This window comes from Scytonema sp. PRP1 (assembly GCF_036697665.2).
Lineage (GTDB): Bacteria > Cyanobacteriota > Cyanobacteriia > Cyanobacteriales > Nostocaceae > Kalymmatonema > Kalymmatonema gypsitolerans.
Map to the genome: position 1 here is coordinate 115,344 of NZ_JBAHYJ020000096.1, position 57,671 is coordinate 173,014.

46 protein-coding genes and 2 pseudogenes are annotated in these 57,671 nt (G+C 44.1%); 20 read left to right on the forward strand and 28 right to left on the reverse strand.

Going from position 1 to position 57,671, the window contains the following annotated elements; translation table 11 throughout:
* Positions 1 to 655: 655 nt before the first annotated feature.
* Positions 656 to 3,337 carry an NHLP bacteriocin export ABC transporter permease/ATPase subunit gene (locus tag V5G28_RS25475; protein WP_332995753.1) on the reverse strand — a complete coding sequence of 894 codons (2,682 nt, stop codon included), beginning with the start codon at positions 3,335 to 3,337 and terminating at the stop codon, positions 656 to 658.
* Between the two features lie 400 nt (positions 3,338 to 3,737).
* Between V5G28_RS25475 and V5G28_RS25480 the strand changes: the two are divergent.
* Positions 3,738 to 3,968, forward strand: a pseudogene (locus V5G28_RS25480) (Uma2 family endonuclease); the annotation flags it as partial.
* Positions 3,969 to 4,166: 198 nt separating this feature from the next.
* Here V5G28_RS25480 and V5G28_RS25485 read toward each other — a convergent pair.
* On the reverse strand, positions 4,167 to 6,530 hold the full coding sequence (locus V5G28_RS25485) for an NHLP family bacteriocin export ABC transporter peptidase/permease/ATPase subunit (RefSeq protein WP_332995755.1): 2,364 nt from the start codon (positions 6,528 to 6,530) through the stop codon (positions 4,167 to 4,169).
* A 763-nt stretch (positions 6,531 to 7,293) separates the two neighbouring features.
* On the opposite strand from V5G28_RS25485, the gene V5G28_RS25490 reads away from it, so the two are divergent.
* The gene (locus V5G28_RS25490; RefSeq protein ID WP_332995758.1) at positions 7,294 to 7,497 is read left to right on the forward strand and encodes a hypothetical protein; all 204 of its coding nucleotides are present in this window, start codon (positions 7,294 to 7,296) and stop codon (positions 7,495 to 7,497) included.
* A gap of 971 nt (positions 7,498 to 8,468) precedes the next feature.
* The gene (locus tag V5G28_RS25495; RefSeq protein WP_332995760.1) at positions 8,469 to 8,678 is read left to right on the forward strand and encodes a hypothetical protein; all 210 of its coding nucleotides are present in this window, start codon (positions 8,469 to 8,471) and stop codon (positions 8,676 to 8,678) included.
* Between the two features lie 685 nt (positions 8,679 to 9,363).
* On the opposite strand, the gene V5G28_RS25500 is transcribed toward V5G28_RS25495, so the two are convergent.
* Together V5G28_RS25500 and V5G28_RS25505 are read right to left on the reverse strand one after the other, a co-directional pair.
* Positions 9,364 to 10,971: an NHLP bacteriocin system secretion protein gene (locus tag V5G28_RS25500; RefSeq protein WP_332995762.1), complete on the reverse strand. Its 1,608-nt coding sequence runs from the start codon at positions 10,969 to 10,971 to the stop codon at positions 9,364 to 9,366.
* A gap of 528 nt (positions 10,972 to 11,499) precedes the next feature.
* Complete coding sequence (locus V5G28_RS25505) at positions 11,500 to 11,658, reverse strand: hypothetical protein (protein ID WP_332995764.1); 159 nt, start codon at positions 11,656 to 11,658, stop codon at positions 11,500 to 11,502.
* On the opposite strand from V5G28_RS25505, the gene grxC reads away from it, so the two are divergent.
* The 3 genes from grxC (at position 11,657) to V5G28_RS25520 (ending at position 13,620) form a co-directional block, all read left to right on the forward strand.
* On the forward strand, positions 11,657 to 11,971 hold the full coding sequence (gene grxC, locus V5G28_RS25510) for a glutaredoxin 3 (protein WP_332995766.1): 315 nt from the start codon (positions 11,657 to 11,659) through the stop codon (positions 11,969 to 11,971). The genes V5G28_RS25505 and grxC overlap by 2 nt on opposite strands.
* Before the next feature lie 278 nt (positions 11,972 to 12,249).
* Positions 12,250 to 12,735 carry a tRNA adenosine(34) deaminase TadA gene (tadA, locus tag V5G28_RS25515; protein WP_332995769.1) on the forward strand — a complete coding sequence of 162 codons (486 nt, stop codon included), beginning with the start codon at positions 12,250 to 12,252 and terminating at the stop codon, positions 12,733 to 12,735.
* Positions 12,736 to 12,813: 78 nt separating this feature from the next.
* On the forward strand, positions 12,814 to 13,620 hold the full coding sequence (locus V5G28_RS25520) for a lysophospholipid acyltransferase family protein (RefSeq protein ID WP_332995771.1): 807 nt from the start codon (positions 12,814 to 12,816) through the stop codon (positions 13,618 to 13,620).
* Positions 13,621 to 14,062: 442 nt separating this feature from the next.
* Here the strand turns inward: V5G28_RS25520 and V5G28_RS25525 are convergent, their stop codons facing one another.
* Positions 14,063 to 14,239 carry a hypothetical protein gene (locus tag V5G28_RS25525; RefSeq protein WP_336231338.1) on the reverse strand — a complete coding sequence of 59 codons (177 nt, stop codon included), beginning with the start codon at positions 14,237 to 14,239 and terminating at the stop codon, positions 14,063 to 14,065.
* A 249-nt stretch (positions 14,240 to 14,488) separates the two neighbouring features.
* Between V5G28_RS25525 and V5G28_RS25530 the strand changes: the two genes are divergently transcribed.
* From V5G28_RS25530 to grxD, 3 genes are all read left to right on the forward strand, one after another.
* On the forward strand, positions 14,489 to 15,139 hold the full coding sequence (locus tag V5G28_RS25530) for a hypothetical protein (RefSeq protein WP_332995776.1): 651 nt from the start codon (positions 14,489 to 14,491) through the stop codon (positions 15,137 to 15,139).
* A 304-nt stretch (positions 15,140 to 15,443) separates the two neighbouring features.
* Positions 15,444 to 15,701 (forward strand): BolA family protein, encoded by a 258-nt coding sequence (locus V5G28_RS25535; protein WP_332995777.1) that lies wholly within the window; start codon positions 15,444 to 15,446, stop codon positions 15,699 to 15,701.
* Positions 15,702 to 15,775: 74 nt separating this feature from the next.
* Positions 15,776 to 16,099: a Grx4 family monothiol glutaredoxin gene (grxD, locus tag V5G28_RS25540; RefSeq protein WP_332995779.1), complete on the forward strand. Its 324-nt coding sequence runs from the start codon at positions 15,776 to 15,778 to the stop codon at positions 16,097 to 16,099.
* A 464-nt stretch (positions 16,100 to 16,563) separates the two neighbouring features.
* Here the strand turns inward: grxD and V5G28_RS25545 are convergent, their stop codons facing one another.
* Entirely contained in the window at positions 16,564 to 16,806 is a 243-nt protein-coding gene (locus V5G28_RS25545; protein WP_041036493.1) for a DUF6761 family protein, read from the reverse strand.
* Between the two features lie 562 nt (positions 16,807 to 17,368).
* Between V5G28_RS25545 and V5G28_RS25550 the strand changes: the two genes are divergently transcribed.
* Positions 17,369 to 18,136: a response regulator transcription factor gene (locus tag V5G28_RS25550; protein WP_041036494.1), complete on the forward strand. Its 768-nt coding sequence runs from the start codon at positions 17,369 to 17,371 to the stop codon at positions 18,134 to 18,136.
* 38 nt (positions 18,137 to 18,174) lie between these two features.
* Here the strand turns inward: V5G28_RS25550 and V5G28_RS25555 are convergent, their stop codons facing one another.
* From V5G28_RS25555 to V5G28_RS25590, 8 genes are all read right to left on the reverse strand, one after another.
* Positions 18,175 to 18,954 carry an ABC transporter ATP-binding protein gene (locus V5G28_RS25555; protein WP_332995783.1) on the reverse strand — a complete coding sequence of 260 codons (780 nt, stop codon included), beginning with the start codon at positions 18,952 to 18,954 and terminating at the stop codon, positions 18,175 to 18,177.
* 190 nt (positions 18,955 to 19,144) lie between these two features.
* The gene (locus tag V5G28_RS25560) at positions 19,145 to 19,711 is read right to left on the reverse strand and encodes a hypothetical protein (protein WP_332995930.1); all 567 of its coding nucleotides are present in this window, start codon (positions 19,709 to 19,711) and stop codon (positions 19,145 to 19,147) included.
* 97 nt (positions 19,712 to 19,808) lie between these two features.
* Positions 19,809 to 20,774 (reverse strand): RNA-guided endonuclease InsQ/TnpB family protein, encoded by a 966-nt coding sequence (locus V5G28_RS25565; protein ID WP_332995932.1) that lies wholly within the window; start codon positions 20,772 to 20,774, stop codon positions 19,809 to 19,811.
* Between the two features lie 6 nt (positions 20,775 to 20,780).
* Positions 20,781 to 21,056 carry a helix-turn-helix domain-containing protein gene (locus V5G28_RS25570; RefSeq protein ID WP_332995784.1) on the reverse strand — a complete coding sequence of 92 codons (276 nt, stop codon included), beginning with the start codon at positions 21,054 to 21,056 and terminating at the stop codon, positions 20,781 to 20,783.
* A gap of 113 nt (positions 21,057 to 21,169) precedes the next feature.
* The gene (locus V5G28_RS25575) at positions 21,170 to 22,177 is read right to left on the reverse strand and encodes a class I SAM-dependent methyltransferase (RefSeq protein WP_332995786.1); all 1,008 of its coding nucleotides are present in this window, start codon (positions 22,175 to 22,177) and stop codon (positions 21,170 to 21,172) included.
* Entirely contained in the window at positions 22,167 to 22,322 is a 156-nt protein-coding gene (locus V5G28_RS25580; protein WP_332995940.1) for a hypothetical protein, read from the reverse strand. Before V5G28_RS25580 ends, V5G28_RS25575 begins: the two co-directional genes overlap by 11 nt.
* Positions 22,323 to 22,332: 10 nt before the next feature.
* A complete protein-coding gene (locus V5G28_RS25585; protein WP_332995788.1) occupies positions 22,333 to 22,794 on the reverse strand; it encodes a DUF4079 domain-containing protein in 462 nt (153 codons plus the stop codon).
* Positions 22,795 to 22,934: 140 nt separating this feature from the next.
* Positions 22,935 to 23,330, reverse strand: coding sequence for a DUF1830 domain-containing protein (locus tag V5G28_RS25590; RefSeq protein ID WP_096568047.1), 396 nt, complete (start codon positions 23,328 to 23,330; stop codon positions 22,935 to 22,937).
* Between the two features lie 538 nt (positions 23,331 to 23,868).
* Here V5G28_RS25590 and V5G28_RS25595 point away from each other — a divergent pair.
* The 3 genes from V5G28_RS25595 to V5G28_RS25605 all read left to right on the forward strand — a co-directional run bounded on the left by V5G28_RS25595 (position 23,869) and on the right by V5G28_RS25605 (position 27,743).
* On the forward strand, positions 23,869 to 25,461 hold the full coding sequence (locus V5G28_RS25595) for a photosystem II high light acclimation radical SAM protein (RefSeq protein WP_332995790.1): 1,593 nt from the start codon (positions 23,869 to 23,871) through the stop codon (positions 25,459 to 25,461).
* A 174-nt stretch (positions 25,462 to 25,635) separates the two neighbouring features.
* A complete protein-coding gene (locus V5G28_RS25600; RefSeq protein WP_332995792.1) occupies positions 25,636 to 27,033 on the forward strand; it encodes a DICT sensory domain-containing protein in 1,398 nt (465 codons plus the stop codon).
* A gap of 71 nt (positions 27,034 to 27,104) precedes the next feature.
* Positions 27,105 to 27,743 carry a pentapeptide repeat-containing protein gene (locus V5G28_RS25605; RefSeq protein WP_332995794.1) on the forward strand — a complete coding sequence of 213 codons (639 nt, stop codon included), beginning with the start codon at positions 27,105 to 27,107 and terminating at the stop codon, positions 27,741 to 27,743.
* 52 nt (positions 27,744 to 27,795) lie between these two features.
* Here V5G28_RS25605 and V5G28_RS25610 read toward each other — a convergent pair whose 3' ends face one another.
* Both V5G28_RS25610 and clpS read right to left on the reverse strand, forming a co-directional pair.
* Positions 27,796 to 28,647, reverse strand: coding sequence for a CPBP family intramembrane glutamic endopeptidase (locus V5G28_RS25610; RefSeq protein WP_096568055.1), 852 nt, complete (start codon positions 28,645 to 28,647; stop codon positions 27,796 to 27,798).
* A gap of 22 nt (positions 28,648 to 28,669) precedes the next feature.
* Positions 28,670 to 28,951: an ATP-dependent Clp protease adapter ClpS gene (gene clpS, locus V5G28_RS25615; RefSeq protein WP_041036514.1), complete on the reverse strand. Its 282-nt coding sequence runs from the start codon at positions 28,949 to 28,951 to the stop codon at positions 28,670 to 28,672.
* Positions 28,952 to 29,176: 225 nt separating this feature from the next.
* Here clpS and V5G28_RS25620 point away from each other — a divergent pair, with 225 nt between their 5' ends.
* Positions 29,177 to 29,539: a hypothetical protein gene (locus V5G28_RS25620; protein WP_332995797.1), complete on the forward strand. Its 363-nt coding sequence runs from the start codon at positions 29,177 to 29,179 to the stop codon at positions 29,537 to 29,539.
* Positions 29,540 to 30,374: 835 nt separating this feature from the next.
* Here the strand turns inward: V5G28_RS25620 and V5G28_RS25625 are convergent.
* A complete protein-coding gene (locus V5G28_RS25625) occupies positions 30,375 to 30,581 on the reverse strand; it encodes a hypothetical protein (protein ID WP_096568057.1) in 207 nt (68 codons plus the stop codon).
* A gap of 464 nt (positions 30,582 to 31,045) precedes the next feature.
* On the opposite strand from V5G28_RS25625, the gene V5G28_RS25630 reads away from it, so the two are divergent.
* The 4 genes from V5G28_RS25630 (at position 31,046) to V5G28_RS25645 (ending at position 37,754) form a co-directional block, all read left to right on the forward strand.
* A complete protein-coding gene (locus tag V5G28_RS25630) occupies positions 31,046 to 31,411 on the forward strand; it encodes an STAS domain-containing protein (RefSeq protein WP_332995801.1) in 366 nt (121 codons plus the stop codon).
* Positions 31,412 to 31,509: 98 nt separating this feature from the next.
* Entirely contained in the window at positions 31,510 to 34,185 is a 2,676-nt protein-coding gene (locus V5G28_RS25635) for a TIGR03960 family B12-binding radical SAM protein (RefSeq protein ID WP_332995803.1), read from the forward strand.
* A 710-nt stretch (positions 34,186 to 34,895) separates the two neighbouring features.
* Positions 34,896 to 36,986 (forward strand): Rne/Rng family ribonuclease, encoded by a 2,091-nt coding sequence (locus tag V5G28_RS25640; protein WP_332995805.1) that lies wholly within the window; start codon positions 34,896 to 34,898, stop codon positions 36,984 to 36,986.
* Positions 36,987 to 37,019: 33 nt separating this feature from the next.
* Positions 37,020 to 37,754: a ribonuclease HII gene (locus V5G28_RS25645; RefSeq protein WP_332995807.1), complete on the forward strand. Its 735-nt coding sequence runs from the start codon at positions 37,020 to 37,022 to the stop codon at positions 37,752 to 37,754.
* Positions 37,755 to 38,130: 376 nt separating this feature from the next.
* Here the strand turns inward: V5G28_RS25645 and V5G28_RS25650 are convergent, their stop codons facing one another.
* Positions 38,131 to 38,712 carry a DUF1997 domain-containing protein gene (locus V5G28_RS25650; protein ID WP_332995934.1) on the reverse strand — a complete coding sequence of 194 codons (582 nt, stop codon included), beginning with the start codon at positions 38,710 to 38,712 and terminating at the stop codon, positions 38,131 to 38,133.
* 169 nt (positions 38,713 to 38,881) lie between these two features.
* Between V5G28_RS25650 and pheA the strand changes: the two genes are divergently transcribed.
* Entirely contained in the window at positions 38,882 to 39,772 is an 891-nt protein-coding gene (pheA, locus tag V5G28_RS25655; protein ID WP_332995808.1) for a prephenate dehydratase, read from the forward strand.
* Between the two features lie 50 nt (positions 39,773 to 39,822).
* Here the strand turns inward: pheA and V5G28_RS25660 are convergent, their stop codons facing one another.
* The 9 genes and pseudogenes from V5G28_RS25660 to V5G28_RS36865 form a co-directional block, all read right to left on the reverse strand.
* The gene (locus V5G28_RS25660; RefSeq protein WP_096568069.1) at positions 39,823 to 40,473 is read right to left on the reverse strand and encodes an LON peptidase substrate-binding domain-containing protein; all 651 of its coding nucleotides are present in this window, start codon (positions 40,471 to 40,473) and stop codon (positions 39,823 to 39,825) included.
* Positions 40,474 to 40,699: 226 nt separating this feature from the next.
* The gene (rpsJ, locus tag V5G28_RS25665) at positions 40,700 to 41,017 is read right to left on the reverse strand and encodes a 30S ribosomal protein S10 (protein WP_010998474.1); all 318 of its coding nucleotides are present in this window, start codon (positions 41,015 to 41,017) and stop codon (positions 40,700 to 40,702) included.
* 273 nt (positions 41,018 to 41,290) lie between these two features.
* Entirely contained in the window at positions 41,291 to 42,520 is a 1,230-nt protein-coding gene (gene tuf / locus V5G28_RS25670) for an elongation factor Tu (protein ID WP_096568071.1), read from the reverse strand.
* Between the two features lie 22 nt (positions 42,521 to 42,542).
* Complete coding sequence (gene fusA, locus V5G28_RS25675) at positions 42,543 to 44,621, reverse strand: elongation factor G (RefSeq protein ID WP_332995824.1); 2,079 nt, start codon at positions 44,619 to 44,621, stop codon at positions 42,543 to 42,545.
* A gap of 138 nt (positions 44,622 to 44,759) precedes the next feature.
* Positions 44,760 to 45,230, reverse strand: coding sequence for a 30S ribosomal protein S7 (gene rpsG, locus V5G28_RS25680; protein WP_332995826.1), 471 nt, complete (start codon positions 45,228 to 45,230; stop codon positions 44,760 to 44,762).
* Between the two features lie 604 nt (positions 45,231 to 45,834).
* Positions 45,835 to 46,212 (reverse strand): 30S ribosomal protein S12, encoded by a 378-nt coding sequence (gene rpsL / locus V5G28_RS25685; protein WP_096568078.1) that lies wholly within the window; start codon positions 46,210 to 46,212, stop codon positions 45,835 to 45,837.
* Between the two features lie 88 nt (positions 46,213 to 46,300).
* Entirely contained in the window at positions 46,301 to 46,633 is a 333-nt protein-coding gene (locus V5G28_RS25690) for a HesB/IscA family protein (RefSeq protein ID WP_332995829.1), read from the reverse strand.
* Positions 46,634 to 47,377: 744 nt separating this feature from the next.
* Positions 47,378 to 47,809 (reverse strand): phosphomannose isomerase type II C-terminal cupin domain, encoded by a 432-nt coding sequence (locus V5G28_RS25695; protein WP_332995831.1) that lies wholly within the window; start codon positions 47,807 to 47,809, stop codon positions 47,378 to 47,380.
* Positions 47,810 to 48,125: 316 nt separating this feature from the next.
* Positions 48,126 to 50,266 (reverse strand): annotated as a pseudogene (locus V5G28_RS36865) (phosphodiester glycosidase family protein).
* 868 nt (positions 50,267 to 51,134) lie between these two features.
* On the opposite strand from V5G28_RS36865, the gene V5G28_RS25710 reads away from it, so the two are divergent.
* Positions 51,135 to 55,853 carry a glutamate synthase-related protein gene (locus V5G28_RS25710; RefSeq protein WP_332995838.1) on the forward strand — a complete coding sequence of 1,573 codons (4,719 nt, stop codon included), beginning with the start codon at positions 51,135 to 51,137 and terminating at the stop codon, positions 55,851 to 55,853.
* Between the two features lie 145 nt (positions 55,854 to 55,998).
* On the opposite strand, the gene V5G28_RS25715 is transcribed toward V5G28_RS25710, so the two are convergent.
* Positions 55,999 to 56,919, reverse strand: coding sequence for a polysaccharide deacetylase family protein (locus V5G28_RS25715; protein WP_332995840.1), 921 nt, complete (start codon positions 56,917 to 56,919; stop codon positions 55,999 to 56,001).
* Between the last annotated feature and the right edge of the window lie 752 nt (positions 56,920 to 57,671).

Here is a 57,671-nt window from a genome sequence, read left to right on the forward strand (position 1 = left end):
AAGCTACCAAAATTTTCTCGGAATTTTCTAGACAACTTTACGAATTTACTTGAATTTCGTTGTATCTACTATCGCTAAATGATTTTATGAACCTAAAAGTGAAAGCCTTTAAAGTGAGCAGCGCCTCGCTGCTGATTGTGGCTGTACTTACTCTATTTTTTTATTTTATACCAAATTACCGTCAAAGGAGTGTCTAAACTACTGCTGCAACACCAAACCCTAAAAACTATTTATAAGGTAGAACCATTTTGACTAAGGGAGAGAGATTAATATGTCACTTGAGATATCGATAGCATTATTTTCATATCTGTTGGGTGTCATTGTCCAATGGCTTGGATTTAGAGAAAAATTAAGAGAGTTCGACGAATATATAAATTTTCCAATAGTTTGGGCAGCAAAAGTAGTCACAATGGTTGGTTGCTTTCTAAAGGCTTTGACATGGCCTTACAGCCTAATTTTAGATAATGAACTTATGTAGTGAAAAATCAAAAACCGTATTAATATCTAGTCCAACCTTTGAAGATATAGCAGTCCGTGCAGGATTTGTGAACAACAAGATTCACAAGATTCCCGACTTCTTTAAGAAGTCGGGAATCTAAGCATGGGCGATGTTTATAAATCAAATAGGATTGCTATAGCGATTTCAACTAACAAGTTACTCCATTTGTCTGGCTACCAGTTGAGCAAATAACCCCTGTGTGTTAACCAGTTCCACGAAACTACCCACCTGTACCACACGCCCAGCTTCAAGCACATAAATTCGGTCAGCATTGCGAATCGTGCTGAGGCGGTGGGCAATCACTATGCGAGTTGCATTCAACTGATCTAAACTTTCAGTGACGATCGCCTGCGTGCGGTTATCCAAAGAACTGGTTGCCTCATCCATTAAGATTATTTTCGGCTTATTGACAAGCGCCCTCGCAATCAATAATCGCTGTCGCTGTCCTCCAGAAAGATTGCTACCGCCTTCACTGATAACTGTGTGCATCCCCATTGGAAGAAGCGCGATATCTTCAGCAAAACCCGCCATTTGCGCCGCCTCCAAAGCTTGCTCGTGAGACACCAACGCTCCAGCGGTGATATTCTCAAAAATTGAGCCAGTGCTAATTCGACCATTTTGCAGCACCACTCCCAGCTGCCTTCGTACAGCTTCCAGATTCAGTTGTGCCAAGTCAAAGCGGTCATAGTAAACTGTTCCTGACTCTGGAGCCTCAAACCCCAACAACAACCTCAATATTGTTGACTTCCCACTTCCCGAAGGTCCCACTATCGCGACAAATTCGCCTGGTTCTGCATGGAGACTAACATCATTGAGAATTGGCAACCCATCGTCATGATAGCGAAAGGTAACATGGTCTAAGGCGACTCGACCCATCAAGGAACCGGGGTTTGCTTTGGTAGGGTGATACTCCGGTTCTGCATGCAAAATCGGCTTTGCCCGCTCCCACAAAGGCACAATTGCCAAAATGTCAGTCAAAGTATTACTGAGGTCGCTCACCCCACCAATAAAAATGCCCAATGCAGCATTAAAAGCCAAAAACGTACCCACCGTCAGCCCGCCTGTCTCTTGCATCGCAATAGACTCAGTCGCAAACCAAAACAACAGCGCCGAAGTGACTAGGGATAGTACCTCGTTAAATACAGAAACATTGTCTCTAATCAGTTGGAAACTAGCCTTGAGCCTGGAACGCTTGCTGTACTGCTCCGCCCAAGCCGCAAACGCCCGTTCTTCGGCACGCGCCACCCGCAGCTTGGCTACGCCGTTAATGAGTTGTACCGTTAGCCCATTAATCTCGCCATCTAGTTCTTGCTGCTGTCGCAACTTACGTATTACCAGTAAGCTAGCAACAGTAGTGACAACAGTTGTTAGCAGGGCTATACCCACCCCCACTAAAGCGAGTTGCCAACTGTAAACAAACATCAGCACCAAGTTCAGTAGAGCAAACAGTCCGCTCAATAAGGTGCGTTGCGTTCCTCCCGACAGTTTTTGACGAATCTGGTTCACTGACAAGGTGCGGTTTACCAAGTCGCCAGAAGAATACTCGCGAAAAAATGCAGGACTTAATCTCAGCAGTCGGTCCCAAATCGCAGGCTGCAACGCGCCCGAAGCAGCGTTTTCCACCCGCAGCGAAATAATCCCTTGGGACATGGCAAATGCTGTCTTTCCCACAAGAAGTGCAAATAGCAAGAACCCTATTTGCCATAACAAGCTCTTATCGCTATCTGGAATCGCATTATCTACCAAAAGCGCTGTTGCTTGGGGCACCACCATTCCTAGCACCGAGCCAACAATTCCAGCTACTAACACGAGAAAAATGTCTTTTTGATAACCCTTAATGCCAAACTGAAACAACGCAATGACATTTTTGACAACTTTGGGTAACGGTCGATAAAACTGGTATGCTTGCGGTGCTAGCGTTGCTGCTACTGCCTGATTGACAATTGTGCGACTTTGTGATTCTGGGTCAAATAAAACATAACGCCTGCCTGCTGGCAATACAGCCACCGGACGGTTTTCTTCTTGGTTATAAGCCAACAGGGGACCATACTCATGAAGCCACCAGCCATCCTCTAGTACTACGCGACGGCTGCGAATCTGCGAAGAGCGAGCAATAGCCTCTACTGGATCTTTAACTCGACTAACGTCGTCTGACTGCGCTGGCGGACTAATCGTTATCCCCATTGCTCGTCCTACTGCTCCCGCCGCCACCAGCAACGGCGTTCCTTGTTGAAAAAATGCAGTTTCTTGCTGCGGTTGCAACACAGCAGCTAACTTAGAAAGCGCAGAGTCTACTACCTGACGATTGAGTTGTTCTCGTTGTTGAAATTGGCGAAAGGCTGTCTCTGTTTCCTGCTGTTGGAGCTTCTTTAAATAGTCGAAGAATTCAGAATGTAAATCAGTCAAAATGCTTGGCAGTTGGGCAGCATTTTCTGACTTTATTAATGATAAGTAGCGCTCAAAATTTGCCGGTGTGCGTTCCGTCCTGAATATCTCATTTAAATGATTTACCCAACCTTCTAATAGGGCTATTGCACTGGCTTCTCCCGCCGCTACTTGTACCGCTAAATCAGTTATTGAAATTTGAGATAATTCTGTTGCCTCGATTGCTACCGCCACTAGACTCAACGATTTTTGATTATCGACTGCTGCACCAAACAACGCCTCAAGAGCGCCTACGCTGAACAGATAACGGCGATTGGGTAAAGCCCCGCCCTCTGGCATTTCCTTGACTTTTGTCGTAAATAATGCTGTTTTACCAGTTTGAACGATCCACACCTTTTCTGGGTCATCTAGTAGTAAAGGTTCATTTGCTTTAAGACGATACAGAACTTCCATATTTCTATTACAAAAGCAGTGGGCGATGGTGGAGCGTCTAATTATCCATAGTGACCCTGATATAGCAATCCTAAATCATTGGTGAACAACAAGATTCCCGACTTCTTGCGCGAAGTAGGGAATTATACGGCTTTTGATTTTGACAAATCAAATTGGATTGCTATACATATTTACCACTACCGTTAAAAAAGTGTCACCCGGCAAGTCTTTTTGATAACCTTATAACCAGTATCTGTAGGGTGGGCATTGCCTACCCTACGTGTATTTCTAGCACTAGGATTGCCTTGTTCCCAGTCTGAGACTGGGAATACCATTGACAGGCTCTGCCTGCTTTACTTGCGTTACTAGCCGCCCCAACCGCATTTCCAGCTTTGACCACCCTTCGGGTATGGCTGGCCTGCGGTCTCCTGGGGAAAAGCAGGAAAAGCGAGACCGTGAGTTAAAGTTAAAGCTGTACTCAATTCAAGGTGTGCATGAATACTGGATTTTTGACCGCGAAAGGCAAAAGGTGGAAATTTATCGTCGGGAAAAGGCTGTTTTGAAACTAGTTGCAACTTTGTATAAGGATGATAATTTAACCAGTCCTCTTTTGCCAGGGTTTAGTTGTGCTGTTGAGCGTTTGTTTGGGTGAGAATATAGTATTTCTAAAGTGCTATAGCAATCCGGTTTTATTTTTGAAAAAATCTAAGTATCTTTCGGGTGGGGACACCCATCCCACAAGAAAATTTGGGAGATTTTTTTAATTGGAAGTTCCTAAGCGCGAATCTCACTTGCATACAATACAATACACGCAGCCCCTACAAACAATCTAAACCGAACCTACTTGTAATCATCCTTCAGTGCGGAGCAAGTTAACATATTTCCCCCCTGAGTGCCATAACTCCTCATGCGTACCCCGCTGCACCACCTTCCCCTGCTCCAGTACAATAATTTCATCGCAATCTCGAATCGTACTGAGTCGGTGCGCTACCACAATACAAGAGCAACCGCGCCGCCGCAAATTCCTATCAATCATCAATTCTGTTTGAGCATCCAGCGCAGAAGTCGCCTCATCCAACACCAACACCGCCGGATTTCTCACCAAAGCGCGAGCAATTTCTAAACGCTGACGCTGTCCGCCACTGATGTTCATTCCCCCTTCAATCAGCTTCGCATCATATCCCCCAGGCAGAGATTCAATCAAATCGTGAATAACTGCATCAGAGCAAGCCCGTACTAAATCAGCTTGTGATACTGTCGAATCCCATAGGGTAAGATTTTCCCGAACTGTCCCAGCAAATAGAAAAATATCCTGTTCTACCATTGCCAAAGAATTCGCCAAAACAGAACGAGGAATCTGGGTTCTAGGTACGCCATCAAAGTAAATTTCTCCCTTCCAAGGTTCGTAAAGACCGCAAATAAGTTTAGCAATTGTAGACTTACCAGAACCACTCCCCCCCACAATCGCCACTCGTTGTCCCGGCTCCAAAATTAAGCTAAAGTTCTCAATCAAAGCGTTGTCCACACGACTGTAGCCAAAAGTTATATTCCGCAACTCAACATAACCCTGCAAGCGGAAGGGGTGTGGGGTGTAGGGTGTAGGGTGTAGGGGGGATGAGGGGGATGAGGAGGATGAGGAGGATGAGGAGGATACTTCTAATTTTGACTTTTGACCCCTTCGGGGTTCGCCAGTCGCCTGCGGAGGGAAACCCTCCTGCAGCGCTGGCTCACTTTTGACTTTTGAATTGACTTGTCCCCCTGCTCCCCGTAAGGCTTCTGCATCGACAGAGTTTTGCAGTACGTCATCTAAGCGGTTTAAGTCAGCCTCTAAATCTTGCAACAAACTGCCGAAATTAACTAGACTGTTGACAGGCTGTAGGAAACTGGCGGTTAAGCTCTGGTAGGCAACCAGCATCCCAATACTGAGGCTGCCATTCATTACCCGAAAGCCGCCGACAACCAAGATAGAAGCCGTGGTTAGTGCTGTTAAAAGCGTGGGTATTATTGTCAGAATTTGAGTTTGTAAAGCCAATTCCTGCTGGGCGTTGAGTGCTTTGGCATAATAGCCCGCGAATTTTGCAAATGAGTCGGACTCAAGCCCGGAAGCTTTGATTGTTTCTATAGTTTGAATACCGGCGATCGCCACTCCATTGACCTTACCGTATTCTTGTGCCAGCTTCATGTTGGCATCCACACGAGTCCGCGATAACCACTGGAGGGCGAAAAAGTTGATAGCAGCAAAACCAACAGCTACGCTTGTCAGTACAGCGTCATACTGGAGCATAATGAGAAAGTAAAAGACCATCATCACCGCGTCGATGACCGTGGTAGCAAGCCGACCTGAAAGGACATCCGCAACTTTGTCGTTAAGTTGCACCCGGCTGCTAATTTCACCTGCGAAGCGTTGAGCATAAAACCCAACTGGCAAACGTAGTATATGCCAGAGAAACTGTCCCGACATCGTCACCGACAACTTAACCATTAGCTTCCGCAGGTAGGTAAGCCGCAACCACGCCAGAAAGCTCCTCGCCACGGCGGTGAGAACCATTCCTAACACCAGTGGTCGTATCCAGTCAGAGCGCTCAGAGACGAGAATTTCATCAACAAACACTTGGGTAAAACCTGGCACCGCCAACCGAGGGACTGTCAGTAAAAGCCCTGCTACGAGACAGTACAGAATAGTACTGCGCGAGTTTTGCAAGCGCAGAGCTAATGCCGAGACAATGTTACTTTTTTTGCCACCCCTTTGAAAGTCTGGTCCTGGCTCCATAACCAAGGTGACGCCGGTGTAAGCACGGTCAAACTCTTGGAGGGAAACTGTCCGGCGTCCTGTGGCGGGGTCGTTGAGGTAGACGCGGTTTTCTCCAAAACCTTCCACCACCAGAAAATGGTTGAAATTCCAAAAGACAATGTAGGGAGGAGCAAGGGTGTTGAGGTTTTCTAGGGACTTTTTCAAACCTTTGGCGTTTAAGCCATAGTTCCTCGCTGCTTTAACTATATTAAAGGCGTTACTTCCATCTCGCGAAACGCCACACTCACGCCGCAGTTCCGCCAAAGGGACAATGCGCGAGTAATAGCCTAGAACGATTCCTAGGGCTGCAGCACCACATTCAGTCGCTTCGATTTGCAGCAGCGTGGGCGTGCGGACGCGAGGAGTTTGTCGTGGCTGTAGAATACTCCTTATAAAAGCAAGTGGCTTAACCTTGAAAAACATTAAATCTACCTTAAGAAGTCAAAGATTGCGACGAGCACCACTGGTATTGGGAATGCAAAAACCTTTCTGAATTCTTGCTTCTTGCAACAAAATACACAAGCCTGTCGATTTTACGGCTGGAAAGCTGGCAAGAAACAAAATTAACCAGCAGCCCAACATTGAATACTACTGGGTGTCGTAACAGGCATAGCTTGAACTATTTCAGGTAAATTGATTCAGAACACCGATCGCACAAACCTAAGGTACGGCTTATGTCTTGTAAATATTTTGACGAAAAAGAATCTCAAATGTCTAGTTTTCGAGACTCATAAAGCTGGCATAGTTCTTTACAGGCATCTGCTCAATAAGGCTTTTGGTGGTGCTGACGCCTGATTCTTCAGTCTACAAGAAAATTTTTCAGTATTAGACAAACAAATATACCATACTATAGATATATGCCTAATGATATAGAGTTAAAAAAAATACCACAAAAAAAATTAAAAATTTCAAAAAATCAGGAAACACTTAAAGCATTTTTGGTATTTTATTTCTCCCATTGATTTAAGCCTCTCTAAAACAAAGATACGTAAGTATCTCAAAACCCTTTCTACAAGATAGTTACCAGAGAGTGAGGATTGATAAAACTGTCTATAAGAAATTTTTATAAGTGCTATTTTAAAGTTTACTTGAAAAAATAATACATACTACCATGGGTAGATATGTAAATATACGGCAATCTTTTACAAAGTTAAGTGTAATCACTCAACCAAAAGAGAGAGACAAAATGGTTAAGAATGAAGCCGTAACCAAAGCTACTCTGGAAGCCAAGGAATGGGAAGGAGAACTGGATGATGCAGATTTAACAGCTGTGTCTGGCGGCGAAGGCTATGTTACACAATATTTCGAGAATCTGGGAGAGGCAGCTAGTACATACTTTACAGATCTAGGTAACCGTTTCGCCGACGCAGCGAAGAAGGCATTTGGCTAATCCATATTCAATTAGAGCTTAATTGAACGCACAACCTCGATTTGCTTTGGTTAATTTTTGTACCACCTCTAGTACTTCGAGCGTTCCAATACTCCAAACTAGTGGAGTAAGTATGAAATACAGGGTAAGCATTTATATCTTTTGTCAACCATAATTTTTTGTGCAGCTAGCAAGTCTTAATTACCCTGTAAGACTTGCTAGCTGCTCATCGCTTTTTAGGGTTTATTCCATTTGTCTTGCTAGTATAGGATTCCTCCGCAGATTTTTGAAATACACGTAGGGTGGGCAATGCCCACTATATCTAGGTTATATAGCAGGGGACGCTTGGACGCTTGGACGCTTGGACTGGGTGAAAAGCCTTTTTGTGTCTAGGTTTTATCATCTGTTGATGTCCTAACCACCTTGGCTGTTGCTATATCTGGCTTTTGGTGAGCATTGCCCACCCGAAAAATACTTGCTAGCTCCCCCACTCTCGAACAAAGACGAGACGCTATTGTTGAGGATGCTTTTACAGTTAATACAGTAGCGCTAGTACTAAAATTCTCCATACAGATATAAAAGACTTTGATTCTTCTCCTTGTATGCTTGCAAGGAGATTTTTATATAAGTATTAGATAAATAAATATACCATACTATAGATATATGTCTAAATACGTACAGTAAAAAAAAATACTAAAAAATAAATCAAAATTTTCAAAAAATCAGGAAATACTTAAAGCACTTTTGGTATCTTACTTCTCCCATCAATTTTATCCTCTATAAAATACAAATACGCGAGTATCTCAAAACCCTTTATACAAGGTAATTACCAGAGAGTAAGGATTAGTAAAATAAATTATAAATTTTTCTTATAAGTAATATTTGCGTTGTTGTTGCAACAATAAACACATATGTCTAAAGGTATATATACAAAGGTATGGTTAAGTTTTATAACAGTAAGTGTAATCACTGAACAAAAAGAGAGAAACAAAATGATTAAGAATGAAGCCGTAACCAAAGCTACTCTAGAAACAAAGGAATGGGAAGGAGAATTGGATGATGCAGAATTGACAACCGTGTCTGGTGGTTTACTTGGAGATTTACCAATTGTCGGTGGCGTCGTTACAACAGTAGTTGATACAGCATCGCAGTTACCAGTTGTTGGTACCGTTGTTGAAACTGCTACTGGTCTACTAGGGTGATAAACCCATTCGTATAATGGTGTAGTTTCTAAAGCTACAGCTATCAGTTAACCGCTCGATAAAGTTGTCTAAGGCTGATTTATTTTAATTAGACCTTAATTGGCTTTGACAAAATTTTGTAACATCTCTGGTACTTCAAGCGTTCCAATGCCCAAAAATGCTTGGATAAGTATCAAACAACAGGGAAAGCATTTATACCGTTAATCTACTATAATTTTTCGTGCAGCTAGCAAGTCTTAATTACCCTATAAGACTTGCTAGCTGCTCATCGCTTTTTAGGGTTTATTCCATTTGTCTTGCTACTAGTTGAGCAAATAGCCCCGAGAGTGTTAACCAGTTCCACGAAACTACTACAGCGGGCGCGGAAATAAAGCTACCCAACGGGAGAACCAGTCGCTGTGAGTTCGGGAAACCCTCCTGCATAGCGCTGGTTCACCATTCCAAATCAACGAAAAGCTTATGATGTAAGCTTTTTGACTTTTGAATCCGTGACTTTTGACGAACGCGCAGCGGCACTACCCACTTGCACTAGGGACTTCCAAATAAAAAAATATCCCAAATTTTCTTGTGGGATGGGTGTCCCCACCCGTCTCAATATTCAGGGCGGGCAGGATGGCCACCCCACAAGATGGATAATTTATTTCTTGGAAATGCCTTAATATGTGCAATAGCATTAACCACCAAATTAATAAATACCAGTCCAAGAGCGAAATATTGGAATAATGTAAGAGATAGGTGCCACTTCTCCAACTTTGACCCTGACTTGCGTTGTCGTACCAGATGATAAGTTGAGTGCTGGTCCATTTGAAGAAGACCATTTGTATCCACTGACAGTATTTGGGTCTTTTTGCAGTTGTACCTGGACTTGCACACGAGCTGCGCTACTATTAGCAAGGCTTCTTGCTAAGTCTTCGTTGCCGACTTGCGCTGTAATATCACCAGTTGTCACAGGAAAGGGAGAAACGTTCGTGACGACTCCAACAATTCCACCAAAGCGATCGCGCTTGACAACGCTGGGTGTCACCTGTACAGTCATACCAGGTTTTATTTGCTTACCATCCTTATCAGCAAAGTAAACAAGACTTTGGAGTTTAGCATTAGAATATTCAGCTTCAATAGTCCCAATACGCGTGCCAACGCTGATAACTTGACCAGGGAGGACGCCAACTTCTAAGATGCGACCATCAAATTTGCTCGTAATTTGGCTTGATTGAGTTAGTTGCAGTCTTAACTGCGCAATCTTGCTTTTCACTTCCTGAATTTGATTTAATTTATTAATTGACTTTTCTAAATCTTGTTGAAGCAGTTTAGTTTTTTGGGCTTCGATATCTTTAATTTTGGTTTTGATTTCGTCAAGTTTATTAAGATTTTGTAGATAGTCCCGCTCTGCATTAGTTCTTTGAACTTTAATTTCTTGAATATTGTTTTTGATATCGTCAACTTTGTTGAGGTTTTGTAAATATTCGCGATCGCTACTCGTTTTTTGAACTTCAAGGTCTTTAAGCTGTGCCTCAATATCTAACACTTGCGCCTGAGCGTTTAATAATTCCTGCTGAGATTGCAGCAGCGTATCCTGGCTAATAATCTTCTGTTCAAACAAACTACGACGAGTTTCAACTCGTTGTTGCAAAGTTTGCAGCAATGACCTGATTTGTGATGAACGCTCTTGAAGACTTTTGCGTTTTTCTGCTAATGCAGTGAGAGTTTTTTTGTACAAAACTGGCGCAACTTGTTCTCTTGACAAACTTTGCTCAAAGCTTTGTCGTTTTTGCTCTAATGCTTCAAGTGTTTCATTATGCAGTATCGGTGCGACTGACTCTCGACGCAGGGTTTCTTCAAGGTCTTTTTGCTGCTGTTCAAGCGTTCTTAGTTGCAGCGCTATTTGCTGCTTTTGCAGTCTATCAGTGTTTTGGTTCTGCTCTTGCAGCTGAACCAACTTTGCTTTTTCTTGTTGTAGTTGTTGTTTAATATTAGATTGGTCGATTGTAGCGAGTACTTGACCTTGCCTAACGACATCTCCTGCCTTAATATTCAGGGTTAACAATTGACCAGCACTGCGTGCTTGAAATTGCACCACATGACGAGGTCGGATCAACACACCAGAACCTGTAACGGTGAGTGGAATTCGCCCAACTACGCTCCAAACACCAGCCACAGCTATCAAAAAGCCCATAGAAACTAAGGGCACCCAGGCTTGAGGGCTCGTTACCTGCATCAGTCGGTCAAGTTGCTCCGGTGAGGACAGGCTTAAGAGTGCTTCAGTACGAAAGAGTTTCCTTTCTTTATTTTGCATCTTGTCTATTCTTATGAGGACTTACGCAACCATGAGGTTCGATAACCCCGCCACAGGCGTGGGGATGTACGCCCTGCAAGTGCTTTCACAGCTACATCAAGGACATGGCTACTGCAGGCTAGCAGAAGTAACTCACCATTGACATACTCCCCGCCCTACAAGGGACGGGGCTTTAAACCCAATTTTTCGGTAAAAATGTGGTGTAAAACTGGCAGGACTTACGCAAGTGTCACAAGTTTGAGACAGCAAGACAAGCGACCTGCATACATGGCTATAGGCGGACATTTAGTTGTTGATTGAGATAATTTGATAGCAATCCATTCTTAAGTTGATAAATAGTTTGACCAATTTTGTACGCCAACTCTTTAAGTTTCAGCCAGACTGACATAGCACAAGCAATATAAATTTTCTGGTTTTTTTAAGTACTATGAATATTCTATACCAGTTAATTACTTTAACTTTGGTGATATTCCTCTATTTTCCAAAGAATTTCACACAAAATTTGTACAACATCCTTAGAATTTTGAGTCAAATAATGAACTGCACCACAGGCAGAAGTGAGACACGAGTACATTGTGCCTGAGGGGCATCTAAAGAAGGATCGCTCGTGTCGCCCATCCTACAACAAGCTTGAATTAGGCTAGAGACAGAGGAAAACGATTCATAAAATAACATTACTAACATCATGTTGAACTTTCTCAACTCCCTATTAGGACGTCATCTAGAGCAAGTAAAAGCCAATGTTGAAATCTACACCTGGCAAACCTGCCCATATTGCATCCGTGCCAAGATTTTGCTGTGGTGGAAAGGCGTGAAATTCACTGAATACAAAATTGATGGTGACGAAGCAGCTAGAGCGAAGATGGCAGAACGTGCCAATGGACGCCGCACAGTACCGCAAATTTTTATTAACAATCAGCACATTGGTGGATGTGATGACCTGTATGAACTAGATACGCAAGGTCAGTTAGATCCGCTTCTCACCCAATCTGCTATTTAGAAGATTCACAAAGAAAGTCAAAAGTCAAGAGTCAACACTCAAAAATTCTTCTAAAAGGGACTGGGGATTGGGGTAGTGGTATATCAAACGAAAAATTATGTCCGGGGAAATATTGCCCCTCCCCAAGTCGGGGGCATTTTCCCCTTCAACAGTCCCCAGTAACGAGACAGGGAGCGGCATTCCTCCCCCACCAACGAGTACGTATGGTGGGAGACTCCGTGGTCTCACCAGTTGACTTTCTCCCCACCTCCCCTTGTCCTGTTTTTAGGACTAAGAAAATGCTAGTTGAGTACTCACAATATCTTATACATCGGCAATGGATGAGTCGCGCCTTAGACTTAGCACAAATTGCGGGTGATGCGGATGAAGTCCCCGTAGGCGCTGTTATTGTTGATTCGTCCGGAAGTTTGATTGCAGAAGGTGAAAACAGGAAACAACGTGACAATGACCCTACAGCTCACGCGGAAATTATTGCTATCAGAGCAGCGGCTCAAAGGTTAAAAACTTGGCGTCTTAACCAATGCACCCTTTACGTTACTCTGGAACCTTGCCCAATGTGTGCAGGTGCTATTGTACAAGCGCGTATAGGACTTTTAGTTTACGGGGTAGACGATGCCAAAACTGGTGCAATTCGTACCGTCGCCAATATCCCCGATAGTGCTGCTTCCAATCACCGCCTGGGTGTTATCGGTGGGATTTTAGAGTCCGCCTGTCGTCAGCAATTACAAGCTTGGTTTACTCATCGGCGACATATTTCTAACTAACGGACAGAGATAAAACTGTCCAGTTGGTGCTACAAAAGTCAAGGAAGAAAATCTACGGTGTATTTAACAGAGTTTTGAATGTATTCAACCCAACAGCCACCAGCCACCGTCATGATTGAGTTTAACTCTTCCTTTGATACTTCCTGTGACAATCCTGCTACTACGCCAGAAAATGCTAAGGTGGCTCATATTACTACCTCTGAGATTTCTCCTTGGTTAGGTCATTTAGCGTATTTCTTGGGGGGTCACTTTGTTCTACCGTTTTTCTTTGGGCGGATTAAAGTCAGTGGACAAGAAAACCTCCCCAAAACTGGTCCTGTTATCCTTGCTCCCACCCATCGGGCGCGTTGGGATTCGTTGCTCTTACCGTACGCAACTGGTCGCTGCGTGACTGGACGAGACTTGCGATTCATGGTTACGATCACTGAGTGCCAAGGGTTGCAAGGCTGGTTTGTCCGACGCTTAGGGGGGTTTTCTGTAGATCCTCAACAGCCCTCAATCACGACTCTCCGTCATAGTGTAGAATTACTTAAAAATGGAGAAATGTTGGTTATTTACCCAGAGGGTGGCATTTTTCGTGATGGTAAAGTTCACCCTTTAAAGCCAGGAATTGCTCGTCTGGCTTTGAGTACTGAGTCTAGTCATCCAGGATTAGGTATAAAGGTTATACCTATCAGCATCAATTACAGCCAACCGTTACCTACATGGGGTACGGATGTGAGTATTCAGATTGGTTCCCCAATACAAGTTGTAGATTACGCTAGAGGCACCATGAAACAAAATGCCAAACGTCTCACTGGTGATTTGGCAATAGCTCTCAAAAAATTAAGCCATCACGAATCAGAAGTTACTACTCACGCATTTGCAGAAATTGCTAATAGTTAGTAATTATACAATTTCACTTAAGGTTTGCACTTTAGGAGAGCACCTGGTGCAGGCGAACAACGGCAAGCGCAAGGGAGAATTATTTGTAGCTGTGATGAGCATGAATCAGTATAAGTTGTTTGCGTTCTTACTACAGCGACCTAAGGTACAGCTTTGTAACAACACCTGCTGATTGTTAAGGGCAATGAATGAAATTTGTAAATCCCCAAAAAACTTACGATGAAGGTACAAGTGACCTGAATTTCTTGGATGAGGCTAGAGTCAGCTATTGGGAGTACGCTTTTTATCCTCTGTCTGTCATTATCAGGAATTGCTTGTTTTGAATCATTTCGTCCCCCAGTTGTTCCTAAGGATCTGCTACGGCTTTGCGTAACTGTTGCGCTGCGATCGCCCCTAGGAGATGCATTCACCTTTTTGTAACCAAATCACTGCAAATGACCGCTTAGTTGCCACCGTTATGGTTGAGATACCATTGCTGGATATACGGCGGACTACGGGATTTATAATCCATTTCTTGCACGACAATCTTAGGGTTGGCAACTAAAACCTCTTTGAGTCGTATCAAACAGTTGGCAATTTTAAACAATTTTCTATCGCTTTCTAAAAACGAACTCTTCACCACAGCGTTGTCAAACTATCCCCAGACTGATTTGTGATACACCTGTAGTTGAAAAATTAGAGCAATTTGTACCTTCATTGATAGCGGCGGATTAGCTAATGTGCAGACGCTAGGGGAACCTGGTTTCATTGATTTTGAGTCTAAATCAGGGAAACTTAATATGTGGCTTTGTTTTGTCAAAGTTCAAAACAGAGTTAAGATACCCGAAGTTTCATAACTGCTTTTTTAGTTATCTCTGTAAATGACCTCATGAACTTGTCTGGAACCGTTCCTATAATTCGCTTCACTTCCTTAGCAGTGATAGCAGCCCTCAGCTTCTTATCACCCGTCAATGCTCAGGTACAGCTACCAAGTGGCTCTAATCAACCACAACCTATTGATCCCAACGATCCAAATAACCTCCGTCCCACAGCACAAAATAACAGCCTTTTGAGCCTTGAGGGAGGAAAGCGTCTGATGACAGACGCAAGTAATGCAGTTTCTTCCCAAAACTACGATGTAGCAGCAAAGAAACTCCAAGAAGCACGGCTTGTTTTTAATCAGCTTTCTAATTTTTATCAAGACTTGAATTCTAGCTTTTCTGGAATTGACACCAGAGTTGCTGATGCTCAACGGAAAAAGGCGCTAGAAACTGCGCAAATGCGGGATGAAGCCACCTACCAGCTAGCATTGGTACATAGAGCCCAAAATAAGCCGGAATTAGCTGTACCGTTGCTCATTCAAATAGTTAAAAGCCAAAACCCAACACGGGATTTAGGTAAAAAAGCTTATCAGCAGTTGTTGGAGTTGGGCTTTGTTGATGCTCCGTTTCCTAGAGGTGGTAGTGCTTCTTCCCCTCCCTCATCCTCTCCCTCCTCCTCTCCCGCTCCCTCTCCCTCTCCCTCCTCCGGGAAGAAATAATCAAATTACCTCTCTCTTCACCTCCCCACTGCCCCCCATTCAGCCCAATGCTAGAATGGGATTATAATTAATGGTGGGGACTCTTGATGTTTGAATCCCTATTAGGGTTTGAAATAGATGTAGTCAAGTGTCACACATTTAATTTGCCTACTGTCAACAGGAAAAATGCTTGCCAACACTCTTGTTGTGGAATTTTAAATTGTGTAGACGCAAAGCAGCTTGCCGCAGGATATTTTAAATTTTGAATTGCCCAGATACGAGGCGTTACAATCCCTATTAGGATTTGAAATGATCAGGAATTGCGATGATTAGTCCGCAACAAGTACAGGAAATGATAAAGGCAGAACTGGCAGATGCCCTAGTTCAAGTGCAAGACTTGACTGGAGGTGGTGACCATTATCAAGTGACAGTAGTTTCATCGCAGTTTGCAGGTAAGGGACTTGTGCAACAGCACCAGTTAGTCTATGGTGCACTGAAGTCAGCCATGTCTAGTGAAGCGATCCATGCCTTGGCACTAAAAACGTATACTCCCGAAGCTTGGCAAAATAATTCTCACTCCTAAGTCTTGACTCAAGACTTAGGACGTAAGGCAATACCAGTCATGAGACCAAAAGTAAGATAGGAAACAAAAAGACAATGACGCCAGAACTTAAAGAGCGAATTGATAACTTGGTACAACAAAACAAAATCTTGGTTTTTCTTAAGGGAACCAAGTTAATGCCGATGTGTGGTTTCTCTAACAATGTCGTGCAAATACTGAATACCTTAGGAGTTCCTTTCGAGACAGTTAATGTTTTGGATGACTACGAACTCCGCCAAGGAATTAAAGACTATTCCAATTGGCCAACAATTCCCCAAGTGTATATCAACGGTCAATTTGTTGGTGGTTCAGACATTCTAATACAAATGTACCAAAACGGCGAATTGCAGCAAATGGTGGAAGTAGCACTTGCTTCCTGAAGTTAACCATATTGCAATTACCAGTCACCTCATAGTAAAACAGTCCTGAGTGCTGAGCAAGTTCTCGGACGGGCAGTTACTACGCTGCCCTCTGGAAGAAATTGTTTGTTACACCCTTGGAAAGTGTGTCCGTGACGTCTACAACAGCAGCAATCCTGCGTAGGCGACTCGGGCAGCTTTTCTTTGAACCCAAGTTGCTACTTATGAAAAAACGCCCCTATTTAACGGCGCAGCGGTAGCGTAGGCTTAAGGCTATTGAGCTAGCAAGTGGCGTGTGGTTTGTAAGAGGGCTAAGTGAGCTAATAAATCAGCTCACTTAGAACTTATAACTCGTGAGTTAAGGCTTTTGTGCTGTAATTGTAAAGAAATATCTCCAATTTTTCACAGTTCTGCAATGCAGATAATAGATATGCTATAATCATCTGCATTGCGCTACGGATACTACTTCTCATTGAGAAAAGATATTAATAGTAATCCGGTTGCGGCTGCGTCATTGTAAAGTTTGATACATCGTGCAAGTAGCGATTAGCTTCCTCCTCTAAGCGATGAATCAGATACGGTTCAATGGCGTTACTGTGTTGCAGTGCGGCTATATAGCCATCCAAATACATCCGCATATCATCCGTACGATAACCGCGATTCCATAACTCGACGAAGGCGTCAGTTAGTCTTTGGTAATAGCGAATGGTTTGTGTGTCTTGGAGCATAACTGCTGTTAGAAAAGTGCTTGGAATAGAAAATTGTAATTTATTGAAGCTGAGATGTGAAGTCTCACTTTTAGTTTGGCATGAACTAAAAGAAGATATCTCCCCCAAAGGGAACTCTCACGAGCAGCTACAGAGTATCTCGATCCTATTCCAGAAAACTGGGAATATGATTATCAAGTAAGCTATTGTTATAATTATCAAGAGCCAATAGCCTAACTGGGTTCGAGGGTGTGGGCACCGCTCTATTCAAGAATATCGAATCTGCTTTCACCATAAAGCTGAAAAACTCTTTTGGTAACAATTAGCTTGTTTGGTGACACTTTTTTGGGAAATCGCACTCCAATTGATAGCAGGATTTTTCATCAAAAGCACTTTTGCTAAGTCTAACAAAAATTTAAGAATATTACTAACTTGGCTTTGGCTAAGGCATCAATTAAGCACCTTGCCAGTATTAGTATTAGTAAATATGAAGCCAATAGCAATTGAGGTAACAAGGATTACAAAACCTAAGACATAGGCTTTGTTACTTTGAAATTCATATACGCTAAGGGGTCTTGCCACCGTGGGTTCGGTTTGTATTGAAATCGTTGAGGGAAATCCCCATCTGAGGTCATTGCTAGGCTGGCACTTGCAACAACTGGACTATCGGGTGCATCAAGCCGCAAGTATTTATCAAGCTAGAGAAGTGTTTTTAAGCCATCAACCAACACTGGTGATTCTCGATGCCGATTTACCTGATGGTGATGGCATTGAATTTTGCCGTTGGTTACATCGTCAACAACAGCCTTTAATTTTAATGCTTTCTGCTCGTAGCAATGAAGCTGATATAGTCACTGGTTTGAAAGCGGGAGCAGATGACTACCTCAGCAAACCTTTTGGAATGCAAGAGTTTCTTGCACGAGTTGAGGCACTCATTCGTCGCAATCGCACACCCGTTGCACCAGCTTATTTAGATTATGGGTCTTTGCAAATTGATTTAGTACAGCGTCGGGTTCGCTTCCAAGGAGAGTTTATTGACTTAACACCGCAGGAATTCAGTTTGCTATACGTTTTGGCACAAGCTGGAGGAGTGCCATTGAGTCGGTCAGAACTGCTACGCCGTGCTTGGCCTGATGCCATAGACAACCCACGCACCATTGATACTCATGTTTTATCGTTGCGGAAAAAAGTTGAACTAGATCCCCGCCAACCTAGTTTAATTCAAACGATCCGCAATGTAGGATACCGTTTTAACATGGAAATTTTAAATGCCAATATTGGACACTCAGCAACAAAGTTACCTAAAGAGAGGTTTAGCAATCAACGTTCAACCCTCAGCACTCCCCGATGAGAGGAGGACAAAAAAACAAGCAGACGAATAACTCATGATTAAAATCCAAATTCATCTTCGGCTTTTGCTTGCGTCAAGCTTTCTCTTAAATTAGCCCAGCTTATATCAGACGCTTGTTGATTGACAAGTAAGCGACCTTGGTGTAAGTACAATAGCCGTGTACAAAACTTCTGGGCTAGTTCTAGCTGGTGATTTACCATAACAACCGTTGTTTGATGACTTTGAGCAAGCTGGCTTAAAGTTTCCATAAGATGCTCAGCCGTACCTAAATCTAGGGCAGAGGTTGGCTCATCTAACAATAAGATTTTTGGTTGAATCACTAAAGCACGAGCGATCGCCACAAGCTGTCGCTGTCCAAGAGAAAGTTGTACCTCAGTTCGCGCTGACCATTCCTCTGGAATTTGCAACTTTTCTATCCAGTAAGTCACGCGTTCCTCAATTGTCTGTTTGGGTAAACCACGCAAAACCAGGGGGTATGCCAATGCTTCTTTGACTGTCATTCCCAAAAGCTTGGACTCTTGGGGTACCAATGTCACTAAGGAGCGTAGCTGCAATACAGGAATTTGGCGATACTCCTGATTTTCCAGATAAATTTTACCGCTCGTCGGTTCACTCAGACGGTTCAGGAGACGTAATAAATGAGTTTTTCCTGCACCGGATGGTCCAACAATAGCAACGCGTTCTCCCTCAAATACCTCAAAGGAAATATCCTGTAATATTGGGTGTCCCAGCTGCTTACCTTTACTCTGGGTTTTCAAGCTGGCAAAAAGACTGACTTGTTCTAGGCGCAGTTGTACTTTGAGGGTAAGTTTCCTCATCTGCGTGTCTTGTTGACTCTCCAAAATAAACCTTTGTCTAATAAATGTCCTTTAAGTTTCACGCTAATTTAGCAACGCACGACTAACGAATGTAGCGGATAATTTGTATTTGGGTTTCCCACACATACACCGTTACATCCGTTACATTCGTTGTACCGTAGGTCATCGGTTGGCTACTTAACGTGATGCTTTAATTGATGTTACCTTGCCCTAACGCTGTGGCGATCGCCCAACCATCAACTAACAGCAGCAACAGCGTCAACACAAGTAAAATTAAATACATCCAAGGTTGCGCTAAAGGATAGACATCTGTGGTGTCTATTCCTGTCTTTTCTTGCACAAGTTTCACCAAACGGGCAAATCCGGCTACACGCATTGGTAGTAGATAAGCTTTTCCTTCCTTGCTTAGGAAGTAGTAAACGAGTCCTCCTTGACCAGTAGTCCGAGGTTTTAACTGTTTTAGCTCAGACCAAGGTAACGACCAGCCTTTGCGGAAAAAACGGGGTACCCATTGAGGATAAGTTACCTGAATTTCCTGGTCATCTACAATGACGCGTTCGCTCAACGCTGCATACAGAGCAATAAAACCTATGATAATGCCCACCCACAGTAATGCTGGTGGTACGGGTGCTGCTGTTACCTGGGAAAGAAAAGGCAACGGTGTTGTGAGTGCTATGTATAGACTTAAAAGCGTGATTCTAATTAAAGGAGAGAGGCGAAATACAGAAGATGATGTATCGGCTGAGTTTGCTGTCACGGCTCCATCATGATCGTTGTGCTTTAAGTTAATACTAACTGGTAATTTTGACATCCTCCCCAGCCTAAAAGGCGTGGGGATTCCTAAGACTTACGACTTAGGTTTCTGCTTCTTGCCCTTGCGGGTTTTGCTTACGCACGCCCTTCGGGTTTTTGGCAACTGCCCGGCAAGTCGGTTGACTGTCAGGTCTTATGTTCGCTCCACAGACTGAAACGGCAAGCCCTGCCGCCAAAATATTACGAGCTGCATTTAGATCTCGGTCATGGTTTGTTCCACACTTGGGGCAATCCCATTCCCGGAAATTTAAAGGCAGCTTTTCAACAACATGAGCGCAGTTTCCACAGCGTTTTGAGCTAGGGAACCACCGGTCTATTTTTATTAACTCCCGACCATACCATCGACACTTATACTCAAGTTGTCTGACTAATTCACCCCAACTAGCATCTGAAATATGCAGCGCTAGCTTGGGGTTTTTGATCATGTTCTTGATAGCAAGGTCCTCAACTATTATCGTTTGGTTTTCACGCACCAGTTGAGTGGTTAGTTTGTTCAGAAAATCTTTACGAGCGTCGGTTATTTTTGAATGAACCTTGGCAACTTTGCGTCTGGCCTTGTGTCTGTTGTTAGATCCTTTTTGCTTGCGAGACACAGACTTTTGAACTTGTCTGAGCTTTCGGCGTAACCGCTTAAAGTGTCTGGGATTGTTAATCTTCTCGCCGTTGCTTGTCGCAATCAGGCTCGTGATGCCAACGTCTAACCCAACAGACTTATGTGTCTTTTCGAGCGATTTAATTGTATGGTCATCGACCAACAGCGATACGAACCACCTACCGCTGGCGTCCAACTTGACGGTAATCGTGTTCGGATTGCATCCGGGCGGGATTTCCCGGCTCCACACTATAGGTAGAGCCTGATCACACTTGGCTAGAAAAACTTGATTGTTCTTCCACCTAAATCCGGCTTTGGTAAATTCTGCACTGCCGCCGTTATGTTTTCGCTTGAAATTGGGGTACTTTGCCCGTTTCGCCCAGAAGTTAGCAAACGCTTTTTGCAGATTTCTCAGTCCTTGCTAAAGTGGGACAGAACTAACCTCAGTTAAAAAGCTGAGACTTTCTTCTTTCTTCCAAGCCGTAAGCATGGCAGAAGTGTCTGCATAGTCCACTCTTTCTTGCCTTTCGTACCAACCCTCTGTCCGAGCCGCCAAAGCTTTGTTGTAGACCAATCTGACGCAGCCTAGTGTCTGCCGCAGAAGAGTCTGTTGCTCGGCCGTCGGATAGAATCGGTACCTGAAGGCTCTCTCCATGCAAAAAAAAAAGAATGCAAAAAAATTTTTGCATTCTAACATATAGATTGTAAAGCCGTCCTAGAAGGACGGGGTTTTAGACTCATTTTTTTGATAAAGCCCAATTGTGAGCGTATATTATTATCGTTATCATTTACTGCCAGATCCAAACCTAGCTAACAACTCCTTGTAACTTTACAGGCATAAAGCACATCTAACCCGTAGGTCGTCCGAAAATACTGATTGATTCGAGTCCCTGTCATCTGCGTGATCTCAAACCGCTCAACACAGTACTCCTCACGCGGCAAAAGCGCTTCAATAAATGGTAACCCTGGGGCATATATAAAGCTTCCCTGCGGTTTCAATGCGGATAACACATCCATGTAGCATTGGGCGTACTGTTGCAAATGCCCTGAAGGACGCAAGTAGTGATGGAGGAAATGATTGGAGAACGCCATATGGGAGATAATCGTTCCCCAAAAGCCTGGAACAAACGGGAAATTGAACCAATCCGCGTTTATGATGAACTGATCTGGATCACTTCCTCGATCAACCCCAAAAGCAAGATTCCCTTGAGATCGTAAAAAATGAACTAACTCACCGTTTTGTCCACATCCGAGATCGAGAATTGGGTCAAGCAGGTGTTCAGTAGGAGTGTGTAGGATGCGAAGTTGTAAGTCGGGGGAATACTCGCTACAGACGGGTGTACTGAAGACGAAATCACGACTGAGATTCCTTGATGCAAGGTCGAGAACAAATTGCTCAAGCTGGATTTGATGCACAGCAAGCACTTCCTTGAGGAGTTTCGGAAGATGAGTGCTGTGTTTACAATCTAAAAGCCCAGAGCGAAAATCACCCAGAAATCTCACGTATTCCGCTGTTAATATCGTTTTCTCCTGGTCTCCAACAATCAGAAATTGATTTTTTGTTTGAAAAAACGCGATCGCCTGTTTGATGAAAAACTGCGACGTTTCATCTGAACGTTCATCCATCCAACGAACAACCGAGTCCTGGTTTTGACACAGAAATGTCACCAATGAGTCTGGAACCGAACAAAACTCATTACTAGGTGCCTTAAGTTCCTCTAAAGGCACAGAGGCGAACCTTCTAAAACGGTTGAGGGCATACCTTCTCAGTTGATTCCCGATCCAATCAATGGTTGACATCATTTCCTCAGTTGTCACAAACCGTGGTGCTGATTCGTCTTATTCGTGGATTTATTTGTCGAACTTCATCAGTGACTTCGCGACTGAATTCGACCTTTCCTAAAGGAGAGAGTAATTCTTCCAGATATTGCTTGGCAAACTGGTCGTGAGGCTGTCTGGTCATTTGTTACTCATTATGGTAAGTACTTTTGTACCACACTCCAGCCTGTGAGCGATACCCAGATAAAGCCAAAAAACAGGGCAATATTAGCGCCAACATGGACACGTCTAGCCCAACGTCGTCTCCCATTAATAAGCAATGCGCTTCCACCAGACAGCAAAACCAGCACGACTGCTATCAACCCAGCAATAAGGTGGGATGAGTGTCCCAAAGAACCAAAATGACCGAAAGTACCAATAATGCCAATCAGGAGTAGCAGCAGCACTAAACTTACCATGCAACTGCCGATGAGAAAGTGAAGGGAACGTACATTTATATTTCCCTCGGTAAAGGGGGAAATAAAAGAGGGGTGCGCCGATGTTCTGTTACGAAACATCCAAAAGCCTGTAATCGCCAATAGCAAATAAGCTAACAACGATAACCCCATCGACCATGCTGCTATTTTCCACAGCCAAAGAAAGGAAGGTAGGTTCATAGTAAACATTGTAGATGGGGAAGTGGAGTGATGAAAAAAATTAATGTCTAGACGTGACATGGTACGTCTGGACAACTCATAACGAAACAAAAGAGGGCTGCTGAGTTCAGCAACCCTCTTATTAAAGAAAATTGTTTTTTTTAATCAATGTATACTAAACCAGCGACTTGCAAAGGTTTTTTGGAATCTCCGGTTTTTGTATTAATCGTTTGCACAATTGGTTTTTTATTGATAGGGTCTATTGCTGGTTGTGAGTCTGTATGAAACTCATAATTGCTAGGTTCGCTGATTGCGAGGCGATCGCACGGAATGTTATCCGATAAAATTGCACTTGCCATCATCCCCGTATGAATCTCAAGTTGAGCTTCTTTTGGAGCTTCAAACACTAACCTTTGTCCAGGAAAAACAACCCGTTCAAAGTACCAGTTGGGAATATTTGAGATGCGAGCCACCTGTATTTTGCTTGTGGCATTCACGTAGCAGCAGAAAAGTTTACCTGATTGCTCAGGTGGTAGAGGATCTAATATTTGAGCCATAACTGCTGAGGAGCTTTACGCCACTATCTTATCTTACACTTGTCAAGCTAGCACCGGCTGATCCCCAGTTGCTGTAACCCCGACTACCAAGTGAGCTTTTCTATTATTATTTCTATCTTAAGATTTGCGGCCGTATGAAATATTTGTGAAATTTTATGCCTTTTCTGCAATTGTACATTATGCTCCCACACACACAATGTTCTCTGGTTCACAAAAAATCATAAACGGCGAAATTTACTTGTCAATCCTCATAGCGACACCCCATAACCAAGATATGTAGATCATCGCTTGGCAAACAGAGTTGTTGTTATTGTAAAGCTATCTATATAAAAATCTTTATAATTTAATAATATTTCTGTTGAGAGAGTATGTATCTGACGCCTAAGTGAATTTAACGAGTTCCACTGAATATCAACAAAAAGGACAGATTAAATCCTTATCTGCCTAAATGTCAAGTAATATTAAGATATAGGACAAAAATTAATCTCAACACTTCTTTTAAAAGCTATTAATCTCACTTTCCCTTAAAAACAGCAAGATGGAAGTTAAAAGACCTGTGATGGACAACCGAATTCTCTATGTTCGCCTTCCTTGTAACCCGATCTTTCCAATTGGGGTGGTTTATCTTGCAGATCACGTCCACAAGCAGTTTCCTACCATAGAACAGCGCATTTTTGATTTGGGAACAGTACCACCTCTAGATTATGCTGCTGCGCTGGATCGCTGTATCGATGAATTCAAGCCCACACTACTCGTGTATTCGTGGCGTGATATCCAAATTTATGCTCCAGTGGGTGGACGTGGTGGTAACCCATTACAGTATTCCTTTGAGTTTTTCTACTCCCGCAATCCATTACTCAAGATAAAAGGGGCTATTGGTTTGTTGCGGATTGCGTCGGGATACTACGGTGAGTTGTGGCGGAATTTGGGCTTAGTGAAACGGGGTATTAAACGTGCTAAACGTTATAACCCCGATGCTCGAGTGATTGTCGGTGGTGGTGCTGTTAGCGTCTTTTACGAGCAAGTGGGTAAAAGCTTACCCAAGGGAACGATTGTTTCCGTGGGAGAAGGCGAAACCCTGCTTACAAAACTTTTAAGTGGGCAAGAATTTCGCGATGAAAGGTGTTATGTCGTAGGAGAAGAGAAACCACGCGATCGCCTGATTCACGAACAACCCACTCCCCTAGAAAAATCCGCTTGCGACTACAACTATATCGAAAGTATGTGGCCGGAATTTAACTATTACCTGCAAGAAGAAGACTTTTATATAGGTGTACAAACTAAACGTGGTTGTCCCCACAACTGCTGTTATTGCGTCTACACCGTTGTTGAAGGCAAACAAGTACGCATCAATCCAGCTGAGGAAGTCGTTGCCGAAATGCGGCAATTGTACGATCGCGGTATTCGCAACTTCTGGTTTACCGACGCCCAATTTATCCCAGCGCGAAAATTTATGAGCGATGCTGTGGAACTCTTACAGAAAATCGTTGATTCTGGGATGACGGATATCCACTGGGCAGCATACATCAGAGCCGACAACCTCACACCAGAGTTGTGTGAGTTGATGGCGAAAACCGGGATGAACTACTTTGAAATTGGTATTACCAGTGGTTCTCAAGAACTCGTGCGGAAAATGCGGATGGGCTACAACCTGCGAACAGTCTTGCAAAACTGCCGTGACTTGAAAGCTGCTGGATTCAACGACTTAGTTTCCGTCAATTACTCATTTAACGTCATTGACGAACGTCCCGAAACTATCCGCCAAACCATCGCCTACCACCGTGAACTCGAACGCATCTTCGGTGCGGATAAAGTCGAACCTGCGATTTTCTTCATCGGTTTGCAACCCCATACCCACCTCGAAGAATACGCCTTCAAAGAAAATATTCTTAAACCAGGGTATGATCCAATGAACATTACACCTTGGACAGTCCAGAAAATGCTCTGGAACCCGGAACCCCTTGGTTCATTCTTTGGGCAAGTCTGCTTACAAGCTTGGCGACAAAACCCTAATGACTTCGGACGCGAAGTCATGAAAATATTAGAAGAAAAACTGGGTTGTGCCGACTTAGAAGAAGCACTTTCTGCACCCGTTGAGACGAAAGAAAAACAACTCGTTAGCGTATCATAGAAGACACGCAAGAAGACAAGGGAACCAGGGGACATGGTGACTACGGGTAAACAAGGGGAAAAAATGACTTCCTCATATCCCTCATCACTTCCTCTGCTTCCTTGGTGTCCTTGGCGTCCTTGGCGGTAGCCTGCGGCACGCCGCTACACGTCTACGTTTAAAAATCCTATCCCCATGTTAGAAGGCTCAATTTTACAAAAACTAGAAGCAGCTCATCGCCATAGTAAAAGACCAATTCAATACGGCGTTTACTATAAAAACACACTGGTTTCCCTGTGCCATGCTTTGGAAGACCACATATTAAAAGACGAAGGTACACCCTTAGTCATCACAGCCTTCCAACAAGGAAAGTGGTATCTGCAAGAAGCCGAAAGATACGCAGATATCGCCAAAAAAGCCAGCCAAATTGCTATAATGGCAGCCCCGGATGCAAGCTTTGCCCAACATTCTACAAGCCAATTGCCCAATGTGAACCTAGTCGCCATAGATCCAGCCGATCCGGTAGCGCAGGAGTGGCATTTGATTATATTATCACAAAATTACACAGCAATGGTAATTTGTCAAGAATTATCACAAGCTGATTATGCTTCCACCGGATTACCTGCATCCGACGTAGAGCGAAAATTCTACGGTTTATGGACATTTGAACCGGAGTTAGTCCAAGAAACAGCAGAATTAGCAATTTCTCACATCGAAAGCTACAACCCAGAACTGGCAAAAGAACTTAAGGCACACAAAAACAGAATGCAGCCACGGCTTGCCACACCGGAAGACTTGAGTGCAGTGGTTTCCCTCGTAGTAGATTACCTTCAAACGGGGCAAGTAAATATATCTGTCCCCACAACGACTCGCCACCAAGCACTGGATCGGAATTTGGTTTCCAACGAAATCCAAGCATTTTTACGGATGGCGCAAATGATAGATGCTGCCGATATTACCAATCCAATGGCAGCAGCGGAAGTGGTAGCACTAGCAGAAACAATGGGGCAACTTTTGGATCTTCCCGCGTGGCAAACGAAACGTCTACGGCTTTCCGGGTTGCTGCAACGTATAGATCCATTGCAAAGAGCCCAAAGCGTTCTTTCTCCTGGTAGTTCCACCCGCTACCAAGAAGATGCACCCTGTTGTCCCTTGACTTGTCCTCTAGTACCAGGAACCCAGGTACTGCGAACAATGCCACGACTGCGGGCGATCGCACAAATTCTTACACATCAAAGCGAGTGGTGGGATGGTACAGGCGAGCCAGCGGGGTTAGCTGGAGATGAAATTCCCTTAGAGTCAAGAATTCTCGCATTAGTAGCAGATTTCCAGTGGCGGGTTAATCAGAAAAAAACCTCTCAGTTAAGCCCCGAGGAAATATTTACTCAAGCTTTAGAAGAGTGCAAACAATTACAATCGTATCGCTTTGACCCCAAACTTGTAGATACATTAGCTTTATTAGTTATGGGTTTGCAACAGGGACTCGACTTACCTTTGATGACACCCAAAGTTAGTACTGGTATGTGGCTACTTAATAGTAGGCTAGATAGCGAAACTAAGAGTGGAGAGATTAAGAGCAGTTACAGGCAATAATAATCAAAGCGCAAAGACTTCCTTAGCGTCTTTGCGCGAAATGTAATTATCTTAAATAGCGTAGAATTTATATGAATGTTGACGAAATTCGGTCAGGAAAACTCAAAGACTTGCCAGGAGTAAATTTAGAAGACGAAGATTTATCAAATGCTGACTTAAATCGCATCAATTTTGCTGGCGCTCACCTTGTCGGCACAACTTTTACAGGTTCCAAACTCGAAGGTGGACATTTAGAAGGTGCCAATTTGATGGGAGCCAACCTTGTAGAAACCGACTTGCGGGCGAACTTGATGGGAGCAAATTTGATGCAAGCAGATTTGACGGGTGCTGACTTGCGGGGTAGCAATTTACGTGGCGCGAACTTAATGGGAGCAAGACTCACTGAAGTGTCCTTTGTTGGTGCTTTCTTGAGCGGTGCTAATTTGATGAATGTCAACTTGCAGGGTGTTGACTTTCGAGGTGCTGACTTGCGAGGCGCGAACTTGACTGGGGCTAATCTCAAAGGTGCAGACTTGAGTCGTGCAGATTTGCAAGGGGCATTGTTAAGTGAGGCAAATCTGGAAGAAGCCGACTTACGGGGGGCGAATCTTGCGGGTGCGAATTTGACGGCGGCAAACTTATTGTGTGCTGAATTACACGGTACTAATGTAAGTGGAGTGAATTTGGAGCGAGCATGCGTGGTGGGAACAGTCTTGGAAATGGCTTTGTAAAAGGCTAATTAACAGCAAGCACCTTCAGCAGATGAGATTTATATAGGTGAATTTAACCAGGGTTGTTCTTTGAAATCTGTCCATTGTTGAGGAATCCTCGCACGCTGAGGGCGATCGCACTTAAAAGTAATATACCCATCACCCCTGCTAGTGGATTGCGATCAATTCCAGTTATCCACTCTGGCACTTTTTTTGTATACGTAATCAAATTGCCCACGTTAATAATGTAATAACCCCAAACCAAACCCGCGTGGTATCCAATGGGTAAACCGAGGCGTCCCCTACGCCAACGCTTTCCCCATACCTGCGTTAACCCTAGTATGACTAAGGCTGGGAATTGCGGTAGTGTATGAATAATTGCCTCCAGCGGCTTAATAAAGTGTAATGCCGCATAAGCGATCGCATCAACCCACAAGGCAACACTTTTGCTATAATCCCGTTGCAACTCATCCAGCAACCAACCTCGGAATAATAATTCCTCAGCAAACCCAATGCCCAAGCCAACAATTAAACTCTCTAAAATCAGTTTAAGAAAAAAAACTTTGGGTTGTTGCCACACTAACCAACCTAAGCTACCTTGCAACCCAAACAAAATCAGAACGCCAATTATCCCAATAGCCAAACCGCGTACCACTTCTACACCATTGAGTCGCGTCAGTTCTAAGCCATAATATCGTAGCAACTGAGGTTGATTGTAGACGTACTTGCCCCATAACCTCAGTAGAACGATAAACTCAACATACAGCAGCACCATTGTCAATATACTGACTAAATTGGTGTCACGTACGAGTAAGTAAATTGGTGCAGCAAACGGCAGCCAGAGTACCAACAAAGTCAATATAAATGCACCCAGCCTAATAGGGGCAGGGTACTGGGACAAACGGAGGAGATTTGTTTTGAACAACCTATCTATTGCCTATAACCTTTTATTCTTCAGGTTCAATTGTGCTACTCAAACCATGATTTTTCAAGGTTTCGCAATAGAACTCGGCGTGTTCTTGAGCGCAAGTAATGACTAAGGCTAGCCCGTTGGTATGGGCTTCCATCATGATACTAACAGCCTGAGGCTGGGTGAGGTTCGGTACTGTGGTTAGTAGAACCTGCACCACATACTCCATAGGGTTGTAGTCGTCATTATGGAGCAAAACGCGATACCGAGGCGCTAGCTTGCGGGATGTTGAACGCTTCTCTATGGTTTCGACAGACACTGTTCTTTGCTCTTTTGTGAATGAATTACTACAACAGAATTTTTGTCCAAATATTCCTTAACACTTATTAACTCATTTTATAGCATAGACACGCAAATAACGGGGTAGTCAAATTTTTTGCTACTTTAGACTGATGGCTGCACAGGTTTGACTGCGCCTCTACACCCCATCCCCTTAAAATTGAATCACCAATAAAAATATACTTGTCGCTTAAGCCGTGTGACTATGGAGATGACCTTGGAGTTTCAAGCAGGACAAATTGTGTCTTTAGAGCATGGCGACATAAAGCTGTATGCAGAAGTCATTCAAGTCGTGGTTTCTCGTCAGTTGTGTTGGGTGCGTCCTTTACTGCTAGTCAACTTTACCCAAGAACCGCCGCTGATCACTGACCTGCGAGATACATCTGACCTGCTTTGGTCTGTCAATTTATTTCAACCTGCCTTAGACACAGAAGTTATTAGTTTTTTGAGTCAGGTTTTGCTAAAAGAACCAAAACCTGGACAGACTAGTGTTGCCAAGCAACAATTCAATCACTTTATTCACCAAATTTGGCAAGCACAAAAAGGGGGATTAGGGATTGGGGATTAGCCCTTCGACTTCGCTCAGGGCTAGGGATTGGGGAATGGGTAAATTCTTGCCGATCCAATCCTCAGTCCCCTAATGAACACTAGCGAATGGCTGCATCTTTCAGAAGGAATATTATTGAGATTAGGCAAAAATTTATTTTCTATCTTTAGGGGCATGCCAAAAAGTTTACTACCAGTAAAAATGATATATGTACGGTAGACGGGATAACCTAGTTCTGCTATCAGGGTGTAATCTCCCATTTGAACGAAAGCTACTCCCTTGTCGGTAAAAGAGTACCGATTTAACAAACTGCCTACGGCGTCGCCTCTTTGCAGGACTTACGGTGCAAGCCATAGGCTAGAACACGTACCCGATAGCCTTAAGGCGTGACGTCAGCCATAGCCAGCGCATAGCAAGAAAATAACCAATCTTAGACCCGGAAAAAAGTAAAAATGTATTGTAAATGGCTTCCTTGGAACTAATGGAAGAGATAATTTCTGTTTCAGGTTCTAAGCGTTGCCTTATTAAAAATCTCTACTCCCTCAACAATAGGTTCATCCTGCTTGCTGTTAATTTCAGCGAACAAGTAGAGAGGAATTTTTTCTAAGCGTCGCGCAAACTACATGGGGATAACTAGTGATTAATGCAAATGGGGAACCATTCTCTTCTCGGTTTACCCCCTGCAATCAAATATATAATTAATCTTACAAATTAATCTTACAAAAAAATATGAGCAGTGACGCGGCTAAAGTCTCGTCGCTATTGTTAGTATAATTTCTGTTGCTTATATTGAAGTTTCATGACTTTAGTCTTTATTGAAATCAACTCAATTTAAGGCAACTCTAATGCCAAACCCTCAGGATAACAAGCCTAGACTTGAAACCAACTGAATGCGACCAGCGTCCATCTCTGCCATTAATAGTTCCAAGGCTTCGTAGTCCACGTCAGAAATATAACCCATTTCGGTCAGTTCTGAGTTAATTTCATTTTCAATTTCAGGAGTCAACTTTTTAATATCGAGAGCTTTTTCTACCAATAGACGAATAGAGTATTTTGTTCTCATAGCGATTACACCAACTATATAAGTAGTCATTATCAAGGGTAACGTTTGGTATAAAAAGTGATCTGAACACCCCTGTGGCGGTGACCTGGATCACAGCTATTTGAGGACATGGTTCACTATTGAGCCAACTGTCTAGCAATAATCAAGTGATAACGTAAAGTTATTAGCTTGATAGGGATTTGAATACAAATCAAATAGAATTCTAGGATAAATAAAGTTTATAACTAGAACCAGCTATTCATCCTCACCTGTGCGGCTGCTTGTGGAGATTATATTTGTTTAAGAAGTAAAAAAAGTATATTTAAACACAAAATTTCTTGCGTTTATGACAATCTTTAAAGAGTAACGCAATAGCAATAAAGATTCAGCAAAGAGACGTAATACGAATGGTCGATGTGAGAAAAAAAAGTTTATGTTCAAATACATCTAACTTTAAAGTTCGATAACTTTAATAGGATGTAACGATGCAAGCAGTACTAGACTATCCAAAAATAACTGTTATTAGTCCTCACGGCTGCCTAAATGCCAAAAACGCTTTAGAATTTGAAACCAAATTAACAAAAGCGCTAGCACAAAATGGTATTTCTATCTTGCTCGTGAATTTAGAGCATGTAGAATCATTAGATAGTGCAGGCTTGATGGCATTAGTGTCTGCGCTCAAACTGGCTCAAAAGCTAGGACGGCGCTTCAGCCTTTGCTCGGTTTCACCGTCACTCAAAATTATATTTGAACTGACCCAAGTAGATAGGGTTTTTGAGATATTTGAAGGGAAAGCCGCGTTTGAAGCTGTTTACCTCTCAAATCAAGAAGCAACAGTGACTTATGCCTAAAAAAGTCTTAAGGGAAACGAGTAGTTCTCTTGAAACACCTAATAAATGCTAATGTTGGAGGTGAGTAGCTGTAATTAAGGTAGCGAAAAGATACCACAGTGGCTGTTGCAGTTGAAAAGTTAATCACATCGGATATTGTAAAACCAGCTCGTTACTTAGGTAACGAGCTCTTAGCGATTCACAAGCCTTGGGATACGGCAGAGATCCGCTGGGTATTGACATACCCAGAAGTTTATGAAGTAGGTGCATCCAACTTAGGGCATATTATTCTCTATAATATTTTGAATTCCCAACCGCGCCAGTTATGCGATCGCGCTTACCTACCAGGACCGGATCTAGCAGCAAAACTACGGACAACAAAAACACCGTTGTTTGCCGTAGAGTCAAGGCGATCGCTAACGGACTTTGACATTTTAGGCTTTAGCCTCAGTTATGAACTGGGAGCAACCAACATTCTAGAAATGTTGGATTTGGCTGGCATCCCTCTGACTTGGCGAGAACGCCAAGAGGCGGAGGAAAGGGCAGATAAGGGAGATGAGGAAGCAACATCTTCTTCATCCCCCCCATCCTTTAGTTACCCGTTGATTTTTGCTGGGGGACAGACGGCGACATCCAATCCTGAACCCTACGCCGACTTCTTCGATTTCTTTGCTTTAGGAGATGGCGAGGAACTGCTGCCAGAAATTGGCTTAGTGTTGGAAGAGGGGAAAAAAGCTAGGCTAAGCCGTAAAGAATTATTGCTGGATTTAGCGCAGATACCAGGCGTTTATGTTCCGCAGTTTTACGACATGGCTTCTGATGGTTCGGTTCATCCCAACCACCCAAATGTCCCAAAACGAATTGTGCGGCGGGTTGCAACCCCAATACCAGCGTATTCGATTGGGCTAGTACCCTACATCGAGCCGGTGCATGATCGGTTGGTAATTGAAATTCGGCGCGGTTGTACTCGCGGCTGTCGCTTCTGCCAACCAGGAATGCTCACCCGACCAGCGCGGGATGTGGAACCAGCGGATGTGGTGGAAGCGATAGATTCCGGAATGCGGCAAACCGGTTACAACGAATTTTCTTTACTATCCCTGAGCTGTTCTGATTATTTATCCTTGCCAGCAGTAGGGACGGAAATAAAAAATCGCTTAAAAAATGAAAATATTTCCCTGACTCTACCAAGCCAACGAGTTGATAGATTTGATGAAAATATTGCCAATATCCTAGGCGGTACGCGGCAAGGGGGACTGACTTTTGCTCCAGAAGCTGGAACCCAACGGATGCGGGACATAGTCAACAAGGGTTTGACCAACGAAGAACTGCTGCGGGGTGTAAAAACAGCTTGGGAACAAGGGTGGGATAAAATTAAGCTGTATTTCATGATCGGCTTGCCTGGTGAAACCGATGCCGATGTGTTAGGCATTGCGGAAACAGTCAGCTGGTTACAACGGGAGTGTCGAGGAAAAGGCAGAAGACCGCTGTCATTTAACTTGACCATTTCTAACTTCACACCCAAGCCCCATACGCCTTTTCAGTGGCACTCGGTTTCCACTGCTGAGTTTGAGCGCAAGCAAGCATTACTGCGGCAAGCATTCCGGCGGGTCAAAGGAGCAAAGGTGAATTTCACCGATGTCCGTATTTCAGCAATGGAAGATTTTATTGGCAGAGGCGATCGCTCTCTTGCCCCAGTCGTCCGTCGTGCTTGGGAATTAGGGGCAGGCATGGACTCTTGGTATGATAGTGTCGAAAAAGCTTTTAGTGCTTGGGGACAAGCCATTAGGGAAGCTGGCTTAGACTGGAAATACCGCCTAGTTGAGAAAGGCGAGTGGAATTTGTTTGGGAAACAAGATGAGGAAGTAACATCCCCCTCATCCTCTCTCGACGCCCCCCTACCTTGGGACCACATCGACACTGGTATTGATAAAAAATGGCTCAAGGAAGACTTGCAACGTGCCTTAGAAGCGGCAACTGTACCAGATTGCTCTTTTGAAGGTTGTTCTCACTGTGGTGTCTGCGGCACTGACTTTGGTCATAATGTTGTTATTTCGCCGCCTTCTATCCCGGAATTTGCTGGTGAGTTTGTCCCGAATACTACCAAAACACAACGGCTGCGTGTCTGGTTTGGTAAGCTGGGCGGTTTGGCTTTAGTAGGTCATCTAGATTTGATGCGCCTATTTGATAGAAGTGTACGGCGAGCAGGATTGCCAGTTTCTTTTACTGGTGGCTTTCATCCTACCCCCCGCATTTCCATTGCATATGCCTTGCCTTTGGGAGTTACAAGCAGTGGTGAAATTGTGGATTTTGAACTCACACAGCCAGTTGATGTGGAAACTTTCCGCCAAAAACTGAGTGAGGCTTTGCCGTTAGACATTCCTATATATCAGGTGGAACAGCTCGATTTAAAAGCGAGTTCGGCTAACCAACTTCTAGAGGCTGCGGAGTATCTAATCACCGTGGCTTGTCAGCAGGAGGCGACACCGATACAATGGGAAAGCTGGATTGACGCCATCAAAGCCCAAGATGAGATTTTGTGGGAACACACAACCAAGTCAGGCAAAACTCAGTTGGTAAATCTGCGCGATCGCTTGTTTGAGTTAGAATTATTTGAGTTACCAAAACGCCCTGAGCATCAGGAAGAGTCTACAGTTATCCTGCGTTATGTGGGCAGCTGTCGTCATGACGGGGTGCTATTGCGTCCCGAACAAATCCTCTCTATGCTAGAACAAGTAGCAGGTACAGATTTTCATCTGCTGCAAATTCATCGAAATCGGCTGATTTTGGGAGTTTAATCGCTTGGGGCAATTTGCTTGTGGTTGCCCTCTCTTAGCACATCTTGGAAATTGATTTTTGACAAGGTTGCGTTAGAATGAGATGAAGAGAAATTTTCTGGCGCTGCATTGAGTAAACTGATTCACTACCCTGGTACTCAGGGCGCAAAAGCAAAGATAAAAGAAGTGAAACTAAGCGCGGGTTTTTTATCCCAGACAAACACCAGGCAGATCAAATAACACTCTCTTTAAGCTCAAAGCTCGTGAATCAGCAATTACCAACAGCAAGGTTCGTCGGCTTCTCTGATTCTATGATTTTTAAAACTAATTTGAACGCCCAATCCACAATGTAGTGCCAAGTATCGAGAGCGCGAGTGCTGAGACAGTGTTGAGTAACGAAAGCGCGAGTGCTGAGTGTAAATTACGCAGAACTCAAGACTTTATGACTCACAACTCAGGACTCAGGACTCAGGACTCAGGACTCTCCAGGAAAAGGGTATTGGATCAAAAATTAACCACGAACGGATGATTTAATTGCTTAAATAATATGCAGCCGTTCTGGAAGAATCAACAGTGTAAACGCAGTCGAGCGCGTAAATAGCTCCCTAAGTTTGAGCGAAGAAGCGCAATTTTTAAAAGCAGCGCATGAGCGGACTTGTTGTCGGGGCGAGAGGTATAACAAACCCCCAAATAGTCTGTTTGTGCTGCCAGTTCTTGAGGAAAATAATTGAATGCCAAAACAAATTATCATCGCGGAACAGCATCAAATTGCTGCAGTATTTTCGGAAGACCAAATACAAGAACTCGTTGTTGCCACAGGTCATCATCAAATTGGTGATATCTACCTAGGTGTTGTGGAGAATGTACTACCTGGGATAGATGCAGCTTTTGTCAATATAGGTGATCCAGAGCGCAATGGTTTTATTCATGTCACTGACTTAGGACCATTAAGGCTGAGGCGAACAGCAGCAGCTATTACAGAATTATTAACGCCGCAGCAAAAAGTATTAGTGCAAGTGATGAAAGAGCCAACGGGTACCAAAGGGCCCAGGCTCACGGGAAACATCACCTTACCCGGACGCTACGTAGTGCTGATGCCATACGGTCGGGGTGTAAATTTATCACGTCGGATTAAAAGTGAAAGCGAGCGCAACCGTTTACGTGCGCTGGCAATTTTAATTAAACCAGCAGGAATGGGTTTGCTGGTTCGTACCGAAGCCGAGGGCAAGCCGGAAGAAGCGATTATCGAAGATTTAGAATCGCTGCAAAGGCAATGGGAAGCAATTCAACAAGAAGCGCAATCAACACGTCCCCCAGCGCTCTTGAATCGGGACGATGATTTTATCCAGCGCGTGCTGCGGGATATGTACGGCGCAGATGTCAATCGGATTGTAGTAGATTCCAGTACTGGTTTGAAGCGGGTGAAGCAGTACTTGCAGAACTGGAGTGGCGGGCAAACACCACAAGGGTTGTTAATCGACCATCACCGCGATCGCGCTCCGATATTAGAGTACTTCCGTATTAATGCTGCAATTAAAGAAGCGCTCAAACCCAGAGTAGACTTACCTTCTGGAGGCTACATTATTATTCAGCCGACAGAAGCATTAACAGTCATAGATGTCAACTCTGGCTCATTCACGCGATCGGCAACTGCTAGGGAAACTGTTTTGTGGACAAACTGCGAAGCCGCCACAGAAATTGCCCGTCAGTTGCGGCTACGGAATATTGCGGGGGTGATTGTCGTTGATTTTATTGATATGGAATCGCGGCGTGACCAACTACACGTTCTAGAACATTTTAATAAAGCACTCAAAGCAGACAAAGCTCGTCCTCAGATTGCCCAACTTACTGAGTTGGGTTTGGTTGAACTCACCCGCAAGCGTCAAGGTCAAAACATCTACGAATTGTTTGGTAAACTTTGCCCCACTTGTGGTGGTTTAGGGCATACTGTCCATTTACCTGGAGAAACAGAAAGCCGACCACTAGCACCAACAGAATTACCAGAGCGCCTTGTATCCTCCGTGCCTCATAGGGAACCACGTCTGCCAGTTGCTCGATCGGTTGAACCACGGGAAACCTATGAAGGATATGGAGAAGCATACGAGACTGACAATGACTTGAGTGCCTCGGGTCTGGTTAATCATCCCAGCTATCAAGAAATTGGCGACAGCAGAAAGCGTCGTACCCGCCGCAGCACTCGCGTAGAGAGGGTAAACGGGGGAAATGGCAAAGATGAGCCACGGATTGTGGCAAACCCCCTGGCGTTTCTGAACGAGCCAGACTTGGAAATGGATGACGACGTGGAACAAGGAGCGCCATCAGAAGTACCTCCACCCAGTTTTAGCAAACCTTCTTGGGGTGATAGAGCCGAGCGTGGCAAAGTGACTAAGGTAGAGCTAGTCAAGCCAGTGGTAGAACCACCAGAAATTGTGACTGTAGAAATGTCCCCCGAGGAACAGGATGTCTACGCCCAGATGGGAGTTTCTCCGTTAGAGAAGTTGGGTCGGGAGGTCAGAAATCCCAAGTCTGTGATTATCAACGTCACCTTACCTGGGCACAACCCTGCTCCAGCGACTGAATCAACCTCAGAACCACCTGTTTCTGAAAGAGCACCTGTCTCTGAAAGAGCACCTGTCTCTGAAAGAGCACCTGTCTCTGAAAGAGCAAGCGCTGTTGTCACAGTAGTTGAGCCACCAAGCGAACCCGAGCCAGAAGCTGTAACTGAGCGACAGGATTTTGACTTGATGACGGATGAAAGTGAAGCTAGCAGCAACTTAAGCGATAAACGCCGCCGTCGCCGCCGTTCTTCCTCTGTGGAGTAAGTAAATCCACTGGATTTGAAAGTTAAGAAACTTATGATAGAACCGGAGCAAGCTGTCGCTTCTATTGAGTCGCCAGTACCCATGAAAGAGATGAGGTGGCTGGAGTTTTCCACGCACTCAAGCACTGAAGGGCTGATTGCAGGCGTGGATGAAGTGGGGCGAGGCTCTCTGTTTGGTCCTGTAGTGGCTGCAGCAGTGATACTACCAGATACGGCTTTGCCAGAACTCATAGCAGCCCGAATTAAAGATAGTAAAAAGCTGTCTAGTTCTCGAAGAGTGCAGCTAGCGCACCTCATTTGGGCGCTGGCTATTGACTGGAAAATCGGTTTTGCTTCAACAGCCGAGATTGACCAAATGAATATTCTCCAAGCAACGATGCTAGCAATGAAGCGGGCTATTCTCAAGCTAAAGGTGCAGCCTGCTCTATGTTTGATTGATGGCAATCAGTTAGTAAAAGACTTGCCACTGTCGCAACAAACGATAGTCAAGGGGGACGAGTGCTCTGTTGCTATTGCCTCTGCTAGCATTGTTGCTAAAGTTTGGCGTGATGATCTGATACTTCGCCTTGCCTCAAAGTACTCTATGTATGACTTGGAACGCAACAAGGGTTATGGAAGTAAACGACATCTGATGGCACTACAACAGTACGGACCTTCACCATTACATCGCACGTCCTTTCGTCCTTGTCAGATGACCGTACTCAGTTCTGATTCACAGTGTTCTCAAACAAACAAGAAAAAACAAATAATTTCAGTTCCTGATAGGTAAGAGTTATGCACATTTGATTTGCAGGCAGTATCTTCGCAAGATAATTGAAAGGAAATTCCTCTTCTCAAGCTGCTGATTCACCTAGCTTATCCGTAGGGCATATTTTCAATTCGTTATAGAGTGAGGTGTAAGTTATGTCATAAGGATGGTTATTTTTTTACAACTCATGTAACCACAGATTTATACAGATAAACACAAATTTCTTTACTACACAATTGCGACAAGTTGGTAAAGATTCTACCTGTGAGCGCTCGAACCCAGTTAATAACCATAAAGTCACAAATTTGTCAAAGCTGTATTTACATTTGCGTATATCTACTTAAGTCTGTGGTTTTGGCAACCAAATGTGTTAAAAAATACTAAAACCTTCCAATAACTACTCCGGATTGAAGATGGGGATACTTTGATCACCAAGCCCTTTTTCTGGCGTTTGCAACATTACCCAACGGCGATAATCTGCTAGGAGTTGATGTAGTAATCTTTGCTTAATAGTCAACAAAACACTCTTGAGCAAACCACTGCCTGTTGCTTCTAATATTGGCTTGGGCATATAAGAAAATGGCGGTGGTAAATCTACTAACACTTCTAAATCGGCTCTTCCTTTTAATAGGGTGTTAATACCTTGCTGCTCAGGAGACAAATGCCCTTTTAAATTTAACGCAAAGCGTTGGTTGATATACTCTATACCAAGGATTTCACAACTTAGCGATCGCACATGAACCGTTCCATTTGATTCAGCCCAGACTCTCATGTCTACAGTTGGTTGAATGCTGAGCGACATAAAGTTTAGAGGACGCATTTTCAAGCGAAAAATTTCCGTACTCAGTTGCTGAATACGAGTAGGGTCAACTAAAGCGTTAACCAAGCGTTGAGGCTGACGCAAGTAGTGTTGAATTGGAATAGGTTGCTCTGGGATAGCAATTTCAACCGATTGAGAGGCAGTAAACCGAGTAGGCATGAGCATATTAAAATATCTGTTAAATAATTGTAATATTTTCTTAAGAAATTATGTTATCAGTCATTGGTTATGACTTAATAAATGATTTGTGTGGAAAGAAGTTTATCATGTCTGATTACAACTCATAAAATTGAATACAAATCAAACTATCCACACAAAACTAAACTCTATGACTTTATCAATTGCACATTTAGGACCTCCTGGCACTTACGCAGAACAAGCGGCTCTTCTTTATCTCAATTGGCTTACTAAAACTACAGGAGTTGAAGCTATCTTATGCCCTTATCCCAGCATTGCTCAGACATTGCGAGCTGTCGATAAAGGTCAGGCAAAGTTGGCTGTTGTGCCTGTGGAAAATTCTATTGAAGGCAGTGTGACCATGACGCTGGATACACTGTGGCAACTAGATAGTTTGCAAATTCAGTTAGCTTTGGTCATGCCAATTGCTCATACATTAATTTCCTGCGCTCAAACCTTGGAGGAAGTCAAAACAGTTTATTCTCACCCCCAAGCCCTAGCACAATGTCAGGGATGGTTGGAGCGGTTACTTCCCAATGTACAGCTTATTCCAACCAATTCCACAACCGAGGCGCTCCTGCAACTAGAGCAGGACTTGACGGTGGCGGCTATCTCATCTCAACGTGCGGCGCAACTATACAACCTGCCTATACTAGCTAGCGGTATTAACGATTATCCCGAAAACTGTACTCGCTTCTGGGTGGTCAGCCAAAGTCATATGCCAGACGCCCGCCCCAGTTGTTTGGAACGTGCCAGTCACACTTCCCTTGCTTTCAGTACTCCTGCTAATATACCGGGAGCACTGGTAAAACCTTTACAAGTGTTAGCTCATATAGGCATTAATCTCAGTAAAATTGAGTCTCGCCCGACGAAGCGTTCTCTTGGAGAGTACCTATTTTTTATAGATATGGAAGCAGATGCATCTGAACCACAAGTTCAATCTGCTTTAGCAGAAATATCTCCCTGCACAGAGATATTAAAAATCTTCGGCACTTACAACGTTTTGCCTATTAGTGCCCTCAATAAAGGCGTTAGTGGTTAATAGTTAGTTGTTGGGACATAAATGATTAATAACTAATAACCACTTACAATTCACAACTTCTCATTCAAGGTGTCTTTGAGAACAGTACGAGCAGCGAGGTGATTGCGAGTAGAAGTCAAAATTTCTGCTTCGCGTTCCAAACGAGCAGCAGTATCTTGCGTTTCTAGCAAAGCCTGCTGCTCTGTAGCAACACCGTAAAGGTTACTCGCTACCCAGTAAGATAGCTCTATTGGTAGATCTGGCAAATCTTCTGGCAGTTCGATGTTTTGTTCAGTTAACTTGGCGCTAAGACGCACAACATCTCGCAGCAGTTGTTCTACATCAGTAGCCAATGGTCGTAAATCTTTGGCGGGAGGATGGTCTTCAATCCACTCAACCACACCGACTCGATATGGCTTTTCACGAACATACTCTAAGACACGAAATCTTTGTTGACCCAACGTCAGCATTTTCATTCGGTCATCTGGTAGCCGCTGATAATGAATGATTTCCGCACAACAGCCCACATTGGCAATCGTACCTCTGATCGGATCTACCATCAAGACCCCGAACCTGCGATCGCTCTCCAAAATTGTGTTCATCAGGATTCGATAGCGAAATTCAAAGATATGCAAAGGCAAGGGTCTTGTCGGAAATAGAACGACTTCCGGTAACGGGAACAGAGGTAGTTCGCAAACTGCAATTTTAGAAGAGGATGTCATTGTTACCTTGGTATAAATTTAATCCTAAAAAGCTTTTATTCTCTGCTTTTCCCGTGCTTTTTCTTCATTCTATCATTTCAATTTTAAAGCTAATAAAAAGCCCTGAAATATATTTCTTCAAGGCTTTGTCATTCTTTATACAGTTAAATTTTTGTCTGAGTTGTTAGTTATTGGTTGTTAAAAAGTACGATTAACCTCTAACTTATAACTTCTGACTAATGAATAATTACAGCTTAACTTCGATATCGACACCGGATGGAAGATCCAGTTTCATCAAAGCATCAATAGTTTTAGAAGAAGGCTGGTAGATGTCGATAATCCGACGATGGGTACGAGTTTCAAAATGTTCCCGTGAGTCCTTATCTACGTGGGGCGAGCGCAACACACAGTAGATTTTACGTTTCGTGGGTAAAGGAATAGGTCCTATAGCTGTCGCATTGGTGCGGTTAGCTGTGTCTACAATCTTCTCGCAAGATGTATCAAGCAAGCGGCGGTCAAAAGCCTGTAAGCGAATTCTAATCTTTTGCTGCTGTAGAGTTGCCATCTTTAATTGTTTTGGTTCGGATGAATGGTTAGTTAGGGATTGGGGAACTCGGGGTTCCCAAGTCAGTGCTGCCTTGTACACTGAGCGCTACGCCTTCACGTTCGCCGCAGGCATAGGGTTTCAGACATAGTGGGGATGAGGGGCATAAGGACTAGCGACACTTAATATCCTTCCCAATGCCCACTCCTAATGCATAACGCGTTTATAGACGCGAAAAGAGCAGAGCGTATATTATACCATCTCTGCTCCTCTTTTAATTAAAGTGCAAAGGTGCTACTTGATGATTTTGGAAACAACACCAGCACCAATGGTACGACCACCTTCGCGAATTGCGAAGCGCATTCCTTGCTCAATCGCGATCGCGTTGATCAGTTCCACCGTCACCTTGATCCGGTCTCCGGGCATCACCATTTCCGCCTCACTACCATCATCAGCGGTGAAGGCTTTGATTGTGCCGGTCACATCGGTTGTCCGCACGTAGAACTGAGGACGGTAGCCTGAGAAAAATGGAGTCTTGCGACCGCCTTCTTTTTCTGTCAGGACGTACACTTCACCTTCAAATTGGGTGTGAGGGGTAATAGAACCAGGCTTAGCGATCACCATGCCTCGTTCTATATCAGCTTTCTGTATACCGCGCAACAGAATTCCGGCGTTATCACCCGCCATACCTTCATCAAGACTCTTCTTGAACATCTCGATACCGGTGACAGTGGTGGCGCGAGTCGCTCTAATACCGACTAACTCTACGTTGTCGCCGATCTTAACTTTACCGCGCTCAATACGTCCGGTAGCTACGGTACCACGACCTGTGATGGAGAACACGTCTTCTACAGCCATCAGGAAGGGCTTATCTACATCCCGTTCTGGGGTAGGAATAAAGCTATCTACCGCGTCCATCAGTTCGTAGATTTTGTCTACCCACTTATTGTCACCCCTTTGTGTTTTGGGGTTAGCAGTCATTGCTTCCAATGCCTGTAGACCTGATCCTTTGATAATGGGAATGTCATCACCAGGAAAATCATAGCTGGTAAGCAATTCTCGAAGTTCTAGCTCCACTAGTTCCAGCAGTTCTTCATCATCCATCAAGTCTTCCTTGTTTAAGAAGACAACCAAGCTGGGAACGCCTACCTGTTTTGCCAACAGGATGTGTTCGCGGGTTTGGGGCATAGGGCCATCGGTAGCAGCAACCACCAGAATACCACCATCCATCTGGGCAGCGCCGGTGATCATATTCTTCACGTAGTCAGCGTGTCCGGGGCAGTCTACGTGAGCATAGTGCCGGTTTTGGGTTTCATACTCAACGTGAGCAGTATTGATGGTAATACCCCGCGCCTTTTCTTCTGGCGCGTTATCGATTTGGTCATAGCCTTTAGCTACAGCCTGACCAAGAGCCGCCAAAGTCATGGTGATGGCTGCTGTTAATGTGGTTTTACCATGGTCAACGTGGCCAACAGTACCGATGTTAACGTGGGGTTTATTCCGTTCAAACTTTGCGCGTGCCATGAATGCTAATTTCCTTTACTAACTAAGCGTTCCCTTTGCTTTTAGCTATGATTGCCTCAGCCACGTTGCGAGGCACTTCTTCATAGGTGCTAAACTCCATCGAGAAGATACCCCGACCTTGGGTCTTCGACCGGATGTCAGTGGCGTAGCCAAACATTTCTGCCAATGGGACTTTTGCAGTCACTTTGGCAAGACCTTGCTCAGAGCCCATGCCCTCAATTTGCCCACGACGGGAATTGAGGTCGCCCATTACATCCCCAAGGAAGTTTTCAGGAACTTCTACCTCAACTTTCATCATAGGCTCTAACAGGACGGGTGCAGCTTTCAGGACTGCTTCCTTCATCGCCATTGAGCCAGCGATTTTGAAAGCCATTTCCGAAGAGTCTACATCGTGGTAAGACCCATCGACCAGCGTCGCTTTCACGTCAATCAGCGGATATCCAGCGAGAACACCCGATTCGCAGCTTTCTTTCATTCCCTGTTCTGCTGGTCCGATGTACTCTTTAGGTACAGTACCACCAACAATCTTAGAGACGAATTCAAAGCCGGTGCCTGGTTGTCCTGGCTCCAAGTCGATCACAACGTGACCGTACTGACCTTTACCACCGCTTTGGCGGATGAATTTACCTTCAACTCTGTTAACCGGCTTGCGAATTGTTTCGCGGTAAGCGACTTGCGGCGCCCCCACGTTCGCTTCCACTTTGAATTCGCGTAACATCCGGTCTACGAGAATTTCCAGGTGGAGTTCTCCCATGCCTGCAATCACGGTTTGATTGGTTTCCGGATCGACGTGAACGCGGAAGGTTGGGTCTTCTTCCGAGAGAGATTGTAGAGCCTTGGACAGTTTGTCCATGTCGTTCTTGGTTTTGGGTTCAACCGCCACCGAGATCACAGGTTCCGGAATGAACAGCGATTCCAGAATCACTGGTGAGCCTTCAGCAGATAGTGTGTCACCTGTCAAGGTGTCTTTCAATCCCAACGCGGCTCCCAAATCGCCTGCCCGCATTTCATCTACGTCAATCCGGTCATCTGCTTTCAATATCACCAAACGAGAAATTCGTTCTTTCTTGTTCTTAGTGGCATTGAGGACGTAGCTGCCCTTCTTGAGAACACCGGAGTAAACACGAACAAAGGTTAGACGACCGTAGGGATCAGCCATAATCTTGAAGGCTAGAGCCGAGAGGGGTTCGTTGTCGTCGGCGCGGCGCTCGACAATTTCACCATTTGGCAGTGTACCTTGAATTGGCGGTACATCGATTGGTGCTGGCAGGTAATCTACTACCCCATCCAACAGCAGCTGTACACCTTTGTTTTTAAATGCTGATCCGCAAAGCACTGGCACAATACTACCTGTAATCGTACCTTTACGTAGAGCTTTGCGGATTTCGTCTTCGCTAAGTTCCACGCCCTCGAAGTACTTGGTCATCAGTTCATCATCAGTTTCCGCTACCGCCTCAATCAGTTTGGTGCGGTACTCTTCTACCTGAGAGAGCATATCTTCAGGGATGCCCGTTTCTTGGATATCGGTTCCTTGGTCGTTGGTGTAGATGTATGCACACATTTTCACCAAGTCAACAATACCCTTGAACTCGGTTTCACTGCCAATGGGCAACTGAATGGCTATGGCATTAGCCCGCAGGCGATCGCGCACTTGATCGAAAACTCTATAGAAGTTCGCCCCCGTGCGATCCATCTTGTTGACAAAAACGATGCGAGGCACTTTATAGCGATCTGCTTGACGCCACACCGTTTCTGTTTGTGGCTGCACACCGCCTACAGAACATAAAACTGTAATTACACCATCAAGTACCCGCATGGAACGTTCCACTTCAATCGTGAAGTCTACGTGTCCTGGAGTATCAATAATGTTAATTTGATGATTTTTCCAGCTGGTGGTAATTGCAGCAGCTGTGATGGTAATTCCCCGCTCCCGTTCCTGTTCCATCCAGTCGGTGACAGCGGTTCCTTCATGAACTTCACCAATCTTATGAATTATCCCAGAGTAAAATAATATTCTCTCTGTTGTCGTTGTTTTGCCCGCATCTATATGCGCCGCAATACCAATATTGCGTACTTTCTCTAGCGGGTTCGTACGTGCCACAGCTGCCTCCTATAGTTTTCGGCTCATGTATCTTGTATATTACACTTTGTTAAGATATTATATCTTTTACGGAAAACCGTCTTTGTCTAGTAAAGACACGATATATCGCTCTTCAATCACGATATATCGGTTTACTACTTAGTAACGATAGTGAGCAAAGGCTTTGTTGGCTTCTGCCATCCGGTGCGTCTCTTCACGCTTGCGAATTGCGTTCCCGGTTTCGTTAGCAGCATCCATTAATTCATTTGCCAGCCTGCTTGCCATTGTACGACCTGGTCTTGATCTTGAAAACTGCACCAACCAACGCATTGCTAGGGTTGTCCCCCGTTCGGCACGCACTTCCATAGGCACTTGGTACGTCGCCCCACCGACTCGGCGAGCTTTGACTTCTACCAAAGGCGTGGCGTTACGCACAGCTCTTTCAAAGGTTTCCAACGGATCGCCACCAGTCCGTTCCTCAATTGTTTTCATCGCATCATAAACAATGCGTGCGGCTAGAGATTTTTTACCATGACGCATTATCCGCCTAACTATCATGCTGACAAGGCGACTGTTATATACCGAGTCAGGCGGAACCGGACGCTTTTGAATAACTCCACGACGAGACATACTTAACCTTTAGTTTTGAATTGGCAACGAGATTCTATGTTTTATGCTATCGAACACCAGAAGTTCTGAAAGGCAATTGCCCGTCATCAGACTTTCTTGGGTTGTGTTACTACAACTGCAGCTACCCTAACTGGCAAAAATTGCTGCCCTCAACTATTATGAGGCGACAAAATTATATACTGCGACTGACTCTATTTATCAAACTTCCTTCAGCAACTAGATAATTCGCTGGGCGTGTTGGTTTCATAGAGTTTTGCGTACTTTGAGCTTTACATCGGCAGATACAGTTGGTCAATCTTGTTAGACTCTCTGTACCAGTTTCACGCCTCGTCTACCTGACCGACCGATGGGTGTTACCACAAAAATCCTATCGCGCTTTTATCCTGACTCTAAGCTAAGTTTTTAACAAATACACCTTGCTGGTAGAGCTGGACTTCCCGCCTCGGAAATTGATGTTACTTGATTTGTGTCAATAAGGGCTTTTGAATAGCTGTGATCAGTGTTTTTGTACAGAATCATAGCTAAAAGCGCTTTCACGCCTATAAAGCAAGAACTAGACGCGATTAATCTTGCTTAATGGGATTAATCGCACCCGCTCTATTGTTTAGGACTTTTTAGGACGTTTTGTTCCATATTTGGAACGACCTTGCTTGCGGTCTTTGACTCCGGCTGTATCTAAAGTTCCACGGATAATGTGGTATCTCACGCCTGGTAAGTCCTTGACCCGACCGCCGCGAATCATCACAACAGAGTGTTCTTGTAAGTTATGACCTATCCCTGGAATGTAAGCTGTGACTTCAAATCCAGAGGTCAATCTTACCCTTGCTACTTTGCGTAGAGCTGAGTTTGGCTTTTTCGGTGTGGTCGTGTATACCCTAGTACAAACACCCCGACGTTGAGGGCATTGCTTTAGAGCTGGGGACTTGGTTTTCTGACGCGTTTGTTCGCGTTCGTTACGTATGAGCTGCTGTATAGTTGGCATGAGTTACAGCGCGAGAAGCTGCCTATAGTCTAAGTTTTAACAAATCCTGATTATATCTTTTTTTATGCTTTTGTGTCAAACTTTTTGCTCACTCGTCATTATTTGCTGAAAAGGAGTTACCACATCCACAAGTCGCTTTTGCTTGGGGGTTGTGGAAGCGAAAACCACCGCCCATCAAATCTTCTGAATAATCCAAAGTCAACCCCTTAATGTATTCTAAGCTTTCGGCATCGATGACGACTTGAATACCTTGAGAGTCAAAAACGCGCTCACCTACCTGTACCGCTTCATCAAAAGACATATCATAATACCACCCGGAACAACCACCTGTTTTGACAGCCAAACGAAATAAGACATTTGGCTGCTGCTTTGATTTTAATCGCCCTATTTCAGTTGCGGCAGCTTTGCTCAATTGAATCATCAAAACTCCTGGGTCTGAAACGCCGTCCTTCTAGGACGGCAATACACATTTTTGTTTTTGTGAACCATTACCGCCTTGGAGGTACCGAATCCCGTGTACTTTTGCGTTGTACTTTCGTTCAGGCAATTACGAACTGAAATCTTTCCCTCTGTACGCATAACGGTTTTGCACTCGATGTGCCTTCCCGAAAGGGAGTAAAGTTAGCTTCTCCCAAGGGGAGACGCTCTTGCAACGACAAACTTAACGGTCGGTAACTATATCAAAGACACTGGCTCAACCCTCTAAACCTGTTTAATCCTTGATTTCTAGGGCTTGGAACTAGCAAAAGCATCCCAAGGTAGGAACTTTAACACTTACCGTTAACGTAGTGCCCGAAGGTACGCTCGTCTGGTCAACTAATCCTATTGGTTTGAGGCAAGAAGCCCTTAGCCTTTAGGCAGGGGTGTGGACAAAACTAGCAATACAATTGAAAAACCCATTTTATATTACAAGCAGGTTTGTAACAGTTAACCAAAAATCTTAATAAACCTCATAAATAGTTAAAAAAATAAATCTGTCAAAAACCGGACACATGAGCTAAAAAACCCGGTTTCATCAAGAAACCGGGTTTCACATAAACAGAGCACACTTTGCCTAAGTTTCATTTCTTGCCTAAGCTAGTAGGAAATGAAACTCATCGGTATATTCATTTTTTCGCTCAAAGCCGTTAAAGCAGTGTAGACGACTTTGGGAATTTTGCTCGCCCTATGATTTCTTTTTATCTTCAACACGGGCGTAGTCGTCCTGATAGCGGACAATATCATCTTCTCCTAAATATTCCCCATTTTGAACTTCAATCAACACCAAGGGAATCACGCCAGGATTCTCTAATCGATGAGCTGTACAATGCGGTACATAGGTTGACTGATTATTGCTCAGCAAGACTTCTTGCTCGCCACAAACAACCTTGGCTGTTCCAGAGACCACAATCCAATGTTCACTACGGTGGTGATGCATTTGCAAGCTGAGGCGGTGTCCGGGCTTAACTTCAATGCGCTTGATTTTATATCCACGTCCTTCTTCTAAAACAGTAAATGAACCCCAAGGGCGAAGTTCAGTAGCCGCCACGCCTCTTGGAGTAACACCGGGCGGAAGGGGCAATGTGTTAGTCTGTGTTGCTTCTTGAAATTGAGCCATATTTACCTCATCTTGTGATACAACAAACCGTCAGTAATCTTTAACCATTGATGAAAAAACAAGGCACGAAGTTGCAATTGCGAAGATGAGCAATTCATACCACTTCTGCCAAACATAGCAAAATCAGGTAGTAGAGTGTCATTAATAATCCCTGAAATTACTGTGTCTACACCAAGTCTTTATCAAGTCATATGGCAACTTATTCTCAGCTTTAAAGTCAAGGATGATTTGTTACTTATGTATCTATGAATTGTCAGTTGTCAGTGGTTAGAGGTGAGTCGTCAAAAAGTCTCACTAACTACTTCCTGCAAAAGCCCTAGCGGTGGGGTTGTAAGAAAATACCAATTCCGTTGTGAACACGAGCAGCAGTATTAGGAGAACGGTCAAGGAGTTGCCCTCCTAAGTAAAGACTCGTAGAACTTCCACCATCCAAATTAAGAGCATTTACGCACCCTAAAAGCTGCATGAGTTGCGCGTGTTCTCCCAAGGTAGGTCCTGCACCGCCAGCGCGATTATGTACAGCCGCAATAATCAGATTTCCTGTTCCCGTTGTGCAGATCCCACTGCGAACAGCCTTTTGGGCGATAAAGGCATCGCTAAATTTTTCGCCTTTGGCATCAAGGACAATTTGACGATTTTGCACAAGCAGTGGTCCTGCTCCCAGAATGTGTGGGTAACGGCTAAAATCAGCAGGAGTAGTGGAACTGGTGATTTTTACAGAAGAGCCAACGGGTAAGCTAGAAGCACTGCTCGTAGCCTTACCACGTAATGTTAGCAGGTAGCCATCTTGTGGTATTGGAACGGCAATTTCCCCAACTTTACCTGTTATAACCTGATTGATAACCTGGTTTTTCTGGACAACGAGAATGATTTCATTGTCAGTTAGGGGAGTGTAGGTTGCTCCCCATGCAGGGCTGTAACGGGCAATACCACTCTGAACGTAGCCACTGTTAAGAGTCAAAATCGGTAACTGTAAATTATTGTTACCAATCAGAGTTTCTACCAAGTTGAGACGACCGATGTGAAATTGCCCAGAATCATTCCAGGCGATCGCTCCCCGGTTAAGAATCGGACCTGACAACCATTGACCATCCCGACGAATTGCACCTAGAGGTAATCGATTATTGCGGTTAAAATAACCACCATTAATTGCTGCAACTGCTGAATATTGTTGTGCCGTTTCAATCAAGGGAGCAGTGCCTACTAAGGTGTTCGTGCTTGTCCAAATCGGTTTCAGTTTTATCCCTGAGGCGCGAGGATTCATTTCTAACCACACCACTGGAAAGCGTTGTTGACCTAAATTCACAAACCGCTGTCGCCATATCAACCCTGGTGCCCATGTAATATTTCTCTCCACCATCGCATCAGGTCGAATTTCAACAATCAAACGGTTGGGGTTAGGGACAGTGCTCACTCGAGGAGCTAAACCAAAAGGAACACTCAGACGAATTATTGTTTTATTATTAACTACCTCAACTCTGCTGTATCAGTGATTCAGGTATTAATGAGGCAGAGGGGAGGGATGAGGGAGATGGTAGGGAAGGGGGGAGATGAGGGGGATGAGGGAGATGAGGGAGAGGGGGGAGTATAGCGTTGTACCAACGCTGGATCTGCTATTGCATCAAGCGTAATTGTCCACTCTCTATTTGGTAAAGAGGAAGAAACTGGGGGTGACAAGGGAAGCTGTGTAAAGGAATTCTCCTTGTCTACTTGTCCCCTTATGCCCTTGTCCTCTATTTGGGGTTGAGGTTTTCTTGCTGGTACCCCTTGTGTGATTTGCCAGGGAGTTGGGCGATCCAAATCTAGGATAATGCGATCGCCGACAGGTTGCTTATCCTGATAAATATTTGTGACTTTCGCGCTTGGTGTGGTAATCACTAACGTTTTACCATTAGCTTGCATCTGCCATTGGGCTATTTTTGCTATATTTGTAATATCTAGATACCGATATCCTGTTGTAAGTAAACTCGTTAAAACCAGTGGTTTAGTATTTGATGAAAACCACTGTATTGGTTGTGTCGTTGGATTGCTAGTATCTAATAAATCTACACCGAATAATTGCTTAACTGCCCCGTCACTTAGATGAATACTCAATGAGCCTGTTTTTTGGCGTTGCTGTAACCAAGCTCCAGACAAAGTGCGACCATTAAGAGAAATTTGGTTACCATAGGAAATTATACTTAACAACGCAGGAGCTGGAGGTGAGTGTTGACCAAGAGGACGTGGAGACCCAGAGACGTGTGGATGTGGAGAATTCTCTGTGTTCCTGTGTCTTTGTGTTCCTATCGTGCCAGTCTTTAATGAAGAAGACTGTGCTTTTGCATCTCTACAGGTAGCTGTTAAGCACAGTAGTGTCAAAAGTATGGGTGACACAAAAACCCTGACAAAGCTGCTATTACCTGTATTGGGAATAGCACTGCGGTGTTGCTGTCGGCAAAAAGTTAGTATTTCTCCCATAATTCGCAATGTACTTCTAAAAATAATTTCTTAAGGCACTGAGTCACTCATTATCAGGTCTAGGGTATAAATATGGGAAAATTTCTAAACCGCTCAATAGATCCTATATGTCAAACCCGACACCTAGTTTCAACACACAAGTGTAGTGCGTAAGTTGTCAAAATCAAGAAATAGTGACATGGGTTCTGATCGAGAACGGGATGTGATATTGTATATATGGGCTTTTTATCTTTATAAAACAACCAAAAAATTTTCCTGTACAACTCTCAAAATTACGAGCGCTAAGTAACATGAGCGCTACTGAGATATGACAGCAGTTTTCGTTGCCAGAATTGAAGTTATGAAATCTTCTGTGCTACCAAGCGAGTTGTTGTGCACCTAAAGTCATATTGGTAGCAACAGTGACAATGAGCAATCAATAAAAATTTAGAAAAAATTAAGGATATATAGGATAGGAATTGTCAAATGGGTATATAGTGTAATACGCTGATTTTGTTGCCAAATCGGGATAATTTTAGATTTAAAACTAGTCAAGCCATATGTTTGAATTTTTTTCAGGTAAGCCGCAAAACGGTAGACCTGAAAAGTAACTATCGTTCAAGAGCAGAGAATTGAGGAAATGGATACCGACTCGATTTATAGATAAACAACGATCGGAGTAAAAGTAATTTCCTTAACTCAGTGTAAATACGAAAAATAACGAAACAATTTTAACACGGGTGGAGCAAAAATTAAACCCGAAGTTAAATTTTTTTTTCCCTAATTTTCAGTTATTCTGTATCTCTCGATATTTCTGCATCTCCTCATTTAGCAAAATTTTCCTAACAAGAAGTCGCAAAAATTGTAACCAAGACGTCAGGGATAGTCTATGAATAAAAAACGGATCAATCAAGAACAGCAAATGACATCATCAGATACTTCCTTAGGGTCTATCTATCCAGGACAAAGATGGCTCGTAGAAGAACGAGATGCATGTGGTGTGGGCTTTATTGCCCATCGCCAAAACTATGCTAGCCATGAAATAGTAGAAAAAGCTTTGGCTGCTTTAACGTGCTTAGAACACCGGGGCGGTTGTAGTGCAGATCAAGACTCTGGTGATGGCGCGGGAATATTGACCGCGATACCTTGGACGTTGTTCCAAGACGATTTTGCTAGACGCGGGGTGCAACTTCCTAAGAGCGAAAACATTGCTGTGGGGATGATATTTTTACCACAAGACCCTGAAGCAGCGCAAAAGGCTCGTGCAACAGTTGAACAAGTAGCAGAGTCGGAAAAATTGACTGTACTGGGTTGGCGAGTAGTGCCAGTGCAGCCTAAATTACTCGGGGTACAAGCAAGAGAAAATCAACCCCAAATTGAACAAATTTTTGTAGCGTCCGAAGAGAAAAGCGGCGACGAACTAGAACGGCATCTGTATATTACCCGCCGCCGAATTGGTCAAGCGCTCCGCAATTTCCTCAACTGCAACTGGTCTGAAGACTTTTACATCTGCTCGCTGTCAAGCCGCACAATTGTTTACAAAGGCATGGTGCGTTCAGCTATCTTAGGAGATTTCTATGAGGATTTAAGAAATCCAGCATACAAGAGCGCCTTTGCTGTATACCATCGGCGCTTTAGTACCAATACCATGCCCAAATGGCCTCTGGCTCAACCAATGCGACTTTTGGGTCACAACGGTGAAATCAACACTTTATTAGGTAACATCAACTGGATGATGGCAAGAGAAGCCAGTTTGCATCATCCAATTTGGAAATCTCGGATTGATGAATTAAAACCGTTTGTTTACATTGACAACAGCGACTCCGCGACTTTAGACAATGTGTTGGAGTTGCTGGTGCGTTCTGGACGCAGCCCCCTGGAAGCCTTGATGATTATGGTTCCAGAGGCTTATCAGAATCAACCAGAGTTGCGTAATTCCCCGGAGATCATTGATTTTTACGAATACTACAGCGGTTTGCAAGAAGCCTGGGATGGACCAGCATTGTTGGTGTTCGGCGATGGGCGCAAAGTTGGGGCAACACTAGACCGTAATGGCTTAAGACCTGCTCGTTACTGCATTACCAAAGATGACTACATTATTGTGGCTTCCGAAGCAGGAGTGGTGAACATAGACGAAGCCAACATTCTGGAAAAAGGCAGACTTGGACCAGGGCAAATGATTGCTGTGGATTTAGAAAGCCAAGAGGTGCTGAAGAATTGGGAGATCAAGCAGCGCATTGCCCAAAGCAAACCATACGGGGAATGGGTGCGCCAGTATCGCCAAGAACTCAAGCAACTCGTGAATGGTCACTCAGTCGTAGTTAATGGTAATGGTGTCAAAGAGAATGGACATGGCAGCACTAACCAAAACGGACATTCCACCAACCCAATTGACAGAGAAGCCTTGCTGCGACAGCAAATTGGCTTTGGATATACCACAGAAGATGTGGAAATGGTGATTCAGCCAATGGCAATGGAAGGCAAAGAGCCGACTTTCTGCATGGGGGATGATATTCCTTTAGCAGTGCTGTCAGAAAAACCGCACTTGCTTTATGACTATTTCAAACAGCGCTTTGCGCAGGTGACGAATCCACCGATTGACCCCTTGAGAGAAAGTCTGGTGATGTCCTTGAAAGTAGAATTGGGTGAGCGGGGTAACTTACTCGATCCCAAGCCAGAATATGCCAAGAGACTGAAGCTAGATTCACCAGTGATCAATGAGGCAGAATTGGAAGCTATCAAGCTGTCGGGATTTGCCACAGCACAGTTATCAACTCTATTTGAAATAGCCTCAGGTCCAGAAGGATTGAAAGCAGCAGTTCAGTCTTTGCAAGCACAAGCCGCTGAATCGGTGCGGACAGGAGCTAAAATACTGATTCTGAGCGATCGCGTAGATCATGGCATTGATACTGAGTACAGCTATATCCCTCCTCTGTTGGCGGTGGGTGCAGTACACCATCATCTGATCCGCGAAGGACTGCGGATGAAAACATCTTTGGTAGTCGAAACCGCTCAGTGCTGGAGTACTCATCACTTTGCCTGTCTAATTGGCTACGGTGCAGGTGCTGTTTGCCCGTACATGGCTTTGGATACCATACGTGATTGGTGGTTCGACCCGAAAACTCAACAGTTTATGGAACGGGGTAAAATCACTGCCATTAGCTTGGAGCAAGCTTATGTCAACTATCGTAAGGCAGTAGAAAGTGGTTTGCTCAAAATTCTCTCCAAAATGGGGATTTCCTTGCTCTCCAGTTACCAAGCAGCGCAAATATTTGAGGCAATTGGTATTGGTCAGGATTTATTAGAACTGGGATTCTATGGCACAACTTCCCGCATAGGTGGTCTTAGCGTCAAGGAACTCGCTCAAGAGGTGCTGGCGATCCACAGTAAGGCTTTCCCAGATCTGACAATCAAGAAGCTGCAAAACCTTGGGTTTGTCAACTACCGTCCGAACGGTGAGTACCACATGAACAGCCCAGAACTCGCAAAAGCGCTGCATAAAGCAGTGGACGGGCAGAACTACGACCACTACGAAGTTTATAAGAAGCACCTGGAAAATAGACCGTTAACTGCGTTACGTGATTTGCTAGATTTCCAAAGCGATCGCTCACCTATTTCTATTGAAGAAGTCGAGTCGGTCAATGATATTGTCAAGCGCTTCTGTACAGGTGGAATGTCGCTGGGAGCATTATCACGGGAAGCCCACGAAACTTTGGCGATCGCCATGAATCGTCTTGGTGGTAGATCCAACTCTGGAGAAGGTGGCGAAGACCCAGTACGATACAAAGTCCTGGATGATGTAGACGAAACACGTCACTCGCCAACCCTACCGCACTTGAAAGGATTGCGGAACGGCGACACTGCTTCGAGTGCTATTAAACAAGTCGCATCAGGACGCTTTGGTGTAACGCCAGAGTACCTGATGAGCGCCAAACAAATTGAAATTAAAATCGCCCAAGGTGCAAAACCAGGAGAAGGTGGACAACTCCCAGGAGCAAAAGTTAGCCCCTACATTGCGATGTTGCGGCGTTCTAAACCCGGAGTGACGCTGATTTCACCACCACCACACCACGATATTTATTCGATTGAAGACCTAGCACAGCTGATTTTTGACCTGCACCAAATTAACCCGAAAGCACAGGTGTCGGTGAAGTTGGTGGCAGAAATTGGTATCGGTACGATCGCCGCTGGTGTCGCGAAGGCAAACGCCGATATCATCCAGGTTTCTGGTCACGACGGCGGTACAGGAGCCTCGCCATTGAGTTCGATTAAGCACGCTGGTTCACCATGGGAACTCGGATTGACAGAAGTGCATCGCGTGTTGATAGAAAATAGCCTGCGCGATCGCGTAATTTTGCGCGTAGATGGTGGCTTAAAGAGTGGTTGGGATGTGCTGATGGGCGCATTGATGGGCGCAGAAGAATTTGGCTTCGGTTCGATTGCTATGATTGCCGAAGGTTGTATCATGGCGCGGATCTGCCACACCAATAATTGTCCTGTAGGTGTCGCTTCCCAGAAAGAAGAACTGCGCAAGCGGTTTACCGGAATGCCAGAACACGTTGTTAACTTCTTCTACTTTATAGCCGAAGAAGTTCGTAGTCTGTTAGCAAGGCTTGGCTACCGTTCTTTATCAGAAGTGGTTGGACGTGCCGATTTGTTGAAGGTTCGAGAAGACTCACATATCACAAAGACGGGATCGCTCAACCTAGACTGTTTGCTTGGGCTACCAGATACAAGAGAAAATCGCAGTTGGTTGGTGCATGAAGAAGTTCACAGCAACGGCGTGGTTTTGGATGACCAATTGCTTGGCGATCCCGACATTCAAGCTGCCATTCGCAACCAGTCTTCTGTAAGCAAAACAGTGGCGGTTGTCAACACCGACAGAACTATTGGCACACGTATAGCAGGGGCGATCGCATCGCTTTATGGCGACAATGGTTTTGAAGGACAAATTAACCTCAACTTCCAAGGAAGCGTTGGGCAAAGCTTTGGTGCCTTTAACCTTCCTGGTATGTTTCTCACCTTGGAAGGAGAAGCAAATGACTACGTAGGTAAAGGGATGCACGGTGGTGAAATCATCATCAAACCTCCTACAAATGCCACTTATAACCCAGCACAAAACGTGATTATTGGCAATACCTGCCTCTACGGTGCTACTGGTGGCGTTTTGTTTGCTCAAGGCTTAGCCGGAGAACGTTTTGCTGTACGTAACTCCAAAGGTACGGCGGTGATTGAGGGAGCAGGGGATCACTGCTGTGAGTACATGACTGGTGGTATAATAGTCGTCTTAGGAAAAGTCGGACGCAACGTTGCGGCTGGAATGACCGGTGGGCTTGCCTACTTCTTAGATGAAGACGGTATGTTCCCTGAATTAGTCAACCGGGAAATTGTCAAACTTCAACGAGTCATAACCTCATCTGGTGAGAAGCAACTGCAAGAGTTAATTAAAACTCATGCTGAACGTACCGGTTCACAAAAGGCGAAGATGATTCTAGAAAATTGGCAAGAATTCTTGCCCAAGTTCTGGCAATTGGTTCCGCCTTCTGAAGCGGATAGTCCAGAAGCCAATCCCCAAGTTGTGGAAGAAAAACAGCTTGTTAGTTATTAACAAATGGAGGCGTAACTCGTCACCTATACATAGATTCCCGGCTTCTTGAAGAAGGCGGGAATCTTGTTGTTCAAGAATGATTTACGATGGCTATATCAATAGTCTCGATATTATATTATAGTAATTAACTATTAATAACTAATAACTATTGGTTCTTGCTCTTCTTAGCTGCCGCAAACTGTAGTTCTTGGTCTTCCATTTGTAAGAGTTCTGGTACAGTGACAAAACGATAGCCTTGCTTTCTGAAGTAGTTGATAATCTGTGGTAAAGCCTCAACCGTGTGGGAACGATTGCCGCCTCCATCATGCATGAGAACAATACCACCAGGTTTTGACTGTTTAGTCACGTTACGGATTAACCTTGGTACACCGGGACGGCTGTAGTCTACTGAGTCAGCAGACCACATGACAATCGCATACTTTTTGTTTCTAGCGTAATCAGCCACGCCATTGTGCATGATCCCCCCAGGTGGACGGAACAGAGTTGTTTTAACACCTGTAGTTTCATAAATAAGGTTTGATGTATTGTCAATTTCAAAGGCAGCTGCCTGTGGATTAAAGTAGTGATACCAATGATGCCAAGTATGGTTGCCAAGGACATGACCTTCAAGGGCAATTCGCTTCCCTAATTCTGGATAAGTCTTCAGCATCTGTCCGACAACGAAGAATGTAGCCTTTATATTATTTTTTTTCAGAATATCTAGTATTTGTGCGGTAGACTCAGCCCAAGGACCATCATCGAAGGTGAGTGCAATAACTTTTTCCCCTTTGGTCAGTTTTGCATTAGCGATAACTGCACCTTGAAAGCGCGATGGTACAGCATTGGACAGCCCCTTTACATTGGCTTCTTGCTGCCAACTTGTCAGCATCGCCGCCTTGAATTTTTCAATGCGCTGTTGAGTTCCTACTTTGGCAGCTGTATCCTTGACATTTGTAGCTTCTTTTGTCTGAGCTTCTGAAGCATTTGGGTTTACAGGCATGACCAAACCAACGCTTAAACTAGCACAAAAGGCAACTACGGCAATCAGTATTCCATGCGACCAAACATACGACTTATTCGTTTCCACGTCAAAGCTCCTTAAGGTGGAATCATGAGTTTTGTGTCTAACAGTGTGCTTGCTGCACATTTTCTCTAGATATTAGTTACCTAGGTACTTTCTGGTAATCCTGAAAATTTAAAGATAGATTAACAGAAATATAAGAATTAAGCTGATAAATAAGACAGTTTTAAATAAAACCAAAACTATTTAGCTTTAAACTACCATATCTAGTAATAGTTATAAATATGATAAATCCTAGGCATAAACAATGTTTTGTGTTGTTCAATATGAAGCATGAGTTGTATAGATAACATTGTATATTCTACTGCTAAAACTTATTTATGCTTGAAAAAAAAATGTTAATTCTTTAACTGAGTGTTTGTTACCTTTAGCCCTGTACTGAGTAGTAGACGCTCACAAGCGTAATAGAGTTTCTGATTGTCAAAGGTACTTTTTTTTGAAACGCAGAGTTTACCAAGAATTATGCTTCTCTCAGTACAATTAAGCCGATATTTATGTAACATTTTTTCCGATGCTGAGATTTGAGCTATGGAAGTTATGAGTTATTTTGAATGAATTGCTGGCTTTACTGTTAAAGGCTTAATCGGAAATTTCTTTACGGTCATTACTTTATTCTTATTCCAATTTGCTATGTATGTTTTCAGTACATACACGGAAAATATTAAAAATACCTGAATTAATTATGTTTAATTATGCTTTAATGAATGTGTATTTATTAAAGCATATTATTTTTTAAATTGTGTAATTTTATCTAGTAA

Coding starts and splice junctions, on each gene's coding strand:
- V5G28_RS25475 (WP_332995753.1), bottom strand. CDS start 3,337: ATGGAAGTTCTGTATCGTCTTAAAGCAAATGAACCTTTACTACTAGAT.
- V5G28_RS25485 (WP_332995755.1), bottom strand. CDS start 6,530: ATGTTTTTCAAGGTTAAGCCACTTGCTTTTATAAGGAGTATTCTACAG.
- V5G28_RS25490 (WP_332995758.1), top strand. CDS start 7,294: ATGGTTAAGAATGAAGCCGTAACCAAAGCTACTCTGGAAGCCAAGGAA.
- V5G28_RS25495 (WP_332995760.1), top strand. CDS start 8,469: ATGATTAAGAATGAAGCCGTAACCAAAGCTACTCTAGAAACAAAGGAA.
- V5G28_RS25500 (WP_332995762.1), bottom strand. CDS start 10,971: ATGCAAAATAAAGAAAGGAAACTCTTTCGTACTGAAGCACTCTTAAGC.
- grxC (WP_332995766.1), top strand. CDS start 11,657: ATGTTGAACTTTCTCAACTCCCTATTAGGACGTCATCTAGAGCAAGTA.
- V5G28_RS25505 (WP_332995764.1), bottom strand. CDS start 11,658: ATGATGTTAGTAATGTTATTTTATGAATCGTTTTCCTCTGTCTCTAGC.
- tadA (WP_332995769.1), top strand. CDS start 12,250: ATGCTAGTTGAGTACTCACAATATCTTATACATCGGCAATGGATGAGT.
- V5G28_RS25520 (WP_332995771.1), top strand. CDS start 12,814: ATGTATTCAACCCAACAGCCACCAGCCACCGTCATGATTGAGTTTAAC.
- V5G28_RS25530 (WP_332995776.1), top strand. CDS start 14,489: ATGAACTTGTCTGGAACCGTTCCTATAATTCGCTTCACTTCCTTAGCA.
- V5G28_RS25535 (WP_332995777.1), top strand. CDS start 15,444: ATGATTAGTCCGCAACAAGTACAGGAAATGATAAAGGCAGAACTGGCA.
- grxD (WP_332995779.1), top strand. CDS start 15,776: ATGACGCCAGAACTTAAAGAGCGAATTGATAACTTGGTACAACAAAAC.
- V5G28_RS25545 (WP_041036493.1), bottom strand. CDS start 16,806: ATGCTCCAAGACACACAAACCATTCGCTATTACCAAAGACTAACTGAC.
- V5G28_RS25555 (WP_332995783.1), bottom strand. CDS start 18,954: ATGAGGAAACTTACCCTCAAAGTACAACTGCGCCTAGAACAAGTCAGT.
- V5G28_RS25570 (WP_332995784.1), bottom strand. CDS start 21,056: ATGTTAGAATGCAAAAATTTTTTTGCATTCTTTTTTTTTTGCATGGAG.
- V5G28_RS25580 (WP_332995940.1), bottom strand. CDS start 22,322: ATGACCAGACAGCCTCACGACCAGTTTGCCAAGCAATATCTGGAAGAA.
- V5G28_RS25585 (WP_332995788.1), bottom strand. CDS start 22,794: ATGAACCTACCTTCCTTTCTTTGGCTGTGGAAAATAGCAGCATGGTCG.
- V5G28_RS25590 (WP_096568047.1), bottom strand. CDS start 23,330: ATGGCTCAAATATTAGATCCTCTACCACCTGAGCAATCAGGTAAACTT.
- V5G28_RS25595 (WP_332995790.1), top strand. CDS start 23,869: ATGGAAGTTAAAAGACCTGTGATGGACAACCGAATTCTCTATGTTCGC.
- V5G28_RS25600 (WP_332995792.1), top strand. CDS start 25,636: ATGTTAGAAGGCTCAATTTTACAAAAACTAGAAGCAGCTCATCGCCAT.
- V5G28_RS25605 (WP_332995794.1), top strand. CDS start 27,105: ATGAATGTTGACGAAATTCGGTCAGGAAAACTCAAAGACTTGCCAGGA.
- V5G28_RS25620 (WP_332995797.1), top strand. CDS start 29,177: ATGGAGATGACCTTGGAGTTTCAAGCAGGACAAATTGTGTCTTTAGAG.
- V5G28_RS25625 (WP_096568057.1), bottom strand. CDS start 30,581: ATGAGAACAAAATACTCTATTCGTCTATTGGTAGAAAAAGCTCTCGAT.
- V5G28_RS25630 (WP_332995801.1), top strand. CDS start 31,046: ATGCAAGCAGTACTAGACTATCCAAAAATAACTGTTATTAGTCCTCAC.
- V5G28_RS25640 (WP_332995805.1), top strand. CDS start 34,896: ATGCCAAAACAAATTATCATCGCGGAACAGCATCAAATTGCTGCAGTA.
- V5G28_RS25645 (WP_332995807.1), top strand. CDS start 37,020: ATGATAGAACCGGAGCAAGCTGTCGCTTCTATTGAGTCGCCAGTACCC.
- V5G28_RS25650 (WP_332995934.1), bottom strand. CDS start 38,712: ATGCCTACTCGGTTTACTGCCTCTCAATCGGTTGAAATTGCTATCCCA.
- pheA (WP_332995808.1), top strand. CDS start 38,882: ATGACTTTATCAATTGCACATTTAGGACCTCCTGGCACTTACGCAGAA.
- V5G28_RS25660 (WP_096568069.1), bottom strand. CDS start 40,473: ATGACATCCTCTTCTAAAATTGCAGTTTGCGAACTACCTCTGTTCCCG.
- rpsJ (WP_010998474.1), bottom strand. CDS start 41,017: ATGGCAACTCTACAGCAGCAAAAGATTAGAATTCGCTTACAGGCTTTT.
- tuf (WP_096568071.1), bottom strand. CDS start 42,520: ATGGCACGCGCAAAGTTTGAACGGAATAAACCCCACGTTAACATCGGT.
- rpsG (WP_332995826.1), bottom strand. CDS start 45,230: ATGTCTCGTCGTGGAGTTATTCAAAAGCGTCCGGTTCCGCCTGACTCG.
- rpsL (WP_096568078.1), bottom strand. CDS start 46,212: ATGCCAACTATACAGCAGCTCATACGTAACGAACGCGAACAAACGCGT.
- V5G28_RS25690 (WP_332995829.1), bottom strand. CDS start 46,633: ATGATTCAATTGAGCAAAGCTGCCGCAACTGAAATAGGGCGATTAAAA.
- V5G28_RS25695 (WP_332995831.1), bottom strand. CDS start 47,809: ATGGCTCAATTTCAAGAAGCAACACAGACTAACACATTGCCCCTTCCG.
- V5G28_RS25710 (WP_332995838.1), top strand. CDS start 51,135: ATGAATAAAAAACGGATCAATCAAGAACAGCAAATGACATCATCAGAT.